Origin of the sequence: Janthinobacterium kumbetense, from assembly GCF_023703445.1 — a bacterium.
In the GTDB taxonomy this organism is placed as follows: domain Bacteria; phylum Pseudomonadota; class Gammaproteobacteria; order Burkholderiales; family Burkholderiaceae_D; genus Janthinobacterium; species Janthinobacterium kumbetense.
This window is the reverse complement of sequence record NZ_JAMQGR010000003.1, coordinates 288,357-344,618: the sequence shown is the minus strand read 5'-3', so window position 1 is coordinate 344,618 and position 56,262 is coordinate 288,357. Positions and strand designations below refer to the sequence as shown.

Annotated in this window: 55 protein-coding genes (1 of these 55 cut by a window edge); 21 read left to right on the top strand and 34 right to left on the bottom strand. The window is 63.0% G+C overall.

The genetic code is table 11. From position 1 onward, the window contains the following. The 8 genes from NCG91_RS12430 to NCG91_RS12390 all read right to left on the bottom strand — a co-directional run. A protein-coding gene (locus NCG91_RS12430; protein ID WP_251349909.1) for a BufA1 family periplasmic bufferin-type metallophore crosses the window boundary here: on the bottom strand, positions 1-202 show its 5' portion. Its footprint begins 101 nt before the window's first position; 202 of the gene's 303 nt are visible here — the first part of the coding sequence; it begins with the start codon at positions 200-202; its stop codon lies off the left edge, out of view. Between the two features lie 253 nt (positions 203-455). Continuing rightward, on the bottom strand, positions 456-656 hold the full coding sequence (locus tag NCG91_RS12425; RefSeq protein ID WP_034781856.1) for a YjfB family protein: 201 nt from the start codon (positions 654-656) through the stop codon (positions 456-458). A gap of 57 nt (positions 657-713) precedes the next feature. Further along, entirely contained in the window at positions 714-1,250 is a 537-nt protein-coding gene (gene mobB, locus NCG91_RS12420) for a molybdopterin-guanine dinucleotide biosynthesis protein B (RefSeq protein ID WP_077400616.1), read from the bottom strand. Between the two features lie 120 nt (positions 1,251-1,370). Then, on the bottom strand, positions 1,371-2,828 hold the full coding sequence (locus tag NCG91_RS12415) for an alkaline phosphatase family protein (RefSeq protein WP_251349908.1): 1,458 nt from the start codon (positions 2,826-2,828) through the stop codon (positions 1,371-1,373). Between the two features lie 130 nt (positions 2,829-2,958). Continuing rightward, positions 2,959-3,654, bottom strand: coding sequence for a general secretion pathway protein GspB (locus NCG91_RS28025; protein ID WP_285817120.1), 696 nt, complete (start codon positions 3,652-3,654; stop codon positions 2,959-2,961). A gap of 1 nt (position 3,655) precedes the next feature. Next, entirely contained in the window at positions 3,656-5,290 is a 1,635-nt protein-coding gene (locus NCG91_RS12400; protein ID WP_251349907.1) for an AAA family ATPase, read from the bottom strand. Between the two features lie 51 nt (positions 5,291-5,341). Beyond that, the gene (locus NCG91_RS12395; protein ID WP_251349906.1) at positions 5,342-5,866 is read right to left on the bottom strand and encodes a hypothetical protein; all 525 of its coding nucleotides are present in this window, start codon (positions 5,864-5,866) and stop codon (positions 5,342-5,344) included. 230 nt (positions 5,867-6,096) lie between these two features. After that, positions 6,097-6,384 (bottom strand): hypothetical protein, encoded by a 288-nt coding sequence (locus tag NCG91_RS12390; protein WP_029496217.1) that lies wholly within the window; start codon positions 6,382-6,384, stop codon positions 6,097-6,099. 348 nt (positions 6,385-6,732) lie between these two features. Between NCG91_RS12390 and NCG91_RS12385 the strand changes: the two genes are divergently transcribed. The 10 genes from NCG91_RS12385 to NCG91_RS12340 all read left to right on the top strand — a co-directional run bounded on the left by NCG91_RS12385 (position 6,733) and on the right by NCG91_RS12340 (position 17,527). Next, entirely contained in the window at positions 6,733-7,605 is an 873-nt protein-coding gene (locus NCG91_RS12385) for a glucosamine kinase nucleotide-binding domain-containing protein (RefSeq protein WP_251349905.1), read from the top strand. A 2-nt stretch (positions 7,606-7,607) separates the two neighbouring features. Beyond that, entirely contained in the window at positions 7,608-8,342 is a 735-nt protein-coding gene (locus NCG91_RS12380) for a GntR family transcriptional regulator (protein ID WP_070282815.1), read from the top strand. Continuing rightward, positions 8,339-9,451 (top strand): N-acetylglucosamine-6-phosphate deacetylase, encoded by a 1,113-nt coding sequence (nagA, locus tag NCG91_RS12375; protein WP_251349904.1) that lies wholly within the window; start codon positions 8,339-8,341, stop codon positions 9,449-9,451. The genes NCG91_RS12380 and nagA overlap by 4 nt, the downstream gene beginning before the upstream one ends. Then, the gene (locus NCG91_RS12370; RefSeq protein ID WP_071079063.1) at positions 9,441-10,454 is read left to right on the top strand and encodes an SIS domain-containing protein; all 1,014 of its coding nucleotides are present in this window, start codon (positions 9,441-9,443) and stop codon (positions 10,452-10,454) included. Before nagA ends, NCG91_RS12370 begins: the two co-directional genes overlap by 11 nt. A gap of 132 nt (positions 10,455-10,586) precedes the next feature. After that, positions 10,587-11,846: an ABC transporter substrate-binding protein gene (locus NCG91_RS12365; RefSeq protein ID WP_251349903.1), complete on the top strand. Its 1,260-nt coding sequence runs from the start codon at positions 10,587-10,589 to the stop codon at positions 11,844-11,846. A 7-nt stretch (positions 11,847-11,853) separates the two neighbouring features. Further along, complete coding sequence (locus NCG91_RS12360) at positions 11,854-12,723, top strand: carbohydrate ABC transporter permease (protein ID WP_099665202.1); 870 nt, start codon at positions 11,854-11,856, stop codon at positions 12,721-12,723. 12 nt (positions 12,724-12,735) lie between these two features. Further along, a complete protein-coding gene (locus tag NCG91_RS12355) occupies positions 12,736-13,572 on the top strand; it encodes a carbohydrate ABC transporter permease (RefSeq protein ID WP_251349902.1) in 837 nt (278 codons plus the stop codon). Between the two features lie 26 nt (positions 13,573-13,598). Beyond that, positions 13,599-14,915 carry an MFS transporter gene (locus NCG91_RS12350; protein WP_251349901.1) on the top strand — a complete coding sequence of 439 codons (1,317 nt, stop codon included), beginning with the start codon at positions 13,599-13,601 and terminating at the stop codon, positions 14,913-14,915. A 9-nt stretch (positions 14,916-14,924) separates the two neighbouring features. Beyond that, complete coding sequence (locus NCG91_RS12345; RefSeq protein ID WP_251349900.1) at positions 14,925-16,058, top strand: ABC transporter ATP-binding protein; 1,134 nt, start codon at positions 14,925-14,927, stop codon at positions 16,056-16,058. A gap of 161 nt (positions 16,059-16,219) precedes the next feature. Beyond that, positions 16,220-17,527 (top strand): tetratricopeptide repeat protein, encoded by a 1,308-nt coding sequence (locus NCG91_RS12340; RefSeq protein ID WP_251349899.1) that lies wholly within the window; start codon positions 16,220-16,222, stop codon positions 17,525-17,527. A 124-nt stretch (positions 17,528-17,651) separates the two neighbouring features. Here NCG91_RS12340 and NCG91_RS12335 read toward each other — a convergent pair whose 3' ends face one another. Then, complete coding sequence (locus NCG91_RS12335; RefSeq protein WP_251349898.1) at positions 17,652-18,773, bottom strand: acyltransferase family protein; 1,122 nt, start codon at positions 18,771-18,773, stop codon at positions 17,652-17,654. A 249-nt stretch (positions 18,774-19,022) separates the two neighbouring features. Further along, positions 19,023-21,701: a TonB-dependent receptor gene (locus tag NCG91_RS12330; RefSeq protein ID WP_251349897.1), complete on the bottom strand. Its 2,679-nt coding sequence runs from the start codon at positions 21,699-21,701 to the stop codon at positions 19,023-19,025. Positions 21,702-22,089: 388 nt separating this feature from the next. On the opposite strand from NCG91_RS12330, the gene NCG91_RS12325 reads away from it, so the two are divergent. Further along, positions 22,090-22,830 (top strand): GntR family transcriptional regulator, encoded by a 741-nt coding sequence (locus tag NCG91_RS12325; RefSeq protein ID WP_099665206.1) that lies wholly within the window; start codon positions 22,090-22,092, stop codon positions 22,828-22,830. A gap of 193 nt (positions 22,831-23,023) precedes the next feature. Here NCG91_RS12325 and NCG91_RS12320 read toward each other — a convergent pair whose 3' ends face one another. From NCG91_RS12320 to rpsP, 10 genes are all read right to left on the bottom strand, one after another. Next, positions 23,024-24,490, bottom strand: a complete 1,467-nt coding sequence (locus NCG91_RS12320) for a carbon-nitrogen hydrolase family protein (RefSeq protein ID WP_251349896.1) — start codon at positions 24,488-24,490, stop codon at positions 23,024-23,026. Next, on the bottom strand, positions 24,487-25,305 hold the full coding sequence (locus tag NCG91_RS12315; protein ID WP_251349895.1) for an AraC family transcriptional regulator: 819 nt from the start codon (positions 25,303-25,305) through the stop codon (positions 24,487-24,489). The genes NCG91_RS12320 and NCG91_RS12315 overlap by 4 nt, the downstream gene beginning before the upstream one ends. Before the next feature lie 78 nt (positions 25,306-25,383). Beyond that, a complete protein-coding gene (locus tag NCG91_RS12310) occupies positions 25,384-25,833 on the bottom strand; it encodes a CBS domain-containing protein (protein WP_035825422.1) in 450 nt (149 codons plus the stop codon). An 81-nt stretch (positions 25,834-25,914) separates the two neighbouring features. After that, positions 25,915-26,250 carry a DUF3579 domain-containing protein gene (locus tag NCG91_RS12305; RefSeq protein WP_029496213.1) on the bottom strand — a complete coding sequence of 112 codons (336 nt, stop codon included), beginning with the start codon at positions 26,248-26,250 and terminating at the stop codon, positions 25,915-25,917. Between the two features lie 225 nt (positions 26,251-26,475). Then, complete coding sequence (locus tag NCG91_RS12300; protein ID WP_099665209.1) at positions 26,476-27,435, bottom strand: CobD/CbiB family protein; 960 nt, start codon at positions 27,433-27,435, stop codon at positions 26,476-26,478. A gap of 97 nt (positions 27,436-27,532) precedes the next feature. Continuing rightward, a complete protein-coding gene (locus NCG91_RS12295) occupies positions 27,533-28,192 on the bottom strand; it encodes a CoA pyrophosphatase (protein WP_251349894.1) in 660 nt (219 codons plus the stop codon). 78 nt (positions 28,193-28,270) lie between these two features. After that, positions 28,271-28,654: a 50S ribosomal protein L19 gene (gene rplS / locus NCG91_RS12290; RefSeq protein ID WP_035825414.1), complete on the bottom strand. Its 384-nt coding sequence runs from the start codon at positions 28,652-28,654 to the stop codon at positions 28,271-28,273. 134 nt (positions 28,655-28,788) lie between these two features. Further along, entirely contained in the window at positions 28,789-29,535 is a 747-nt protein-coding gene (trmD, locus tag NCG91_RS12285) for a tRNA (guanosine(37)-N1)-methyltransferase TrmD (protein ID WP_251349893.1), read from the bottom strand. A gap of 50 nt (positions 29,536-29,585) precedes the next feature. Beyond that, positions 29,586-30,143 (bottom strand): ribosome maturation factor RimM, encoded by a 558-nt coding sequence (gene rimM, locus NCG91_RS12280; RefSeq protein ID WP_077400554.1) that lies wholly within the window; start codon positions 30,141-30,143, stop codon positions 29,586-29,588. Positions 30,144-30,156: 13 nt separating this feature from the next. After that, positions 30,157-30,408, bottom strand: a complete 252-nt coding sequence (gene rpsP, locus NCG91_RS12275) for a 30S ribosomal protein S16 (RefSeq protein ID WP_010395524.1) — start codon at positions 30,406-30,408, stop codon at positions 30,157-30,159. Between the two features lie 288 nt (positions 30,409-30,696). On the opposite strand from rpsP, the gene NCG91_RS12270 reads away from it, so the two are divergent. Together NCG91_RS12270 and NCG91_RS12265 are read left to right on the top strand one after the other, a co-directional pair. Beyond that, positions 30,697-31,131, top strand: a complete 435-nt coding sequence (locus tag NCG91_RS12270) for an NINE protein (protein WP_099665212.1) — start codon at positions 30,697-30,699, stop codon at positions 31,129-31,131. A gap of 136 nt (positions 31,132-31,267) precedes the next feature. Beyond that, positions 31,268-31,894, top strand: coding sequence for a glycine zipper 2TM domain-containing protein (locus tag NCG91_RS12265; protein ID WP_099665213.1), 627 nt, complete (start codon positions 31,268-31,270; stop codon positions 31,892-31,894). Positions 31,895-32,028: 134 nt separating this feature from the next. Here the strand turns inward: NCG91_RS12265 and NCG91_RS12260 are convergent, their stop codons facing one another. From NCG91_RS12260 to NCG91_RS12235, 6 genes are all read right to left on the bottom strand, one after another. Next, on the bottom strand, positions 32,029-33,819 hold the full coding sequence (locus tag NCG91_RS12260) for an acyl-CoA dehydrogenase (RefSeq protein WP_251349892.1): 1,791 nt from the start codon (positions 33,817-33,819) through the stop codon (positions 32,029-32,031). 92 nt (positions 33,820-33,911) lie between these two features. Further along, complete coding sequence (locus NCG91_RS12255) at positions 33,912-34,844, bottom strand: electron transfer flavoprotein subunit alpha/FixB family protein (RefSeq protein WP_077400542.1); 933 nt, start codon at positions 34,842-34,844, stop codon at positions 33,912-33,914. Between the two features lie 40 nt (positions 34,845-34,884). Further along, positions 34,885-35,634 carry an electron transfer flavoprotein subunit beta/FixA family protein gene (locus tag NCG91_RS12250; protein WP_034759884.1) on the bottom strand — a complete coding sequence of 250 codons (750 nt, stop codon included), beginning with the start codon at positions 35,632-35,634 and terminating at the stop codon, positions 34,885-34,887. Between the two features lie 256 nt (positions 35,635-35,890). Then, a complete protein-coding gene (locus NCG91_RS12245; protein WP_010395510.1) occupies positions 35,891-36,118 on the bottom strand; it encodes a sulfurtransferase TusA family protein in 228 nt (75 codons plus the stop codon). Positions 36,119-36,353: 235 nt separating this feature from the next. After that, a complete protein-coding gene (gene alaS, locus NCG91_RS12240) occupies positions 36,354-38,966 on the bottom strand; it encodes an alanine--tRNA ligase (protein ID WP_251349891.1) in 2,613 nt (870 codons plus the stop codon). Positions 38,967-39,085: 119 nt separating this feature from the next. Then, complete coding sequence (locus NCG91_RS12235) at positions 39,086-39,538, bottom strand: Fur family transcriptional regulator (protein WP_251349890.1); 453 nt, start codon at positions 39,536-39,538, stop codon at positions 39,086-39,088. Between the two features lie 158 nt (positions 39,539-39,696). Here NCG91_RS12235 and NCG91_RS12230 point away from each other — a divergent pair, with 158 nt between their 5' ends. Further along, positions 39,697-41,760 carry a TonB-dependent receptor domain-containing protein gene (locus tag NCG91_RS12230; protein WP_251349889.1) on the top strand — a complete coding sequence of 688 codons (2,064 nt, stop codon included), beginning with the start codon at positions 39,697-39,699 and terminating at the stop codon, positions 41,758-41,760. Positions 41,761-41,875: 115 nt separating this feature from the next. Here the strand turns inward: NCG91_RS12230 and ugpQ are convergent, their stop codons facing one another. Next, the gene (ugpQ, locus tag NCG91_RS12225) at positions 41,876-42,619 is read right to left on the bottom strand and encodes a glycerophosphodiester phosphodiesterase (RefSeq protein ID WP_251349888.1); all 744 of its coding nucleotides are present in this window, start codon (positions 42,617-42,619) and stop codon (positions 41,876-41,878) included. A 197-nt stretch (positions 42,620-42,816) separates the two neighbouring features. On the opposite strand from ugpQ, the gene NCG91_RS12220 reads away from it, so the two are divergent. Both NCG91_RS12220 and NCG91_RS12215 read left to right on the top strand, forming a co-directional pair. Then, positions 42,817-43,935 (top strand): sensor histidine kinase, encoded by a 1,119-nt coding sequence (locus NCG91_RS12220; RefSeq protein ID WP_251349887.1) that lies wholly within the window; start codon positions 42,817-42,819, stop codon positions 43,933-43,935. Then, positions 43,932-44,810: a LytR/AlgR family response regulator transcription factor gene (locus NCG91_RS12215; RefSeq protein ID WP_251349886.1), complete on the top strand. Its 879-nt coding sequence runs from the start codon at positions 43,932-43,934 to the stop codon at positions 44,808-44,810. The genes NCG91_RS12220 and NCG91_RS12215 overlap by 4 nt, the downstream gene beginning before the upstream one ends. 5 nt (positions 44,811-44,815) lie before the next feature. Here the strand turns inward: NCG91_RS12215 and NCG91_RS12210 are convergent, their stop codons facing one another. Continuing rightward, complete coding sequence (locus NCG91_RS12210) at positions 44,816-45,142, bottom strand: hypothetical protein (RefSeq protein ID WP_070257487.1); 327 nt, start codon at positions 45,140-45,142, stop codon at positions 44,816-44,818. 177 nt (positions 45,143-45,319) lie between these two features. Between NCG91_RS12210 and NCG91_RS28020 the strand changes: the two genes are divergently transcribed. Next, positions 45,320-45,964, top strand: a complete 645-nt coding sequence (locus tag NCG91_RS28020; RefSeq protein WP_285817119.1) for a hypothetical protein — start codon at positions 45,320-45,322, stop codon at positions 45,962-45,964. A gap of 5 nt (positions 45,965-45,969) precedes the next feature. Here the strand turns inward: NCG91_RS28020 and NCG91_RS12200 are convergent, their stop codons facing one another. After that, entirely contained in the window at positions 45,970-47,244 is a 1,275-nt protein-coding gene (locus NCG91_RS12200) for an MFS transporter (protein WP_251349885.1), read from the bottom strand. 107 nt (positions 47,245-47,351) lie between these two features. On the opposite strand from NCG91_RS12200, the gene NCG91_RS12195 reads away from it, so the two are divergent. Then, positions 47,352-48,254 (top strand): LysR family transcriptional regulator, encoded by a 903-nt coding sequence (locus NCG91_RS12195; RefSeq protein WP_077400521.1) that lies wholly within the window; start codon positions 47,352-47,354, stop codon positions 48,252-48,254. 28 nt (positions 48,255-48,282) lie between these two features. Here the strand turns inward: NCG91_RS12195 and NCG91_RS12190 are convergent, their stop codons facing one another. From NCG91_RS12190 to NCG91_RS12175, 4 genes are all read right to left on the bottom strand, one after another. Beyond that, entirely contained in the window at positions 48,283-49,155 is an 873-nt protein-coding gene (locus NCG91_RS12190; protein ID WP_251349884.1) for a hypothetical protein, read from the bottom strand. Positions 49,156-49,174: 19 nt separating this feature from the next. Further along, a complete protein-coding gene (locus NCG91_RS12185; protein ID WP_034781755.1) occupies positions 49,175-49,975 on the bottom strand; it encodes a hypothetical protein in 801 nt (266 codons plus the stop codon). Beyond that, the gene (locus NCG91_RS12180; RefSeq protein ID WP_034781751.1) at positions 49,965-50,477 is read right to left on the bottom strand and encodes a hypothetical protein; all 513 of its coding nucleotides are present in this window, start codon (positions 50,475-50,477) and stop codon (positions 49,965-49,967) included. Before NCG91_RS12180 ends, NCG91_RS12185 begins: the two co-directional genes overlap by 11 nt. Before the next feature lie 96 nt (positions 50,478-50,573). Beyond that, a complete protein-coding gene (locus NCG91_RS12175; RefSeq protein ID WP_010395442.1) occupies positions 50,574-50,867 on the bottom strand; it encodes a DnaJ domain-containing protein in 294 nt (97 codons plus the stop codon). A gap of 161 nt (positions 50,868-51,028) precedes the next feature. On the opposite strand from NCG91_RS12175, the gene NCG91_RS12170 reads away from it, so the two are divergent. From NCG91_RS12170 to NCG91_RS12160, 3 genes are all read left to right on the top strand, one after another. Further along, the gene (locus NCG91_RS12170) at positions 51,029-52,795 is read left to right on the top strand and encodes a glutamine--tRNA ligase/YqeY domain fusion protein (protein ID WP_251349883.1); all 1,767 of its coding nucleotides are present in this window, start codon (positions 51,029-51,031) and stop codon (positions 52,793-52,795) included. A 201-nt stretch (positions 52,796-52,996) separates the two neighbouring features. After that, positions 52,997-54,856, top strand: a complete 1,860-nt coding sequence (locus tag NCG91_RS12165) for a CHASE domain-containing protein (RefSeq protein ID WP_251349882.1) — start codon at positions 52,997-52,999, stop codon at positions 54,854-54,856. Between the two features lie 188 nt (positions 54,857-55,044). Then, on the top strand, positions 55,045-55,761 hold the full coding sequence (locus tag NCG91_RS12160; RefSeq protein ID WP_099665221.1) for a glycine-rich domain-containing protein: 717 nt from the start codon (positions 55,045-55,047) through the stop codon (positions 55,759-55,761). Between the two features lie 87 nt (positions 55,762-55,848). On the opposite strand, the gene NCG91_RS12155 is transcribed toward NCG91_RS12160, so the two are convergent. Next, positions 55,849-56,088 (bottom strand): hypothetical protein, encoded by a 240-nt coding sequence (locus tag NCG91_RS12155; RefSeq protein ID WP_029496207.1) that lies wholly within the window; start codon positions 56,086-56,088, stop codon positions 55,849-55,851. Between the last annotated feature and the right edge of the window lie 174 nt (positions 56,089-56,262).

The window sequence follows — 56,262 nt, the reverse complement described above, 5'->3', positions numbered from 1 at the left end:
TCGGCAAGTTGTCCGCTTCCGCCTGGCCTGCGCAGGAGTGCGCGCCGTCGGACGAGGCGCAATCGTTCTGCCCTGCCTTGGCCACGCCATAACACTTTTCCTTGTCGCCAGGGGCGGGACCATCGTGCGCGGCCGCGTTGAGGGTGGTACCGGCACAGATGCCCGCGAGGGCGGCGGCGATGAGAGCTTGACGTTTGTTCATGGGAAATCCTCTTGCATGGGTCAAAGTAATGGCACGCCCCGGGCTGCGCTGATGGGCAACGCGAGGTGATGGACGCCATTCTACTGAATCGGCCGTGCCATGGCGAACCATGGTCAATTAATCAACTTGACAGGGGCGGAGAGAAAAATGGAAGGAAGGCAGGCTGCAGACAAAAACGCCCACGCGCCACCGTCGATGACGGTGGTGTGGGCGTAAGCAATGCGAGCGCCAGACGGGCGCCGCGGGACTGCGCTCAGGCGGTCGTGTTGATGCGGTTGCCGAGGTGAGCCGGCAGGCTTGGCGCCGACTGTACCGGTGGCAACGCTGCCAGCAAGGCCGTGGCGGTCGAGCTTTGGATATCCTGGGCTTTTTTCAGGACAGTCAAGCCGACGGCTTGCCGCGTGCCTGTCTCCGCCATCGTGGTTGACAGTTGAGCAATGCTTCCGACGTCCATACGTTTCTCCAATGAGGTTCTACCCTTGTTAACGGATGCCGCCGGCAAACCTTTAGCTTATTTTTCCAGCTTATTTTCCAACTGCAGCAGCAACCAGGCCAGCACGTGTTCGCGCGCATTCAAGTCCAGCCATTGCACGCCCTCGCGCAAATCGGCCGGCGCCGGGCTGTCCGACGCGACGGCGATCACATGCGGGTCATGCGGATACAGGGGCGCCTGCCCCACTTCTGGACGGAATACTTCCAGCTTGGGAATCGGGTCCGTCTTGAAGCCTTCCACCAGGGTCAGGTCTGCCGGCCCCATGCGGGCCAATTGCTGCGCCAGGCTGGGTTCCGGCGCGCCGCGCAGTTCATGCACGATGGCAAAACGGTACGGCGAGGCCACCAGCACTTCCGCCGCGCCGGCCAGGCGCAGGCGGGCGCTGTCCTTTTGCGGCGGTTCCAGCGCCAGGTCATGGTGGCTGTGCTTGACCAGGTTGACGCGCAAGCCGCGCGCCGCCATTTCCTTCACCACAAATTCCAGCAGGGTCGTCTTGCCGCTACCGGAACGGCCGATCACACCGAGTACCGGGTGTGCGGGCATCGCATCGTGCATGGTCACTCCTTGATTGAGAAGGAATGATTATACGCAGCCCACCGGCGCCGCCGTCCGGCGCAGGCGCCGCGCATCGCCCGACTCATCGCGCAACTCATCGCGCAAAACTCATCGCGCAACTCAAGCGCCGCCGGATTTCCCGCCATTCCTGGCACTGGCGGGCCCCGGCTTGCCGCCCTGCCGCCGGCGCCTGCCCACCGGCTTCGGCGCTGCCGTTCCCACCGTTTGACTTGCCGTTTTACTCGCCGTTCTACCATCCGCCGCCTGCGCATTCCTCGCCCTGCGCGCCAATTGCCGGTGGGCGGCGATCGCGCCCGCCTCCGCATCGGACTGGAAGGGAACGGCGACAGCGGCGGCCAGCGCGCCATCCGGCGGGGAAGCAAGCGCCAGCGGGGCGAAATCCTGCGCCCGCACATCCGCTTCCCATGCGGCGCGCTGCGCCTGCACGGCTGCGGGCACGGCAGGCGCCGCGCGCGGCTGCGCCAGGGTCAGCACGGCGCCCAGGCCGCTGGCGGCCGCCACGCGCGCGCCCATCTGGGGCAAGGCGCCATCGGCGGCGCGGCAAAAGCGCTGCAGGATGGTCTTGATGATCGACGCGTGATCGACCACCTCGTGGCTGACGCTGCCAGGCACGATCAGCGGCGACACGAGCAGCATGGGCACGCGCACGCCGTAGCGGCGAAACGCGGGGTCGTCGTCCACGGCGACGGGTGGCGGCACATGGTCGAAAAAGCCGCCGTGTTCGTCATAGCTGAGGATCAGCAAGGTGCGCGCCCAGGCAGGACCGCGCGACAGGGCCTGGTAGACCTGCGCCACCAGCGCCTGGCCGGCGCGGATATCGGCCGGCGGGTGGTCGTCATTGTCGAAGAAATGGGGATCGATCCAGCTGACCGAGGGCAAGGCGCCCGCCAGCGCATCGCCGATAAAGCCATAGCGGCGGGCGCTGGAGCCGAACGGTTCGTACATGTCGGACGAGCGGTAATGGTCGTCCGTCAGCGCCAGGCTCCAGGGTCTCCAGGCGGAATAGAACTTCCAGCTGACCTGGGCCCGCTCGAGGTGGCGCACGAAGGATTTGTTCGCATACAGGGGCACGCGCTTGCTGTCCTTGCTGCCGGCCGCCTTGCCGCTGACCGCATACAGGCGGTTGGGCCAGGTGGCGCCCGGCACGGAACTGTAGCAGCGGTCGCAGACGCAGAATTGCTGCGCCAGGAAATCGTACATGGGCAGGTCGGCCCCGTTGTAGTAGCCCATGACCAGGTCGATGTCGGGGTCGCCCGGATGCGTTTGCGCATAATCGTCGACGAAGCCACCGTTATTGTTTTGCAATTGCTGCGCCACCGACATGCCCGTATGCGACGGGTCTTGCTGCGGACCAAAGGCCGTGCGCAGCAAATGGTGCACGGGGTAGCGCACGCCCGCATGCACGTTGGCATGGCTTGCCTGCAAGCCATCGATATCGGTGCGCCCACCTTCCAGGCTCAGGTAGCCAAGCATGTGGTCGAACGAGCGGTTTTCCATCATCAGCACGACGATATGGTCGATGCGCGCCAGGTTTCCCAGGCCCTGTGCATCAAGCACACCCTCGCCAGCAGTTGCGGCAGCAATCATCGGACCTCCCCGGCCGCGCTCACGGTCGCAGCGACCCTGGTTCGACCAGGCCTGGCCAGTATGGTTCAGCTATGGCGGCCCGGCCTTGATGCGCAACAACTCAATATGGCACGCGGTAGCGGTAGCCCTTGAAACTGAAGATGGCCGCCTTCGGCTGCAACTTTTCCAGCACCAGGCCAGGCGCCAGTTCCTCGCCCTCGTGGCGCAAAACCTTGTCGATCAGCAACAGGCGGTCGGCCGGATTCTTCGAATAGATATAGCCGCCGATGGCGATGGCGGGGATTTGCCGCTGTATCGGCTCGGGCAAGTCGCGCATGCCGGGCACGGTCTCTTCGGCCGCCGGCGCGGGCGCGGGCATGGCCGGAGCCGGAGCGGGAGCGGGGACAGGCGCAGCGGCCTGGCCTGGCGTCTCCTGCTTCGGTTCCGGCACGGGCCTGGCATGGTGCACGGGCGCGGCAGTGGCCGCCGGTGGCACGGGTACGGGCACAGCCGCGGGCGCGGGCGCGGGGACAGCAGGCGGCGGCGCTGCCGGCAGCGGTGCGGGCACGGCCTGGGCCAGCAAGGCAGGGGCGACGGCCGCAGGTGCTGCCGCGCCCGCCTGCCACGGCTGCCACAGCAGCAGCGCGGCTGCCACGGCCACCGTCACACCGCCCAGCGCCAGCCAGACGGGCGCGCGCCGCGCGGCGCCGGATGCGGCGGCATCGTGCAGCGGCACTTGCGGTGCGTGGATCGACGGCAATTCGCCCAATTGGCGCTCGGCTTGCGATTTTTTCAGTGCTTCAAGTATGTAGGACATCTTATTTCCCCGCCACCATCGCCGTCGCAGCGGGCGCTGCCACGGCAGGAGCCGCGCTGCTCAGGCGCGGCTCCGAATTGTCACCCAGCTGCATCAGGCGTATGAATGTTTTCGGGCCCGCCAGGCCATCGGCCCGCAAGTTCTGGCGCTGCTGGAAAGCACGCAGCAGGCCTTGCATCTCGGCATCGAGCGGCAGATTGGCGGCCGGCGCAGGCAAGCCCTGTTGTTGCGCCAGGCGCTGCGCCAGCCAGTCCACGTCGGCGCCGCGGGCGCCCAGCGGCACTTCGTCGCGCCAGCTGCGCGGAGCGCGCCAGAAGGTGGTGAAACTACCATCGCTGCGCTGCGCCAGCTGGGCCAGCGGCACGCTTTGCGGCTTGCCATCGAGCATCAAGGTGGCGATCTCGTCCTGCACGCGCGTCAGCAGCGCCAGCTGCTCCTCCCCCTCCCCGTCGCGCAAGGCCAGCATGGCGGGACGGTCCAGCACGCGCAGCTCGGCGATGCCGCCCCGGCTATGCAGGCAGCGCAAGCCGGCGCGGGCGCCCGCCTGGCAGGCGTCACCGGCCGGCAACTGCTCGCCCCACAGGCTGGCCAGCTGGCGCAGCACGGCGTTGCGGTCCGGCACGCTGGCCGGTGCGGGGGCAGACGCGGCGGCAACCGCCACGGCGGAGACGGCCGGCACAGAGGCGGCCACGGCAGGTGCAGGGGGCACGGCGGACGGGCGCGGCATGAAATGCCAAGCCAGCGCGGCCGTGACCACGGCGCCGGCCAGCACGCCACCGGCCACGTGCGGCCAGCGCAGACCCCGTCCGGCAGCCGACTTCCCCTCTTCCGCAAACACTTCCCCGGCGGCGCGGCGCAATATCTGGCGCGTCACCTGCGGCTGGTTTTCCACGTAGGCGCCCAGCAGCGCGCGGTCGCACAGCAGGTTGATGCGGCGCGGCACGCCGTGGCTCAAGGCATGGATCTGCGCCATCAAACGCGGCGCAAACGGCGTCTGCGCCGTGCTGCCGGCCACGGCCAGGCGGTGGCGGATATAGCTGGCCGTCTCGTCCGCCGTCAGCGAACCCAGGTGATAGCGGGCGATCACGCGCTGCGCCAGCTGTTCGAGTTCGGGACGGGCCAGCATGGCGCGCAATTCCGGCTGGCCGATCAGTATGATCTGCAGCAACTTGCGCTCGCTCGTCTCCAGGTTGGTCAGCAAACGCAGCTGCTCCAGCACGGCGGCGGACAGGTTTTGCGCTTCGTCAATAATCAGCACATTATTCTTGCCCTGCGCATGGCTGGCCAGCAAGTGCGCATTGATGGCGTCGACATAGCCTTTCACGCTGGCCACGCCGGGCGCCAGGGCGATGCGGAATTCCTCGCAGATCGACAGCAGCAATTCCTCGACGGACAGTTTCGGATTGAAGATGTAGGCGAGCTGGCAATTTTCCGGAATCTGTTCCATGAAGCAGCGGCACACGGTGGTCTTGCCGGCGCCGATTTCTCCCGTCAGCAGCACGAAGCCGCCGCCGCTGCCCACGCCATACAGCAGGTGCGCCAGCGCTTCGCGGTGGCGTTCGCTCATGAACAGGTAGCGCGGATCGGGGGCGATCGAAAACGGCGATTGCTTGAGCTGGAAATAATGCGTGTACATGGAGACCCTGCGGATGAAACGATCAAAATGCGCGGCGGCAAGCCGAACCCCTCATCGGGTGCGGGCGGGCGGCAACGGCTTGTATTTGGCGCAATACACTTTCGCCTTGCTGCGGAAGTAGACGATTTTACTGCCAGGCACGGAACCACGGACAGGAAAGGCGGAATTGTCGAGCTTATTGAAGCGCAGGCCCGAGACGCCGCGGATGGCCGGTTCCAGCTTTTCCGGCGTCGCGTCCGCCACCACGCCCATGAAGACGAGGGGACTGGTATCGTCGCTGACGATCACGTCGGTAATCGGCGCGCCCCACAAGGTGGCGTCCGTGCGGAACCAGTAAGCGCCCCCTTCATGCTTGTAGGCGGGGCCGAAGGCCGTCAGCAGATACGCATAGAAGGCCTTGTTGTCGATCTGGTCGATGCACAGCACGGCGTTGCCCACCACTTGCCCGAACGTGGATGGCGGCGGCTTTTGCTGCGCCAGCACGCCGGACACGGGCGCGCCCACGGCCAGCAGGGCGAACGCCGCCAGCAGGGCCGGCGCACGCCACGGGCGCGACAGTAAGCGACGCAGGCGCATGATCAGCGCTTGCGCTCTTCTTTCTTGACCTTCTTGGCTTCCTTCTTTTCCTTCATGGTCTTGGCCGGTTCCTTCTTGGCTTCCTTCTTGCTGTCCTGTGCCTTGCTCATTATCTACTCCATACCTGGGCGGAAATGCCTGGGCCATTATGACACTCCCCCATGAAAATGCCACCCGAAAAGCAAAACGGCCGCACAAGGCGGCCGTTCCAGTCGCGCGTCAGCGCACTATCAGTGCAGGCACAGGCGGCGGCGCGTCTTTTCGATCAGCGCCGCATCGTAGGGATACAGGTTCTCGATGAAGAACAATTCCGTTTCCGCTTCGTCTTCCAGGCACATTTCGATCATGACCGGGCCATCGCTTTCGCGGCCCAGGAAATCCTTCGGCCAGCGGTTCTTGCGGTGCGTGCGCATCATTTCCATGCCCAGCGCAGCCAGCGGCGCCGACACGCCAGCGGCCAGCGCCTCTTGCTGCCAGTCGTCCCAGTAATCGCTCTTTGCTGCCTTGTCGTTCATCATGCTCTTCCAACTCAGGTGTAAAAGGCGGACTTTACTCTTCATGGCGTCCCTTGCCAAGCATGCGCGGAAGCAACACTACCGCGCGCGGCGCAGACCAGTCTGAAAAAATTGGCATTAAACAAGGCCAATTTCAATACCATTCGGCAAGCATAAAAATCCCTTTATTAACAATCACTTGCAATCATGCCCTCGGGCATGCGGCGACAGCGCGCAACGCATTTGTTAATACCACTTAAATACCTGTTGACAAGCCATCGGAGCGACAATATAGTGCCTTCAGCTTTTTCGCCGCCCGACAAATAAAAGAACCGAGACAGGCGCAATCAACCAAACGCGGGACTGCACAACATGATCGAATACATAATCGGCGTCGACGGCGGGGGCAGCGGAACCCGCGTACGCCTGGCGCGCCTCGACGGCCAGGAACTGGCGCAGGGACAAAGCGGCCCATCCGGCCTGGGACTGGGCATCGAACGGGCCTGGACGTCCGTGGCGCATGCCGTCACCCTGGCCTTCCGCGCCGCCGGACTGGAACAGCCGCCGCTGCAGCGCATGGCCATCGGCCTGGGCCTGGCCGGCGTGCACAACAAGCAGTGGGCCGCCAGCTTCATCGAACACAATCCCGGCTATGCCGCCGTCGCGCTCGAATCGGACGCCCTGACCACCCTGCTGGGCGCGCATGCGGGCCAGCCGGGCGCCATTGTGGCCATCGGCACGGGCAGCGTGGGCGAAGTGCTGCACGCGGACGGCAGCCGCCATGAAGTGGGCGGCTGGGGCTTCCCGTCCGGCGACGAAGCGGGCGGCGCCTGGATCGGCATGCGCGCCATCAACCATGCGCAGCAGGTGGCCGACGGCCGCGTGCCCGGCAGCGCCTTCGCCACGGCCATCATCGATGCCTGCGGCGGCCAGCGCGACGCCATGCAGGTGTGGCTGGCGGCCGCCAGCCAGACCAATTTCGCGCAACTGGCGCGCCTGGTGCTCGAACACGCGGCCACCAATGCGGTGGCGCGCGCCATCCTGGTGGACGCGGGCCAGCAGATCGCCCTCATCGCCAGGGCCCTCGACCCGGCCGGCGCCTTGCCCGTGGCCCTGTGCGGCGGCCTGGCGGCGCCCTTGTCGAGCTATCTGCCGGCGGCACTGTTGCAACTGGTCGTGCCGGCACAGGGCGACTCGGCCGCAGGCGGCCTGCGCCTGATACGCAAGCACTTGCAGGAGCAATGACCATGCTGGCCAAACTGTCCGCCTTCAAACCCAATCCGGCCAGCGACACGCCGCTCTACATGCAGCTGGCGAACATGCTGTCGGACGGCATCGCCAGCGGCGACTGGCGCGCCAACCAGGCCTTGCCTTCCGAGCGCGTGCTGTCGGACATCCTGGAAATCTCGCGCGTCACGGCGCGCAAGGCCATCGACATGCTGTGCGACCGGGGCATGCTGACGCGCAAGCGCGGCTCGGGCACCTACATCACGCCCAAGCTGGAACAGCCGCTGTCGCGCCTGACGAGCTTTTCGGAAGAATTGCGCCAGCGGGGCTTCACGGCCGGCTCGCGCTGGCTGCAGCGCGACATCGGCGCGGCCGCGCCGCTGGAACTGCTGTCGCTGGGACTGTCGCCGCACATGCCGGTGGCGCGTTTGCGCCGCCTGCGCACGGCCGACGAAGTGGTGATGGCGATCGAAACGACCACCATCCCCGCGCTGTACATGCCGGACCCGCAGCAGGTCACCGATTCGCTGTACGGCTACCTGGAGTCGCGCGGCACCATCCCGATGCGCGCGCTGCAGCATATCCGCGCCGTCAACGCCACGGCGGAACAGGCCAAGCTGGCCAATATCAAGACGGGTGAAGCCATGCTGCACATCACCCGTGTCAGTTATCTCGACAACGGCGCAGCGGTGGAACTGACCCACTCGTATTGCCGCAGTGATTATTATGAATTCGTAGCGGAGTCGCGCAGATGAGCAGCACTATCAAAGGCAATATCCTTACCCCCGGCGGCTGGATCCACGGCGCCATCGCCTTCGGCGAGCGGGTCGACAGCATCACGGGCGATTCGCTCCACCCGTCGGGCAACAGCGACGATTACATCCTGCCCGGCTTTATCGACCTGCACGTGCATGGCGGCGCAGGCAAGGACATCATGGAAGGCGGCGAAGCCGTGTACACCATCGCGGGCATCCATGCGCGCCACGGCACCACCAGCCTGCTGGCCACCACCATGACGGCGCCGCCGGAAGATATCGACATGGCATTGACGGCCATCGGCATCGCCGCCAACCACCGCCGCCCGAACACGGCGCGCGTGCTGGGCGCCCACCTGGAAGGCCCGTACATCAATGCCGGCAAGCTGGGGGCGCAGCCGAACTACGCGCGCGCCGCCAGCCTGGCTGAAATCGAGCGCCTGCAAACGCTGGCCAAGCTGCGCGTCATCACCGTGGCGCCGGAAATCGCCGGCCACCTGGACCTGGTGCGCGCCCTGGCCGACGCCGGCGTGCGCGTGCAGATCGGCCACACGCTCGGTTCGTACGAAGACGGCGTGGCCGCGCTGGAACATGGCGCCATGGGTTTCACGCATCTGTTCAACGCCATGAGCGGCCTGCATCACCGCGAGCCGGGCATGGTCGGCGCCGCCCTGGCGCACGCCGAATACGCGGAACTGATCCCCGACCTGCTGCACGTGCATCCGGGCGCCATCAAGGTGGCCCTGCGCGCCATCCCGCGCCTGTACTGCGTCACCGATTCCACCGCCGCCACCGGCATGCCGGACGGCGAATACATGCTGGGCCGCCACGCCGTGCAGAAGTGCATGGGCGGCGTGCGCCTGCCCGACGGCACCCTGGCGGGCAGCACCCTGACCCTGGACCAGGCGCTGCGCAACCTGGTGGGACTGGGACTGGACCTGGCCGACGCGTCCAAGCGCGTGTCGACCAACGCCGCCGATTACCTGGGCCTGGAAGAACGCGGCCGGCTGGCCCCCGGTACTTACGCCGATCTGGTGGTACTCGATCGCGATCTCAAACTCAAAGCTGTGTATATAGAAGGAGAAATCTGTGACCTCAATGATGCTTAAAGAAGCCATTTCCGCCGCCGAATGCGTCGCCCTGCAACTGGCCAGCGACACGGAACGCTACGCGGAACTGGGCCGCAAATTGAGGAGCACCTCGTTCTCGACCGCGCTGACCATCGCGCGCGGCAGCTCGGACCACGCCTGCAACTACGTCGCCTACCTGATCATGGCGCGCCTGGGCCGTGTCGTCGCGTCCCTGCCGATGTCGCTGGTGACCCTGAACAAGTCGCCGCTGGTGACGCGCGACACGCTGGCCATCTCGATCTCGCAATCGGGCCAGAGCCCTGACGTGGTCGAGCCGATCCGCTACTTCCGCGACGGCGGCGCCACCACCGTGGCCCTCGTCAACGACATCGATTCGCCGCTGGCGCACGCCGCCGAATGGGCCATGCCCCTGCGCGCGGGCAAGGAACAAAGCGTCGCCGCCACCAAGAGCTTCATCACCAGCCTGGTCGCCGGCGCGCGCATGGTGGCGCAGTGGCAGAACGACCCCGAACTGCAGGCGGGCCTGGAAGCGCTGCCCGAAGCGCTGCTCGAAGCGACCCGCGTCGACTGGTCGCCCGCCATCGACGTACTGGCGCCGGCCCGCAACATCATGGTCGTCGGCCGCGGCATCAGCTTCCCCGTGGCGCTGGAAGCGGCGCTGAAATTCAAGGAAACCTCGGCCCTGCAGGCGGAAGCCTTCAGCGGCGCCGAAATCAAGCACGGCCCGATGGCCCTGATCGAAGACGGCTACCCGCTGCTGATTTTCGCCACGCGCGGCCCGACGCAAGCCGGCCTGCTGCAGCTGGCAACCGAGATGCGCGGCCGCGGCGCCAAGGTCTTGCTGGCGGCCCCCGCCGACGTGGCCGAGCGCGACCTGACCCTGCCCGTGGCGGCCACGCCGGATCTCGATCCGATCGTCGCCATCCAGTCCTTCTACGTGATGGCGGCCAAACTGTCGGCCGCGCGCGGCATGGACCCGGATGCGCCGCGTCACCTGAGCAAGGTCACCAAAACCAATTAAGCAGCAAGCGGCAGCTGCGCCCCCGGCACGGGGCGCGGCTGCCGTCCGTAGCACCCGAATATAAGCGACGGCAAGGGCATGTACCCGCGCCGCGGACTCATGGACATTGGAGCCTCGCGCTCCAGGATAAAAATGACGATCAAGAGACTGTTGGCGGTTGTTGCCTGCGCGGGCCTGCTCGCGCCGCAGGCATGGGCTGCCGAGAAAATCGAATTCTGGACCTTCAGCATGAAGCCCAAGTTCACGCCGTATTTCAATGCGGTGGTGGCGCGCTATGAGGCGCAGAATCCCGGCGTCAAGATCGAATGGATCGACTTCCCGTGGGACGTCATCCAGACCAAGCTGGTCACGCGCATCGTGGCCGGCACGCCGCCCGCGCTGGTCAGCCTGAACGTGCCCTGGGCCGACGAATTCGCGCGCGACGGCTTGCTCACACCCGTCGATGGCCTGATCGCAGAGGCGCGCGCCAGCTACATCCCCAGCGCCCTGGCGGACTTGCGCTTCAAGGGCGGCACCTACGGTTTTCCCATGTACAGCAATGTCGCGGTGATCGCCTTCAATACCGCCATTTTCAAGCAGGCGGGCCTCGCGCGCGGCCCCGCCAGCCTCGATGAACAGCTGGCGTTCGCGCGCCAGATCGCGCAACGCACGGGCAAGGCCGGCATCGCCCCCGCGCTGTCGAAAATCGATGGCCTGTTCATGCAGCAGGGCCTGGCCGTGATCACCGACAACCGGGCCGTCTTCAATTCGCCGCAGCACGTGGCGCTGGTGCAGAAGCTGGCCGACACCTATAAAGTCGGCGGCCTGCTGAAGGAAAGCCTGTTCGCCGAAGATAATTTTCCCGCCGTGATCGACGCCTACAAGGGCGGCCGCCTGGGCATGCTGCTGGCGCCGCCGACGGCCATGCAGCGCATTCGCGGCGACGCGAAAGACATCTACGCCATCACAGACGTGGCGCCCGCGCCGCTGGGCCCCACCGGCATCGCCGACGGCGGCTGGCTGGTGCACTTCGCCATTCCGAAAGGCGTGCCGGCGCGCCAGTTGCCATCGGTCGGCAAGTTCGCGCGCTTCCTGACGAACGACGAAAACCAGCTGGCGTTCGCGCGCCAGGCCAGCGTCTTCCCCACCACGGTGAAAGCGGCGGCCGATCCGTTTTTCCTCGCCACGCCGACCAACGCGGGCGCGGCCGAAAAGGCGGTCGCCGCCGGCGCCCTGTCGATGGGCCACTCGCGCACCCTGTACGTGGCCGGCATCGACGACTACGACGAGCTGCGCCGCTCGCTGGTGAAAGCCGTCGAGGCGGGCGTGACGGGCAAGCAGGACGTGAAGCAGGCGCTGAACCAGGCCGTCGCCATCTGGAACCGCAAGCTGGCCACCCTGCCGCGCCACTGAGGACACCATGACATTCTCCCACCGCCACACTCTGCAAGCCTGGCTGTTCCTGACCCCCGCCCTGCTGCTGCTGGCCGCCTTTTCCTTCTGGCCCGTCGGCTACGGCTCCGTGCTGGCCTTCACCGACTACAGCCTGATACGCGAGACGCGCTTCGTCGGCCTGGATAACTTCCGCTACATCTTCAATAACGAGATGTTCGTCTCGGGCCTGAAGAATTCGCTGATGTTCCTGCTGATGGTGCCCTTCGTGCAGGTGGGCGCCATCACCCTGGCGGTCTTGGTGAACAACCGCCTGCCCGGCATCCGTCTGTTCCGCGCCGCCTTCTACGTGCCAGTGGTAACGACCGTATCCGTGGTCGGCATCATGTGGGGCTTCATGTTCCACGAGCAGGGCGCGCTGAACTACGTGATGCTGACCCTGAAACTGGTGAACGCACCCGTGGGCTGGCTGTCGAACGACAGCCTGGCCCTGTTTGCCGTCATGTTCGTCACCCTTTGGCGCGGCCTGGGCTGGTACATGGTGATGTACCTGGCGGCGCTGCAATCGATTCCGTCGGACATGCAGGAAGCGGCCATGCTCGATGGCGCCAACCGCTGGCAGCGCTTCTGGAAGATCACCGTGCCCATGCTGCGCCCCACCATCATGCTGTGCTCCATCCTGTCCGTGCTGGCGGCCCTGAAGGCGTACCAGGAAGTCGACGTGCTGACTCAGGGCGGCCCGATGAATTCCACCTTCACGGCGCTGTACTACGCGTACGACCAGGGCCTCAAGCACTTGAAACTGCCGCGCGCGCTGGCCGCCAGCTTCGTCGTGTCCCTATTTTGCATCGGCATCGCCCTGCTGTGCCTGCGCTACCTCAAACCCAAGCACCGTTGATCGGGAATGACCATGCAAAAACGTTCCCGCCCCCTGAAAACCCGCCTGCAAATACTGGGCCACTATGCCGTGCTGTGCGCGATCGCCGTCGTCTGCGTCTTCCCGTTCTGGTGGACCCTGGTGACGGCCATTTCCACGGAGGGCAATATCTTCGCCTTCCCGCCCACCTTCTGGCCGAAGGCGCCGTCCTTCGACAACTTCATCGAAGTGTTCAATGCGATCCCGATCTGGTCGTTCTTCAAGAACTCCGTGCTGATCGCCGTGTTCACCGTGTTCTGGAAACTGCTGCTGTGCTCACTGGCCGCGTATCCGCTGGCGCGCCTGAAATTCCGCGGCCGCAAACTGGTATTCGGCCTGATCCTGGCCACGCTGGTGCTGCCGTCGGAAGTGAACTTCCTCGTCAACTTCATCACCATCACGCAAATGAGCCTGGTCGACACCTACACGGGCGTGATCCTGCCCAACGTGGTGACGGCCGTGGCCATCCTGCTGCTCAAGCAGGCGTTCGAGGAAGTGCCGCAAGACCTGATCGACGCGGCCAGGGTCGATGGCGCCTCCGAATGGGTGATCTTCAGCCGCATCATGCTGCCGCTGATTACGCCATGGCTGGCCACCGTCGGCATCCTGACGGCCGTCGAATCGTGGAATGAATACATCTGGCCGTCGATCGTCATGAGCAAGCCCGATGAATTCCCCCTGTCGGTCGGCGTGCTGTACTTGCGCGGCACCTTCGGCAGCAGCACGCGCGTGATCGCGGCCGGCACCCTGATCACCATCGTGCCGACCCTGCTCGCCTTCCTGTTTACCCAACGCTTCTTCATGCGCGGCATGGACGGCGCAGTCAAATGAAAACGTCTCTCGATAAGGAAGCCTCCATGCACGACAAGCGCACCAACATTGGCAAACGCAGCCCGATTTCCTGGGTGCCGACCTTGTACTTCGCCCAGGGCCTGCCGTTCTACGCCGTGGCCCTGGTGGCCGGCCTGATGTTCAAGAGCATGGGCGTGCCGAACGACCAGATCGCCCGCTGGACGGGCCTGATCGGCTTTGCCTGGGTCTTCAAGTCGCTGTGGAGTCCCTTCCTGGAACTGGCGTCGAGCAAGAAGACCATGGTGGTGCTGTTCCAGTTCGCCGGTGGCCTGAGCCTGGGCCTGATCGCGCTGGCCCTGCAAACGCCGCTGTGGTTTGCCGCCTGCATCGCCGTGCTGTTCGTCGCCGCGCTGGCCTCGTCGACGCACGACATCGTCTGCGACGGCCTGTATATCGCCAGCCTGTCGGACAAGCAGCAGGCGGCTTACGCGGGCTGGCAAGGCGCCTTCTTCAACGCGGGCAAATTCATCTCGCTGGGCGGCCTGGTGATCCTGGCCGGCTACCTGGAGAAAAAAATCGGCATCAAGCCCGCATGGTCGGTGATCTTCCTGATCATCGGCGCCATGATGCTGTCGCTGGCCGCGTACCACCTGTGGGCGCTGCCGCAGGTGCGCAATGCGGCCGTGGCCGACAAGAGCGTGGCCGGCATCAGCCGCACCCTGTGGGACGTGCTGGTGGACTTCCTGAAAAAGCCTGGCATCTGGGGCATGATCGCCTTCATCATCCTGTTCCGCGCGGGCGAGGCGCAAGTGCAGACCATCGGCCCGCTGTTCCTGCGCGAAGCGCGCGAACTGGGGGGACTGGGCCTGTCGACGACGGAAGTGGGCGCCGTGTACGGCACGGCCGGCACCGTCGCATTCCTGCTGGGCAGCATCGGCGGCGGCTACTTCACGTCGTGGCTGGGCCTCAAGCGCGCCATGTTCTTCCTGATCCTGGCCATGAATTTGCCGAACCTGGTGTTCTATTACCTGAGCCACAGCATGCCCACCGATTTGACCCTGATCACGGCCGCGCTCAGCGTGGAGATGTTCGGCTATGGCTTCGGCTTCGTCGGCCTGATCCTGTTCATGATGCAGGTGGTCTCCGTCGGCAAGTACCAGACGGCCCACTATGCGTTCGCCACCGGCGTGATGCAGCTGGGTTTCGTGCTGTTCAAGATGATCAGCGGCGACATCCAGACGGCGCTCGGCTACAAGACCTTTTTCCTGTGGGTGCTGGTGTCGGCCGTGCCCGTATTGATCCTGTCGCGCTTCATGCGCATCGGACCGAAGGATGCCTCCGGCCAGACTGACACGGGCGCCGGCCAGCGCCAGCTAGGATAGAACCACTTCATGGCACATATCGCGTTAAAGAACATCGTCAAGCTGTACGACGACAAGCACCCGGTCATCCACGGCATCGACCTCGATATCCGCGACGGCGAATTCGTCGTCTTCGTGGGGCCGTCCGGTTGCGGTAAATCAACCCTGTTGCGCATGATCGCGGGGCTGGAAGACATCACGGACGGCGAGCTGCATATCGGCGGCAAGCTGGCCAACGATATCGCGCCGGCCGAGCGGGGCCTGGCCATGGTTTTCCAGAGCTACGCCCTGTACCCGCACATGACGGTATTCGAAAACATGGCCTTCGCCCTCTCGCTGGCGGGGCACAAGAAGGCCGAGGTGCGCGCCGCCGTCGAGCGCGCGGCCGAGATCCTGCAGATCACGCCGCTGTTGAAACGCAAGCCGAAGGATCTGTCGGGCGGCCAGCGCCAGCGCGTGGCCATCGGCCGCGCCATCGTGCGCAAGCCGCAGGTATTCCTGTTCGACGAACCGCTGTCGAACCTCGACGCCTCGCTGCGCGTGCAGATGCGCGTGGAAATCTCGCGCCTGCACCAGGAATTGAAAACGACCATGATCTACGTCACGCACGACCAGGTCGAGGCGATGACCCTGGGCGAGCGCATCGTCGTCTTCAACGGCGGGCGCATCGAGCAGGTGGGCAGTCCGCACGCGCTGTATAACAATCCCGGCAACCTGTTCGTGGCCGGCTTCCTCGGCGCGCCGAAGATGAACTTCATCGCCTGCACAGCCGTCGCCAGCGGCCCCGGTTCGGTGGCCGTGCGCCTGCCCGGCGGCGCCGTGATCGACGTCGAAGCGCAGGGCGGGAGCGTGGCGCCGGGCGACCAGCTGACCCTGGGCGTGCGCGCCGAGCACGTCGTCCTGCAGGACGGGGACGCTGCAGGCGAGAACGTCATCGACGCGGCCGTCAGCCATGTCGAATACCTGGGCGACGTGGCCATCGTTTACGCCAGCATGCCGGGCGTGACCGAGATGCTGGCCGTCAAGCTGCCGGCCGAGGAAGGCTTGCGCCAGGCGGGCGACGCCATGCGCCTGCATCTGCCGGCGCAGCGCTGCCTGCTGTTCGATGCCGCAGGGCAAGCCCTGGCGCGCACGTTTGCCGCACCCGCTCAGCCGTTTATGTGACAATAGCCGCTTCGTATCATGCCGCTTCTGTTTGACTTATGCAGGCAGACTGGCAGAATGTGTGTTTTTTCGAGCTTCCTTGCCCCTCTGGCAATGCCACTGCACGATGTTGCGGCTGCCAGTGCAGGTGCGTATTTTTGTTATTGATTGAAGGATAACCCATGTCCCAATTCCGTCTTGCCCGTCTTAGCCTGCTCCTGGCCGCCATCGGCCTGAATATCCTGCCATCCCTGTCGCACGCGCAGGATGCCAAGCCAGCCGCTGCCGCTGCCGCTCCGGCCGACTCGGTGCGCCCTGAAGTGTTCAAGCTGCTCGATCCGACCGCCGTGAAGGCATCGATGGATGCCAAGAATTACGCCGACGTGCAAAGCCGCATCGACCAGGCTGCCGCCATGCCGGCCCTGACGCCGTATGAAACGTTCGTGCTGAACCGCCTGCGCGTGGCGCTGGCCTCGACCACCAACAATGCGCCTATGGCCATGACGGCACTGGAAGCGGTGATCGAATCGGGCAAGCTGGACAAGAAATCGGAAGGCGACTTCATCCAGGCGCTGGCGAACTATCACTACAACGCCAAGGATTACCCGAACGCCATCAAATGGTTTACCCGTTACCAGACGGCAACGGGCGACGTAGCCTCCGTGCGTCCCTACATCATCCGCGCGTATTACTTCAGCAATGATTTCGCGCGCGCCAAGCAGGAACTGATGGCCGACGTGACGGCCAAGCAGCAAGCGGGCAAGACGCCGACCATCGAAGAACTGCAATTGCTGGCCAACACGGGTTCGAAGAGCAAGGATCCGGCCACCTACCTGATCGCCATGGAAAACCTGGTGCGCTACTACCCGTCGGATGACTACTGGAGCGACCTGCTGGGCCGCCTGCAAGGCAAGGCCGGTTACTCCGACCGCTTCGCGCTGGACGTGCTGCGCCTGCAATTCAAGGCCGTCGACACCATGCCGCCACAGGACTACAGCGACATGGCTGAAATCGCCTTGCAAAACGCCTTCCCGACGGAAGCGAAAAAAGTCATCGACGCCGGCTTTGCCAAAGGCGTGCTGGGCACGGGCGCGAATGCTGCCAAGCACAAGAAACTGCGCGACCAGGCCAACAAGGCTGCCGCCGACGATGCGAAAAACATCGCCAGCGGCGAAGCGTCGGCCATGAAGAGCAAGGATGGCACGGGCTTGATCAACCTGGGCTACGCCTTCGTGACGATGGACCAATTCGACAAAGGTATCGACCTGATCCAGAAAGGCATCGCCAAGGGCGGCCTGAAACGTGCTGAAGACGCCAAGCTGCGCCTTGGCTACTCCTACGCAATGGCCGGCAAGAAAGACGACGCCATCAAGGTCCTGGAAACGGTCAAGGGCGGCGACGGCGTGGGCGACCTGGCCCGCTACTGGATCCTGTGGCTGAACCGTCCTGCCACGGCAGCGGCGGCGGCACCGGCAGCAGCGGCACAGTAATTCCTGCGCCCTCAAGCAGACGCAAGGCAGTTCCCGGCTCAGGCCGGGGCTGCTTTTTTTTCGACCATCCACCCAAGAATGGGTATCGCCGCCCTGGCCACGCGGCATGGGCTGACGTCAAGTTTCAGACCTTGATATAGATCTTGCGCTTGTCCATCGCGTAGGCGATCAGCCAGCACAGCAACATGAAGCTGACGGCAAACAGCATGGATCCCACGCGCGCCGGCGCCCAGCCCGTAAACCACTGCTGGTACAGCCACTGGTACAGGTTGACGCTGCCGATGCGCACGGTAAACGCGACAATCACCAGCACTTCCGACACCAGGTAGATGAACAGGGTGTTCTTGCCGAAGACTTCAAAGAAGTAGGTCCAGCCCGTCATTTGACGCACGTCAATGATGAACATCAGCAGCGCCAGCAGCAGCAAGTCCAGGCCGATGCCCAGCATCACGTAAGAGCTGGTCCACAGCTTCTTGTTAATCGGAAACACTTCATTCCAGCACAAAGCCACCGCCACGCAAATGGCGCCGGCCACGGCCAGCTGATACAAGCTGGAGCGCAGCCGCGCCGGCGTCGCCTGGCGCAGGAAACTACCCGCCAGGTAACCGGCAATCACATTGACGATAGCCGGCAAGGTGCCGAGGATGCCTTCCGGATCGAAGGCGATGCCTTCGCCGTGGTACAAATGGCTGTCGCCCAGCAGGATCAGGTCCAGCCTGGCCGGCGCGTTGCCGTGCAAGCTGTAGTCGCCAAAGCATGCCAGGATGGCCCAGTAGCCGAGCAAGGCGCAGGCGCTGAAGGCCAGCGCGCCCCGCGTCTTCCAGTAATGCAGGATCAGCGCGGCGGCCAGGTAGCATACGGCGATGCGCTGCAGCACGCCGGGGATGCGCGTGTGCGACAGGGGCGACCAGGCGAACTGGCCCGCGTCGTCGATCTTGAAGAAGGGGAACCAGTACAGCAGGAAGCCCAGTAAAAAGATCAGCGCGCTGCGCTTGCACAGCTTGGCCAGCACGGCGCCATGGCCCAGGTTTTCATACTTGCCCAGCGCAAAGGCCAAGGCATTGCCGACGACAAACAAAAAGCTGGGAAAGACCAGGTCCGTCAGGGTAAAACCATGCCATTCGGCATGCAGGAACGGGGCATACACGCTGCCCCAGTCGCCAGGCGTATTGACGACGATCATCAGGGCCACGGTCAGGCCGCGCAAGACATCGAGAGCGAGGTAGCGTTGAGGTGCAATAGTCATAATGATGCCATATAAAAAGATAAATATTCGCCCGCTGCTGGCAGAAGGGCTGTACCGCTGAAGGCTGGGTACGACGTACTGGCAACCACCGATGGCGTAGCCTGCCACACGGTGACTGTTACTGAGTGGCAATAACAGAAACAACTCACCCACTCAGCAAAAAAGGCAAGGCCCTGATGCAGGGACTTGCCTTGAAAAGACCGAGGAAGGCCAGGCCCAGCACGTGTGCGCCAGGCCGGGTCGTCTTGCTTACAGCTTGGCGCGCAGGCCCAGGTAGAAGGTGCGGCCATTGCTGTAGAACGCGCGTGGCTGATCGCGGTTTTCAGCGTACATCTTGATGGTCGTGTTCGTCAGGTTAAGCGCATCGAACGTGACCGTGAAGTGTTCGTTGATCTTGTAGTTGAGCGAACCGGCCAGGCCGCCAGCGCCTTCGACGTGCTGGCTGGCGCCACGATCCACGCCCGCCTTGTAGGACGAACGGTAGTTGTAGGCCAGGCGAGCGCTGAGGGCATTGGCTTCGTAGAAGGCCGTCAGGTTATACGTGCTGCGCGATGCGTTGACCAGTTCATCACCGTTATCCAGCTTGCCGTCGGCATAGGTGTAGTTGGCCAAAATACCGAAGTCGCCGAACAGCGGTTGCTGGTAGCTGAACTCCGCGCCCTTGTTCTTGCCGCTGGTATTGAATGGCGACGTGATCTGGTACACGGCGTCGGTACCGCGCTTGCTATTGTAATAAGTCCCGCTAACAGTTCCATTGGATACGACGGACTTCAAATCCATGTAGAACAGGCCCACCGAGAATGCCGATTTTGGCGCAAAGTACCATTCTGCGCTAATCTCAGCGTTGTCCGACTTGACAGGGTCAAGCTTGACGTTTCCGCCGACACCGCTCAATGCATCGTCGTTCAGCGATACCGAACCACCGAGCGCGCTGTAATCAGGACGGGCGATGGTACGGGCAACGGCGCCGCGGATGACCAGATCGTTGCGCACATCGAATTTGATGTTGGCGCTAGGCAAGTAGTCATTATAGGTACGCTCAAACAAGTTCTGCGAGTACGGTTTCCAGTCGGAACCGACGATCGGGCCGCCGAGCTTGTTGACCAGGGTCGACTGCTTGGTCTGCACGGCACGCAGGCCGAAGTTACCGCTCCAGTTATCGCCCGTCAAATTGGCCATGGCATAGATGGCCGAGGTTTTTTCCTGCAGTTTGAATTCGTCTGTCCAGTTATGGCGTTGCACTGGATCGAGATTGCGGTTACCAGGGATCGCGGCCCAGGCGGCCAGTGCTGCACCGTCATACTTGAAGTAATTGCTCGACAGGTTGCCACCCAGATCCTTGCCGAAATCGCCAGGATACTGGGTACCATTCCAGACAGGGCCCGGATTGGAGATACCCAGAGGACCCGGTTTGGCATCAATCGGATGCTCGGCAGAACGCTTGTGATCGGTCAGGCGGCCGCCGAACTTGATCGAATCCCAGATGCCGGACGACAGGCGCAGTTCCGCGTCGATCTGGGCATATTTTTCCTGATCGACGGAACGCGATTCACCACCGCCGATCCATGCCGTCGAACCTGGCTTGGTGGTGGTGCCGCCCGGATAGGAAACGCTGGCCGGGCTCATGCCGTTCAATTGATACACCATGCCGCCATCGACGTTGTTCTGGTAGTAGACATCGTTGCGGTCATAGCCTAGGCCATGGGTCTTGCCCAGCTTGCCGGTCAGGGTCAGGTCCTTGGTGGCGCGGTACTTGAAGTTGAAATCGAGGTAGTACGATTCACCGCCAGCATCAGGACGGTAGATATTGTCGACTTCGCCCGCGTTCTTGGCGAAGGTCGCGCCTGTCATGGTGCCGTTCTTGACCGTGTAGTTGGTCGGTATCTGGCCGTTCGGCACGCCGTCTTTCGTACTGTTGATCGAGTTGGCGGGCGCGGCCAGCCAGTTCGTGTTTTGATGCGGCGCCTTCAGTTGCGAATAGAAGCCGTTCACGTCCAGGGTCAAGTCCTTGCTGGGCTTGAATTCGATATCGAATGCGCCGCCTTCGCGGGTTTTCTTTTGCTCGAACAGGGTGGCGCCGATAAAGGTCGGCACTTTCACGCCGGCCAGTTCAGGACGGGCCTTGGCCGCAACGCTGTCTGCGGCGATCGGCGTGTAGCCGAGGATTTCCTGGCCATCGCGGCGCACGGTCGATTTTTGCGAAAAGCCCTGCACCATGATGCCCAGGGTATTGGTGTCGTTCTTCCAGTTTACCAGGCCGGAGAACTGCGGGTCGGTCTTGCCGGCCAAGTCATTGTGGAAAGCCTGGATCGAACCTTCAGCCGTGATCTGGTTCTTGAATTCCAGCGGACGGCGGGTGATCACGTCGATCACGCCCGACACGCCGCCTTCAGGCAGGTCGGCCGTGGCGCTCTTGTGCACGACAACGGAACTCACCAGTTCCGATGGCAGCAGGGAGAAGCTGCTGCTGCGGCCGACGTTGCCGCCGAATTGGTTCAGCACGAACCAGTCGCCCGTGCTGATGGCGTGGCCGTTGAACAGGGTTTGCTGGAAACTGGGGCTGGTGCCGCGCAGGCTGACGCGGTCGTTTTCGCCGAAGCCGCCTTCACCACCGGCCGACGATTGGGTATTCACACCTGGCAGGCGCTGGATCGCGTCAGCCACGTTACGGTCAGGCATCTTGCCGATATCTTCGGCCGTCACCACTTCCACCACGGAATCCGCATTGCGTTTTTGCTTCAGCGACTTTTCCAGCGAGGCACGCACGCCGGTCACGGTGACGGTCGTCACGTCGTCGGCGGGTGCTTCTTGCGCCTGCGCCGAAAAAGCCAGACCAGCGACCATCACGGCAACGGCCGCGGCGATCGGCGTACGGCTACGCGATCCGGATTTCACGACGGCAGCTGCAGGTGTCAAATTGCGTTTCATGTACTCCCCCTTGATTTAGGCTCCAGGATTGGAACCTTTTCATTTTTAACGTAGGTCTTCTTTCCAGCCCGCCCACTCACGCCGGCATGCTGCAGACCCTTCGGCACAACCACTTACAAAACCAATTCAACGCCAATATACTACTATCCAATACCAGAACACTACCAGTTGCAACTTTTTTTTTATAACGTTGTTTGAATCACACAGACCACTTTATCTAAATCAATCCGTAGCCCGTATGCGCGGCTTAAATACGGGGGAAGCCAGGCATAAATTGTTGGCCTGATAATTCAAATTGGTTTTATAACGGCCTTTTTTGGTATTATCCAGCGACACAAAACAGATACAGAGCGCGTCTGCAACGCGCCGTAACGGAGACCCTCAGCGTATGACAACCCTCGCTCACATCATGCAAGGCCTGGGGCAGACGAGTAGCCTGCCCCTGTACCAGCAACTGCAGCGCGCGCTGCGCGAAGCGATCGACAAGCGCATCCTCGGCCCCGAGGAAGCCTTGCCGGCCGAACGCCAGCTGGCCAGCGACCTGTCCGTTTCGCGCATCACCGTGCGCAAGGCCATCGATGGCCTCGTCAACGAGGGCTTGCTGGTGCGGCGCCCCGGCTCGGGCAATTTCATCAATACGCGCATCGAGAAAAACTTCGCCAAGCTGACCTCGTTTTCCGAGGACATGCGCGCGCGCGGACGCACGCCCCGCAGCGTGTGGCTCAAGCGCGCAGAAGGCACCGTCACGCCGGAAGAAGCCTTGCGCCTGCGGCTGTCGCCGGGCGCGCCCGTGTACCGCTTCCACCGCATCCGCTATGCGGACGAGGTGCCGATGTGCCTGGAGTACGCGACCATCGTCGCCAGTTGCCTGCCGAACCTCGACGCCGTCGACGTGTCCATGTATGACGCGCTGGAACAGGCGGGCAACCGGCCCGTGCGCGCCTTGCAGCGCCTCAGCGCGCTTTTATTGACGGGGGAGCAGGCCAGCCTGCTGCAGGCGGAGGAAGGCGACGCGGGCTTGTCGGTGGAAAGGCTGGGCTTTTTGCGCGATGGCCGCGCCGTGGAATTTTGCCGCTCCTACTTCCGCGGCGATATGTATGACTTCGTGGCCGAATTAAGTACCAATTAATACCAGATAGCCGAATTTCTCAATACCAGATAACACCACTTATTGCAGTGCAATATATATGCCGGTATCGCGGCTATAATATGCACGGCAATGGTGCAGTAATCAACGGCGATTATGTGGCCGCCCGCGCAGAATATAAAAGAAGGCCGTGCAATACGGTTTTGCGCATTGCAACAAAACGGGGCGTTATGCGTCAAACGGCGGGCGTGGAGCGGCGGCCCACGCCCAGCAGGATCACGCTTAGCGCCACGCACAGCCAGCCGAACAGCGGCCCCAGCCAACCGGCCCAGGTGGCCACGGGCCGCGCTGCCGGCAGCGGCGCCAGCAAGGTGCTGCCCGGCATGGCGCTGCTGGCCCGCTCCGCCAGCAACTTCCCATACGCATCGCTGACCGTCAGCACGCCCTCGCGCGCCGCGCGCAGCACCGCATAACCGTTTTCCACGCCGCGCACCGCGGTCATGCGCGCCCCCATCCAGGCATCGACCTGGAAATCCCAGGCCGGCACCAGCATCGTTTGCGCGCCGGCCACACCGTATGCCCGCCCCAGGGGCGCAAAATGCATGTCCTTGCAAATGGCCAGCCCCATGGCGAACCCCGCCACCGGCTGCACGGCATACGCGCTGCCAGCAAGAAACTCGCGCTCGGGCGGCGCCAGATGATGTTTTTGATAGCTGACAGGCGCGGCGCCATCGGGCGCGAACAGCCAGGCCAGGTTGCGCCGGCCGGCAGCGTCCTGCACGCCGATACCCAGGATAATCCACGCGCCCGTGCTGCGCGCCAGCGCCTGGAAACGCTGCCGCACGGCGTCCGCCTGCGCAGGGGCCAGCACGGCTATCTTTTCCGGCAACAGCACCAGCGTGGCGCCCTGCCCGGCCAGTTGCCCGACATGGCGCGCGTACTGGTCCCAGACGGCTTGCGCGCGCGCGGGCGGCGTGGCCGGGCCGATAAAGTCATCGATGGCCACCAGCCCCGCCAGCGGCCCGCCAGGCGCCGGCGCGCCAGACATTCCCTGCACGCGCCAGGCGCCGCCGGCGAACGCGGCCGCCAGCAGCAGCGCGGCCGCGCCCGCCGCTGGCGCATATGCGCGGCCGCCCGCCAGCAGCAAGGCCAGCGCGGATGGCGCCAGGCACAGCAAGAACAACAGGCCAGGCACGCCCGCCAGGGCCGCCACCTGCAGGATGGCAAGATTATCCGCCTGCGAATACGCGAGGCTGCCCCAGTTACCATCGGGCAGCAAGGCCGCCATCGCCGTATCGATGGCCACCCACAGCACGGGATAGGCCAGCACCGTCCAGCCGGAGCGGTAGCGCAGCACGAGACGCCGCGTGGCCAGCACCACCAGCAGCCACAGCAGTGCCTTGACGAACATCACGGCCAGCACGGCCGGCAAGGGCATGAGCAGGCGAAAATAGGCAACGTTCGATGACAGACCCAGCAAGGCGGCCAAAAACGTCATCCAGGCCGCATCGCGGCGCGACGAACGCAGGGCCAGCCACAGCACGGGCAGCGGCGAGCACCAGGCCAACCAGCCCAGCGGCTGCGGCCCCAGCACCCAGTACAGGGGCAGGCCCGCCGCCAGCGCGGCGGCCGTTTGCAACAGGCGCTGGCGCAGCGCGGTGCCGCCGGCAGCCGGCGTAGTCAAGGTCGGGAACATGGTCATGCTTTCAAGGGAAGCCAGATTTCCACGCCGCCGCTGCCGCTGGCGGGATCGAAATGCTGGTCGTAGCGTTCAAAATCGGGCGCGTCGGCCACTTCCAGGCCGGATCGGGGCAGCCACTCGTTCCACACCGTGTGCCAGGTGGCGCGGATGGTGGAAATGTGACCGCGGTGATGAAACACGGCATAGCGCCGCGGGGCGATGCGCAGCCGCGTCCAGCCGTCGGGGGCCTGCGAAAAGTCATTCACGGGCATGGCGCACAGGTAATCGAAATTGCCCGCATCGTCATTGTTGCAGCACACGCCATACACGAGTTGGCCGGGCGCCGCATGGGGCAGGAAACGCTGCCACAGGGCGGGGATACCGGCAACCGTTTCTGCGCGATAACGTTCGACGAGGCCCGCCAGCAGCAAGGCGGGGCCCTGCTCGAAACGGGGTGCTTCCAGGGCCACGCCCGGCGCCACATCCAGTTTGATGGCCTCCACCAGCGCGAGGTTGGCGACATGGCGCTGGGTCCGCACCATTTCCGGCGTGCGCTGGAACTGCTCGCGGAAGGCCCGCGTAAATGCCTCGTGGGAACTGTAGCCAGCCTGCAGGGCGACGGCGAGGATGTCTTGCGCGCCCTGCGCCAGCGCGCGGGCCGCCTCGCTGAGCCGGCGCGCCCGCACATAGCGCATCACGGAATGGCCCGTGGCCAGGCCAAACGCGCGCGTCAGGTGACACGGCGAGGCGCCGCCCACGTGGGCGATGTCGCCGAGCGAGATATTCTCCGCATAATGCGATTCGATATACCAGAGTGCCTTGGCCAGATAGTGCATGGACGCTTCCCGTTGAACGAGCTGCGACTGTAGCATTTTCAGATCACGAGGATTTGACTGAAATTGCGCAATAGGGGCTTATTTTCGCGTGCGCTTTTCGTAAACCAGCTGGCCGCTGCTGATGCGCGCCAGCTCGGCCATTTCCTGGGCCAGGAAGGCGAGCAGGTCGTCGATGCTGACGACGCCGGAAAGCGCGCCCAGGCTGTTGACCACGGGCAGGCGGCGGATGCCGTTGACGCGCATGCGTTCGATGATGTCGTAGACGTCTTCGTCTTCGCTGGCCGTGAGCAGTTGCGCGCTCATGATGTCGCCCACCAGCAGGCTGGCGGGGTCGAGGCCCAGGGCGATGACGGAAATGACGATGTCGCGGTCGGTGAGGATGCCGATGGGGACGCGCTCGCCGTTCGGCTGTTCGGCCACGATCAGGTCGCCCACGTGGTGCTGGCGCATCAGCAGCGCCGCATCTTGCACGCTGGTGTCACGCTGGCAATGGATGGTGTGCAGGGTACAGATGTCGCCGATGCGCATGTCGCCACTCCGTTTGAGGCAGAGTGTCCACGCTACGCCAGCCCACCGTGGCGGGCTTGAGGCAAATCAATGGAGCGGTACTTACTTTTCTTCGGGGGGCGGCAGGAAGCAGGCTTCGACGATTTGCAGGTCGTTATCCTTGGCAAATTCGCGCACGAAGTGAAACGCCATCGGCTCGATCTCGCGCAACTTCGTGTTGACGACCACCGACTTGACGCCATTGACGACGGTCGGGCGCACGTAGGGCGAATACTGGAGGTGCGCATTGCGCCCGCCGCCTTCGGGATTGAAACAGGACATCACTCCGCAAAGGCGCTCGGCCCAATCGCTGGGTCGGAATTGCTTGCCATTGCTGGTGAGACCAAGGATGAAGAACTCGTCTGAGAGTTCCCCTGTTTTTTGAGATAACTCGGCCATGTGGCTTGTCGGGACTGGATTGCGTGAATGGCCCCGGCGGGTAAGCCGGGCTGGTAATTCAACTACGTTTGCTGCGGTAAGCCAGTATTATATCTTATAGAAGACTTGGGTTCTACCTCGATCTGCCCTGACGATGCAAACAGGGGCCGGCACGCGTAACGCGCCAGCCCCTATTTTAACCTTGTTCCACGCGCCAGGCGCATGGATGGCGCGTGTGCGCCCGCGTCAGCCGAGGAAAACAGCGCCCGACATCAACAGCAGCAACAGCATCCACAACAGCAAGGCGCGCCAGACGAGGCCCACCGTGCTCTGCAAGGCGCGTGCGCCCGGCTCTTCGCCCGGCAGGATATCGCTTTCGCTGTCGCTGTCGTCGACGGCCATGTCCGGCGTGACGACCACGCGGGCCGCCGTTTCCGCCGGCGTGCCCAGGCGCACGCCCATGGCGCCGCCGCCGGCCGTCAGGATGATGCCGATGGCCTCGTCCTGCCAGCGCTGGGCGAAATTGCGCCAGGCGTAGATGGCATCCTCGAAATTGCCGACCACGGCAAACGCCACGGCCGTCAGGCGCACGGGAATCCAGTCGATCAGGTAAAAGGCGCGCGCGGCGAACTGGCCGAACGCTTCATTGCGCATGTGCTCGGGCTCGTTCCAGGCGCGCGCCAGGTACTCGGCCACGCGGTACATCACGGCGCAGGCAGGGCCCAGCGGCATGAGGAACCAGAAGAACACGCCAAACACATTGCGATGCGTGGTGATCAGGGCTTTTTCCACGGCGATGCGGGCGATTTCGCTCGCTTCCATGCCTACCGTGTCGAGCTTGGTCCACTCGGCCAGCAAGGTCCGCGCGGACGCCTCGTCGCCGGCGCTCAGGGCCAGCTGGATCGACGTGAAGTAATGGCTGTAATGACGAAAACCCAGGGTCAGGTAGACGATGAGGACATTCCAGACGAAGGCCAGGGGGGTCAGCTGGTAATGCCGCAAGAGCCAGTACACGCCGGCCGTCGGCACCATCAGCACGCCGATCATGAGGAACCAGCCCATGCGGCCGTGGTTGGCATGGCCGGCATTGAACCAGGTCTCCATGCGCATTGCCAGGCTCTTGATTTCGGCGTAGATCGGATTGTCCGCGCGCAAAGGTTTGAGCTGCTCGATCAGCAATGCGCAAAGTATGGAGAGAAATGTCATCAATGGTCCTTTTTGTCTTTTTCAGCAATACCGCAATGCCCGCTACGATAGCGCAGTGCAGTGCTGGAATCAAACTTATTACGTGCGGGGTGCCATTTTACGCGCGCAAGAGGTGAAACAGATTGCGCAGCATGCCGGCGGTGGCGCCCCAAATGTAGAAGCGCTCGTAGGGCATGGCGTAGAACGAGCGCCGTCCGCCGGGCAATTCCACCGACAGGCGCTGGTGGTTGAGGCCATCCATGAGGAAGGCCAGCGGCACTTCAAAGATTTCCGCCACTTCCGACGGGTCGGCGCGCAACTCGAACGGCGGCATCACCAGGCCCACCACGGGCGTGACCTGGTAGCCGGTGCCCGTCAGGTAGTCGGGCAGGCAGCCCAGCACTTCAATGTGTTCGCGCGCCAGGCCCACTTCTTCTTCCGTTTCGCGCAGGGCCGTGGCCACGGGCGAACCGTCAAACGGTTCGCTGCGCCCGCCAGGAAAGCTGACCTGGCCCGCATGGCTGCTCAGGTGGCCCGTGCGCATGGTCAGCAAGATGGTCAAGCCCTGTGGCCGTTGCACCAGCGGAATGAGCACGGCGGCGCGCACGGGCACGGCGCGGACGGACAGGAAATCCTGGGTAATCTCGGGTTGCCAGTCGGGCTGTTCGGCCAGGCGCCGGCGCAGCCAGTCCGGCGTCAGGCGTTCGGCGTCCAGCGCCGCCTCGCCGGCGATCGAATCGATGGCGAGTTGTTTGGGATCAAATGCGACGGTGGCCATGGCAGCTTGCCTCAATAGCAATTCAGAATAAAAAAGGGGCGCCGAGAGGCACCCCTTTTCCCAACGCAGACGCTGATATTACGCGCTTGCTTTCGCCACAACGCGGCGATTTGGCAATTTTTCTTTGATACGCGCCGATTTACCCGAACGCTCACGCAGATAGTACAGCTTGGCGCGGCGAACATCACCACGGCGTTTCACTTCGATCGAAGCGATCAGCGGCGAGTACAGTTGGAACGTACGCTCAACGCCTTCGCCGGACGAGATCTTGCGAACGATGAAGTTCGAGTTCAGGCCACGGTTACGACGGGAGATAACGACGCCTTCGTAAGCCTGGGCGCGCTTGCGCGTGCCTTCGACTACGTTGACGCTGACGATAACGGTATCGCCTGGTGCGAAGTCAGGAATCGATTTACCCAGACGGGCGATCTCTTCTTGCTCTAATTGTTGAATCAAGTCCATTTTTATAACTCCGAAAACCATCATGCCGGCGCACTGTGGATAGCGTGCTATCCGCCCGGTAGAGGATGGGTATTACCAATTTGGGCAACATGCCCGGCACTGCAAAGCCACCCTGCTGGCCGTCCGAGGACGGTTTACAGGCTGGCCAGGAATTTTTCGTCGGTCTTGCTGAGCAAGCCGGCGGCGCGCGCACTGACCAGCAGGTCAGGCCGCTTTGTCGCGGTCGCTTCCAGCATGCGCTGGCGGCGCCACTTGACGATCTCGGCATGATTGCCACCCATCAAGACGGGCGGCACGGCCATGCCTTCATAGCTTTCCGGCCGCGTGTAGTGCGGCGAATCGAGCAAGCCATTGACGAAGCTGTCCTCGATGGCCGATGCCTCGGTGTTCAAGACACCCGGCAACAGGCGGATCACCGCATCCATCAGCGCCATGGCGGGCAGCTCGCCGCCCGACAGGACGAAGTCGCCGACGCTGATTTCTTCGTCGACGCAACGGTCCAGCAAACGCTGGTCCACGGCTTCATAGCGGCCGCACAGGATCACCAAACCGGGTTCGGCTTTCAACTGCGTGACGCGCTCGTGCGTCAGCGGACGGCCTTGCGGCGACATGAACACCACGCGGGGCGCCGCCAGGCCGAGATCGGACTGACGTTGCTTCGCGGCATTAATTGTCGCTTCGAGGGGACGGGCCATCATCACCATGCCAGGGCCGCCGCCATACGGGCGGTCATCCACGGTACGGTGATTGTCGGTGGTGAAATCGCGGGGATTCCACAGCGACAAGCCACATTTCCCCTGCTCGAAGGCGCGCCGGGTCACACCCGACTGCGTCAGCGCGGCAAACATTTCCGGGAACAGGGTCACGACATCAAATTGCATCGCTCACCATCCTGCAAAGTTTGCCCGGCGCAAAGTTAAGCGCAGGCGGTTTAATAATCGAGGCCCCAGTCGACCGTGATCTTGCTGGCAGCCTTGTCAACGTTAATGACAAACTGGCCAACAAACGGGATCAGGCGCTCAGGCGCCTTTTCAACGGTCTCATCGGCAGTGGCGACGGGCGTAACGCGCAAGATCGACTGCGGACCATTGCTCATCATGTCGTGCACTGTGCCGAGGCACTCGCCTTGCAAATTCTCGACTGTCAGTCCGATCAGATCGGACCAATAAAATTCATCGGCCGACAGCGTCGGGAAATGGCTACGCGGAATTTGCACAGAGACGCCTTTCAGCGCTTCTGCGGCATCCCGCCCGACCACACCCACCAGCTGGGCCACGACGTCGCCGCCGTGTAACTTCGCTTGCCTGACTTGAACATCATGCAAGGTCGGTTTATCAAACCACCAGGTTTTGACGCTTAATAATGCATCCGCGTCGTCGGAGAAAGGAGTAATCCTGACCCCGCCAGCAATGCCATAAGCACCGGAGACATAGCCTACCTGTACCAGGTCATCGGGGACTTTCACCCCGGATGCAGTCTTGACCGTCAAACCAGTGATCTAATTAAGCTGCTGCTTTGTTGTTGCTAGCTACCAAGCGAGCAACGGTTGGCGACAATTGTGCGCCAACGCCTTGCCAGTAGGCCAGACGGTCTGCGGTGATACGCAGTGGAACTTCGCCACCTTGCGCCATCGGGTTGTAAAAACCGATACGCTCAATGAAGCGACCATCGCGGCGATTGCGCGAATCAGTAGCGACGATGTTGAAGAACGGGCGCTTCTTGGCGCCTCCACGAGCTAAACGAATAACGACCATAATATTTCCAAAAAGTGTGCTGAGGCGGAAAAAGCCGCAAATTATAGCGCGCTTTACCGCCAGGCAGCAAGCGTTATGATGACGGGCGTGTAATTTGGGCTAATCAAACATTATGACCAGTCATGGCCGAAGACGCAATAGGCGCGTGCGTCTATCGTGCCTGCCATGCCACGTCCAGGCGTTGATATTGCGCGACAGCATCGCCTGAACGCCGCCTGAAAGTGCTATCGTTGCGGCAAGCAATGACCGATACTGGCAATCTTTACCGATGAGCAACTCTGGAGTCCCATGACCACCGCTACCATTTTGCAACAGTCGCACAAGAACAAGGCCTTCACGACACTGCTGGCCTTCCTGCTGGGCATGCTGGGCGCCCACCGCTTCTACCTGCACGGCGCCAAGGACCGCTGGGGCTGGCTGCACCTGGCCGCCCTGCCCGCCTCGCTGCTGCTGCGCCAACTGTTTCCCGAAGCGGACTGGTTTTACCAGATATTGCCGCTGACCCTGTCCGCCCTGGGCGGCTTCCTGGAAGCGCTGGTTCTGGGTCTGATGCCGGACGACAAGTGGGACGCGCGCTACAACGCCTCCTCCAGCCGCCAGTCGGACACGGGCTGGCCCCTGGCCGTGGTGCTGGTCGCTACCTTGATGCTAGGCGCGGGCGTGCTGATCGCCACCATGGCGCGCCTGTTCGACTTGCTGTATACAGGCGGCGCCTACGGTTAATTTCCACCCGGAAATAGCATCGGATCGCGCCTGCCGCACGCACATGTAAGTGTTGGTAAGCAATCATGATTTTCCTCTATACTGCATTCACAATGCCGACATTACTGGCACATTCAACACCCCCTAGGAGAAGATCATGATTCGTCGCCCACTCATCCTCGCAGTCGCCGTCACGGCCCTGTTCAGCACCTCCGCCTTCGCGCAAAACCTGTCGCCGAAAGCGCAATACGCGTACGACACCAAGCAAGCCAACACGCGCTATGCGGACGACAAGAAACTGTGCGCAGAAGAAACCAGCTCGAAAGCCCGCATGCAATGCCTGCGCGACGCCAAGGGCGAATACGACCAGGCCATCATCAACGCCAAGGCCGCGCAAAAGGCGGGCAACTCGTATGCGGGCCAGAACAGCAAACCAGCCCAGCAACAGATCTGCGCCGAGTGCGGCAAGGTGCTGGCAGTCAACGTCGCTGAAAAAGCGGGCGAAGGCGGCGCGCTGGGCATGATCGGCGGCGGCGTGGCCGGCGCCCTGCTGGGCCGCCAGGTCGGTGGCGGACGCGGCAAGGACCTGGCCACCCTGGCCGGCGCCGCCGGCGGCGCTTTCGCGGGCAAGCAAGTCGAAGGCCACATGAAAAACAGCAAGGTGTGGACCGTTACCGTGCAGTACGAAACGGGCGCCAAGGCTGACTTCGCATTCGACCAGGACCCTGGCCTGGCCGCTGGCGACCTCGTACGCAACTCGGGCAACGGCATTGCCCGACGTTAAGAACGCAGAATAAATCTGGGGTCAGACCCGGCGGGTCTGACCCCGGCATTTGTCTTTGGGGTTAAAAAAAGCGCTGGAGAGTGATCTCCAGCGCTTTTTTGCATTCAGCCAGCTTGCGCCGGCCAAGTTTCAACTTAAAACTGCTCTTCCGACAAGGCCATCACGCCGGCGCTGCCATCGATGATGGTGGCGCGCAAGCCTGGCGCTTGCGACAGGATGTGGTCGGCAAAGAAGCGTGCCGTGGCGATCTTTGCCTTGTAGAACGAAGCGTCGCCGCTGCCCTCTCCCAGCTTTTGCTGCGCCACCACGGCCGCGCGCGCCATTTGCCAGCCGCCCAGCACGATGCCGGCCAGTTTCAAATACGGCACGCTGCCCGCGAACACGGCCTTGATGTCCGTCTTCATGTTCGCCACCACATACTCGACTACCGCTTCGAGGGCCGCGCTGCCTTCGGCCAGGTGGCGCTGCATGGCCTGGAAGTCGGCGCCGGACAGTTCGCCCAGCTGGGCTTCCGTGGCGCGCACCTGGGCGATGATGGCTTTCGCCACGGCGCCGCCATCGCGCACCGTCTTGCGGCCCACGAGGTCGTTCGCCTGGATGGCCGTCGTGCCTTCGTAAATGGTGAGAATCTTGGCGTCGCGGTAATGCTGGGCGGCGCCTGTTTCTTCAATGAAACCCATGCCGCCATGCACTTGCACGCCGTCGCGCGTGACGTCTTGCGACATTTCCGTCGCCCAACCCTTAATGACGGGCACCAGGTATTCATACGTCGCCAGGCTTTCCGCGCGCACTTCCGCGTCCGGATGGTGGTGCGCCACGTCGCTGATGGCCGCGCCCACGTAGGCCAGCGCGCGCGCCGCCTCCGTTTGCGAGCGCATCGACATCAGCATGCGGCGCACGTCCGGGTGGTGGATGATGGAGACGGGACCAGGCGAACCGGCCAGGTCGCGCGACTGCACGCGGTCCTTGGCGAACGCCACGGCTTGCTGGTAGGCGCGCTCGGCCAGGCCGATGCCTTGCAAGCCCACGCCGAAGCGGGCCGCGTTCATCATGATGAACATGTATTCGAGGCCGCGGTTTTCCTCGCCCACCAGGGTGCCGATGGCGCCGCCGTGGTCGCCGAATTGCAATACGGCCGTCGGGCTGGCCTTGATGCCCAGCTTGTGCTCGATGGACACGCAATGGGCGTCGTTGCGCGCGCCCAGGCTGCCGTCAAGATTGACGAGGAATTTCGGCACGATGAACAGCGAAATACCTTTCACGCCGGCGGGCGCGTCCGGCGTGCGGGCCAGCACCAGGTGGACGATGTTTTCCGCCATGTCGTGCTCGCCGTACGTGATGAAAATCTTCGTGCCGAAGACTTTATACGTGCCATCGTCCTGCGGCACGGCGCGCGTGCGCACGGCGGCCAGGTCGGACCCGGCTTGCGGCTCCGTCAGGTTCATCGTGCCCGTCCACTTGCCCGACACCAGGTTTTCCAGATACACCGCTTTTTGCTCGTCGCTGCCGGCCGTCAGCAGCGCTTCGATGGCGCCGTCCGACAGCAGGGCCACCAGGGCGAACGAGATGCTGGCCGAGTTGAGCATTTCGATGCAGGGCGTGGCCAGCAGCTTGGGCAAGCCCTGGCCGCCGAATTCCGTCGGATGCTGCACGCCCTGCCAGCCCGCTTCGCCATACGCCTTGAACGCTTCCTTGAAGCCTTTCGACGTCGTGACCTGCCCGTCGTGCCAAAAGCTCGGTTCCTTGTCGCTGGGGCCGTTCAAGGGGGCCACCACGCCGCCGCAGAACTTGGCATTCTCTTCCAGCACGGCTTCGGCCGTGTCGGGCGTGGCGTCTTCGCAGCCGGGTAAAGTGTGGATTTCGGCCAGGCCGGCCAGTTCGTTCATCACGAACAACATGTCTTTCAGCGGGGCTTGATAGCTCATCTTCTTTTCTCCAAGAAAAAAGCCACGCGCGGCTCGCCGTGTGGGGCGGGCCGGCGTGGCTTTGTCAGTAACAAAACCGGAAGGGGTGTGACTTAACCCAGTTCTTTGACCAGTTGCGGCACGATCTCGAACAGATCGCCCACGATGCCGTAGTCGGCCACGGCAAAGATCGGCGCTTCCGGATCCTTGTTGATGGCGACGATGGTCTTCGAATCTTTCATGCCGGCCAGATGCTGGATCGCGCCCGAGATACCGACGGCGATGTACAGCGATGGCGCGACGATCTTGCCTGTCTGGCCCACTTGCCAGTCGTTCGGCACGAAGCCGGCGTCGACGGCGGCGCGCGAAGCACCCATGGCGGCGCCCAGCTTGTCGGCCAGCGGTTCCAGGATGTGGAAGTTTTCCGCCGAACCCATGCCACGGCCGCCCGACACGATGATTTTCGCGGCGGTCAGTTCAGGACGGTCGGACTTGGCCAGTTCGCGGCCCACGAAGGCGGACTTGCCCGCGTCGGCGACGGCGGCAACGGTTTCCGTGGCAGCCGAACCGCCGGTGGCGGCAGCGGCGTCGAAACCGGTGGTGCGCACGGTGATGACCTTGACCTTGTCGCCAGATTGCACGGTGGCAATGGCGTTACCGGCGTAGATCGGGCGCTCGAAGGTGTCCGGCGAATCGACCTTGGTGATTTCCGAGATTTGCGCCACGTCCAGCTTGGCGGCCACGCGCGGCAGGATGTTCTTGCCGTAGGCGGTGGCTGGCGCCAGGATGTGGCTGTAGTTGCCGGCGATGGCCAGCACTTGCTCGGCCACGTTTTCGGCCAGGCCGTCGGCAAAATATGGCGCGTCGGCGACGATGACTTTCGTCACGCCGGCGATTTGCGCGGCGGCAGCGGCGGCGGCCGATGCGTTCGAGCCTGCGACGAGCACGTGCACGTCGCCGCCGCACTGGGCAGCCGCGGTCACGGTGTGGTGGGTGCTGCCCTTTAAGGTAGCGTTGTCGTGTTCAGCAATAACTAATGCGACCATGATATGTCCTGTAATTGTTCTGGGTAGACGGCAAAGCCGCTTAGATGACTTTGGCTTCGGTACGCAGCTTGGCGACCAGGGTAGCAACGTCCGGGACCTTGATGCCGGCCGAGCGCTTGGCTGGCTCGACGACTTTCAGGGTCTTCAGGCGTGGCGCAACATCGACGCCCAGGTCTTCCGGCTTGACGGTCTCGAGCGGCTTTTTCTTTGCCTTCATGATGTTCGGCAAGGTCACATAGCGTGGCTCGTTCAGGCGCAGGTCGGTGGTGATGATCGCTGGCAAGGTCAATGCCAGGGTTTCCAGGCCGCCGTCGACTTCGCGCGTGACGGTGACTTTACCGTCTTCCAGCACGACTTTCGAGGCGAACGTGGCTTGCGGCCAACCCAGCAGGGCTGCCAGCATCTGGCCGGTCTGGTTGCTGTCGTCGTCGATGGCTTGCTTGCCCAGGATGATCAGTTGCGGCTGCTCTTTCTCGGCCAGGGACTTGACCAGCTTGGCCACGGCCAGCGGTTCCAGTTCAGTCGTCGTTTCCACCAGGATGCCGCGGTCGGCGCCGATGGCCATGGCCGTGCGCAGGGTTTCCTGGCACTGCGTCACGCCGCAGGAGATGGCGACCACTTCAGTGACCTTGCCGGCTTCTTTCAGGCGCATCGCTTCTTCCAGCGCGATCTCATCGAAAGGGTTCATCGACATTTTGACGTTGGCGGTATCGACGCCAGTGCCGTCACTCTTGACGCGGACTTTGACGTTATAGTCGACCACGCGTTTGACGGGTACCAAGACTTTCATAGCTATGCCTTTGGGAAATTATAAAAATGACGGATCAAGTGCTGATTGTGCGTTCGATTATAAGAGAAATTTGAATCTTGAACCGAATTTAAGCACGATCGTGCGATTTTTTGTTAGAGCAATCCATCTAAACTGTCCAGCTTTGACGATTTCAGGGGAGTCCGCCGCTACGCTGCAAGGCAGCAAAAGGGCATGAAAGTGACGCACACGGCAGGGTATTCACCAGGCCGCGCCACGGCGGCCCCGGCTGGCAGAATTATTTGCGTTGCATCAGGAAGACGAATTCGGTACCCGTCTGCACATGCGACAGCAGGGCATTGCCCGTTTGCTTGGCAAAAGCCTGGAAGTCGCGCACGGAACCGGGATCGGTTGCCATGATGCGCAGCACTTCCCCGCTCTGCAGCTCTGACAAAGCCTTTTTCGCCTTCAGAATCGGCAAGGGGCAATTCAAGCCCCGCGCGTCGAGTTCTTTATGAAATTCCATAATCTCGGTATCAAGTAGTGTGTCGCTCATCATCAATATCCCGCCATTTTTGTTGTACTGATTTTCGACATACTACTCTAAATCAGGGGCATTGACGCGCTGCACCAAAATAGTTCATCGGCTGTTGTGGTGTCACAACGAGATTCCACACGGCAAAACGGCCCGCAAACACCGTCTGCGGGCCGTTTTCAAGGGGCTGTGGGGCGAAAACCCCGCATGGAGCCTAGCTTACGCCTTATTTCGCGCGTTCGCCGACCCAGGCCGGCACGCCGGCCAGGGCGTTCGCCAGGCCGCTCGGATCGGTGCCGCCCGCTTGCGCCATATCGGGGCGTCCGCCGCCTTTTCCGCCCACTTGCTGTGCAACGAAGTTCACCAGCTCGCCCGCTTTGACCTTGCCAGTCGCGTCGGCCGTGACGCCGGCGATCAGGCTGACCTTGCCGTCGGCCACGCTGGCCAGCACGATGGCGGCCGTTTTCAGCTTGTCCTTCAGCTTGTCCATGGTTTCGCGCAAGCGGGCCACGTCGGCGCCGTCCAGCACGGCTGCGAGCACCTTGATGCCGTTGACATCGACGGCTTGCGTGACCAGTTCATCGCCCTGGCCCGACGCCAGTTTCGATTTCAGCGCGGCCAGTTCCTTCTCCAGCGCCTTCACGTGGTCCTGCACCTGGCCGATGCGGGCAGTCAGCTCTTCCGGCTGCGCCTTCAGGGCATTGGCTGCCTCGACCAGGCGGCGGTTGATGGTTTGCACCAGCGCCAGCGCGCCTTCGCCCGTCACGGCTTCCACGCGGCGGATGCCGGCGGCCACGCCGCTTTCGGCGATGATCTTGAACAAGCCGATGTCGCCCGTGCGCTGCACGTGGACACCGCCGCACAGCTCTTTCGAGCTGCCGATGTCGAGCACGCGCACTTCGTCGCCGTATTTCTCGCCGAACAGGGCCATCGCGCCATGCTTGACGGCATCGTCAAACGACATCAGGTGCGCTTGCGTGGCGCGGTTTTCCAGGATCTCTTTATTGACAATGGTTTCCACGGCGGCGATTTGCTCCGCCGTCATCGGCGCATTGTGGCTGAAGTCGAAACGGGTTTTATCGGGGTCGACCAGCGAACCCTTTTGCGCCACGTGGCTGCCCAGCACTTCGCGCAAGGCCTTGTGCATCAAGTGCGTGGCCGAGTGGTTGCGGATGGTGCGCGCGCGCTTGGCCGTGTCGACTTGCGCCGAGACGGCGTCGCCCACCTTCAGCGCGCCCGATTCCAGCACGCCGTGGTGGCCGAAGACGTCAGCCTGGATTTTCAGGGTGTCGCTGACGGCAAAGCTGCCCGCGCCCGAGGAAATCACGCCCTGGTCGCCCACCTGGCCACCCGATTCCGCGTAGAACGGCGTGGTGTCGAGCACGACGATGCCCGCTTCACCGGCTTTCAGTTCAGCTACCTGCGTGCCGGCTGCATACAGCGCGACGACTTTGCTGCTGAACGTCAATTGATCGTAGCCGACGAAGGTGTTTTTCTCGCCCGTGTACTCAACCTTGCTGTCCTTGTGCGTCTTGCCGCCCTTGCGCGACAGTTCCTGGCTTTCCTTCAGGGCCGCGTCGTAGCCGGCCTGGTCGAACGTGATGTCGCGTTCGCGGCAGATGTCCGCCGTCAAGTCCGGCGGGAAGCCGTAGGTTTCATACAGGGTGAAGGCGGTGGCGCCGTCGATGCCCGTGGCATCCTTGGCCAGCTGCGCTTCCAGCACTTTCATGCCCGTTTCCAGGGTCTCGCCGAAACGCTCTTCCTCGGCTTTCAGCATGTTGGCGACGTTGTCCTTCGCTTCTTCCAGCTCCGGATAGGCACCGCCCATCTCGATGGCGAGGTCGGCCACCAGCTTGTAGAAGAATGGTTTCGTCTGGCCCAGCTTGTGGCCATGGCGCAAGGCGCGGCGGATGATGCGGCGCAACACATACGCGCGGCCTTCGCTGCCCGGGATGATGCCGTCGACGATCATGAAGGCGGCGGCGCGGATGTGGTCGGCGATCACGCGCAGCGACTTGTTTTCCAGGTCCGTGGCGCCCGTTTCGCGCGCGGCAGCCTTGATCAGGTGCTGGAACAGGTCGATTTCATAGTTCGAATGCACGTGCTGCAGCACGGCAGCCAGGCGCTCCATGCCCATGCCCGTGTCGACGCATGGCTTCGGCAACTTGTGCATGACGCCCGCTTCATCGCGGTTGAACTGCATGAACACCAGGTTCCAGATTTCAATGAAGCGGTCGCCGTCTTCGTCAGGCGAGCCCGGCGGGCCGCCAGGAATGTCGGCGCCGTGGTCGTAGAAGATTTCCGTGCATGGGCCGCATGGGCCCGTGTCCGCCATCTGCCAGAAATTGTCCGACGCGTAGCGCGAGCCCTTGTTGTCGCCGATGCGGATGATGCGCTCGGTTGGCACGCCAATTTCTTTCGCCCAGATATCGTACGCTTCGTCATCTTCGATGTACACGGTGACGGTCAGCTTATCGGCCGGCAAGCCATATACCTTGGTCAGCAATTCCCACGCGTATTGAATCGCGTCGCGCTTGAAATAGTCGCCGAAGCTGAAGTTGCCCAGCATTTCAAAGAAGGTGTGGTGGCGCGCCGTGTAGCCGACGTTTTCCAGGTCGTTGTGCTTGCCGCCGGCGCGCACGCAGCGCTGCACGGAAGTGGCACGCGTGTACGGACGGCTGTCCGTGCCCGTAAACACATCCTTGAATTGCACCATGCCGCTGTTCGTCAACAGCAAGGTCGGATCGTTGCCTGGCACCAGGGAGCTGGAACGGACGATGGAATGGCCCTTGGACTCGAAAAATTTGAGGAACTTGTCGCGGATTTCAGTTGATTTCATGTTTTTTTGGCAAAGAGTGGCGGCAGCTTTAAAGGGAAGATTATACGTGATATGGGGTGCGGCAATGACGGCGGGCCAGGGCATTGTTGCGCCCGTGCCAACATCGACAACCTGCCCGCTCAGGCCGGGTCGTGGTGGCTGGCGCAGGCGTGCGGTGCAGGTGTGGCCTTGACCGCGGAGCCTGTGGCGCCGGCGGCCGCATTGCAGTCGGCGCAGCGGCCGTACAGGGTCAGTTCGTGGCGCTCGACGACAAAGCCTTGCGGCGCCATGCGCTTCAAGTCGCCCGGGCAATCATGCACGTCGAACACGCGCTGGCACGTGGTGCACTGGAAATGGTGGTGGTGGTGATTGGCGGCCGTGTTCGACTCATAGCGCGGATTTTCACCCGGCAAAGTCACCACGTGCACCTTTTCTTCCAGCACCAGCGATTTCAAGTTGCGGTAAACGGTGGCGATGCCCAGCTGCGTCACCTGCAAGCTGGCCTGTTCGAGGATTTCCTGCGCCGACAAGGGGCGCTGGGCCGACTCGATGGCGGCTTGAATAGCGGTTTTTTGACGTGTTGTGCGTTCCATAGCCGACAGAATACACCATCCGCCTGACTCCCCTGCCCGGAAAAACTGTCACACAGTAATGATAATGGGTTATCATTATCATCTTCTGGCAGCCACCCCATCCGGCAATGGCCTGCCCCGACCCGTCAAACCGATCGCCGATAAAGGAATTCTTGCCCATGTCCGTCCGTCCTCACCAACCCACTCCCCTCGCGCTGGCCATCATGCTGGCCTTTGCCGCCCCTGCCAGCGCCGTGGCGCAGCAAGCGACAACCTTGCCCGCCGTGACCGTCTCGGCCAGTGCCCTGGCCCTGGGCAGCGACGACATGAGCACGCCCGTCACCGTGCTCGAAGGCGAGGAACTGGTGCGCGCCCGCGAAGCGACCCTGGGCGAAACCCTGGCCGGCCAGCCCGGCATCACGTCCAGCCATTTCGGCGCCGGCGCCAGCCGTCCCATCATCCGCGGCATGGATGGCCCGCGCGTGAAAGTGCTGTCCGATGGCGCGGAAGTGCAGGACGCGTCGACCATCAGCCCCGATCATGCCGTCGCGGCCGAACCGATGCTGTCGGAACAGATCGAAGTCTTGCGCGGCCCGTCCGCGCTGGCCTACGGCGGCGGCGCCGTCGGCGGCGTGGTCAACGTGATCGACAAGAAAATCCCCACGCGCGTGCCGGCGAAAGGTTTTGAAGGCAGCGCGGAAGTGCGCGCCAACTCGGCCGCGCGCGAAAAGGCGGGCGCCTTTGAAGTGACTGGCGGCTCCGGCAACATCGCCTTCCACGCGGAAGGCGTCAAGCGCGACGCGAAGGAATACAAGGTCGGCAGCGGCTGGGAAGGCGGCTCGAAAGTAGGCGGCAGCTACAACAAGACGGACACGGGCAGCGTGGGCGTGTCGTGGGTGGGACAGCGCGGCTTCCTGGGCCTGGCCTTCACGAGCCAGCATGCGGAATACGGCTTGCCTGGCCACAACCACGAATTCGAAAGCTGCCACCCGCACGGCACGCATCTGCACTGCGGCGGCCACGAAGGCCACGGCCATGGCGATGAAGAGGAACACGACCACGATCACGATCACGAGCATGAAAGCGTGCCGTACGTGAAGCTGAAGAGCGAGCGCTGGGACGTGCGCGGCGAATTGCGCGATCCCGTGCCCGGCTTCGCCAAGCTGCGCCTGCGCGCTTCGTTCACCGATTACAAGCATGATGAAATCGAAGGCACGGAAATCGCCACCACCTTCAAGAACAAGGGCCACGACGCACGCCTGGAAATGGAACACCATCCCGTCTTCGGCTGGCGCGGCGTGGTCGGCCTGCAAACGTCGAAGCGCGATTTCTCCGCCCTGGGCGAGGAAGCGTACGTGGCGCCGACGGTAACGAAGAAGCACGCGGCCTTCCTGGTCGAGGAATACAAGCTCGACCAATGGCGCTTCGAAGCGGGCTTGCGCCACGAATGGCAAGACATCACCGTCGACAGCGCCACCCTGCAAGACCGCAGCGCCAAGGGCACGTCGATCTCGCTGGGTGCCGTGTGGAAATTCGCGCCGCAGTATTCGCTCGGTTCGACCATTTCCCGCACGCACCGCCTGCCCAGCGCCGAGGAACTGTATGCGCACGGCGTGCACATGGCCACGGCCACGTATGAGCTGGGCAATCAAAACCTGGGCAAGGAAACGTCGAACAATATCGATTTGACCTTGCGCAAATATGCGGGCGCCACGACCTTCTCGGCCAGCGCCTACCGCAACAAGGTGGATAATTACATCTTCGGCTCCACCCTGGACAGCCACGAAGGCTTCCAGCTGATCCAGTACGCGCAGCGCGACGCAACCTTCACGGGCGTGGAAGGCCAGATCCGCCAGCAATTGAACCCCATGTTCGGCGCCAGCGTGTTCGGCGACTACGTGCGGGCCAAGCTGGCCGACGGCGGCGGCAACTTGCCACGCATCCCGGCCCAGCGCGTCGGCGTGAAGGTCGACGCCAACTGGCAGGCATGGAGCGGCGTGGCCGAGTTCTACCGCGTGGGCAAGCAGGATAAAGTGGCAGCGTTCGAAACGGCCACGCCGGGCTACAACATGCTGAACCTGTCCGCCAACTACGACACGCGCATCGGCACGACGCCGGCCCAGTTCTACATCAAGGCGAACAACCTGACGAATGAACTGGCGTACAGCCACACCTCGTTCATCAAGAATGCGGCGCCGTTGACGGGGCGCAACTTGATGGTCGGCATGCGTATCACCTTTTAATGTTTGACTAGACAGCAACTGCTGGGGTCAGACCCGTCCGGGGGAATTTTTTCCAATGGGGAAAATTCCACTCCCGAAGGGACTGACCCCGGATTTCCGCTGAGTATGCATCGCATTATTCCGTCGCTCCGATCAGATCGATCCTGTCCGTACAAAACCCGTCCACACCCCAGGCCAGCAGCTCGCTGGCCCGTTCCGGGGTGTTGACGGTGTAGCAAAACAATCCCAATCCCTCTTCCTTGACTGCCAGCGCCTGCGCGCGCGTCAGCTGCTGGTGGTCGCAATGCAGCGCCACCACGCCCAGTTTGCGGGTCGTCCGCGCCCAGCCATCCGGTATCTGTTCGACCAGCCAGCCGCGCGCCAGTTCCGGGGCCGCCTGGCGCGCCGCCTCCAGCACCGCAATGCTGAACGACGACAACAGCGGCAATAATTCCCCTGCAGCAATTTCCTGCGAAAAATGATCGCGCGTGGCCAGCGCCACGGTCTTGCCCGTGGGTACGTCGAAGCCGGGCGCCGGCTTGATTTCGATATTCATCCAGATGCGCTGCGCCTTGCAATAGTTCACGACGGCATCGAAGGTGGGCACGCCTTCGCCCGCGAAAGCGGGGCCGAACCAGGCGCCCGCCTCCATCGCGCCCAGCTGCGCGGCCGTGTAATCGTTGATATGCCCGCGACCGGCCACGGTGCGGCCCAGCTCGGGGTCGTGCACGACGACGGGCACGCCGTCGGACGCCAGCATGACGTCGAATTCCACGGCGCGGTAGCCGTAGGCCAGGCCGCAGCGCAGGGCGGCCAAGGTATTTTCAGGCGCCAGGGTGCCGCCGCCGCGGTGCGCCAGGGTGCGTGGATAAGGCCACATGATGCTTCCTTTATAGCAATTCCATGGATACAGACTGTCTTGCCATACTATTGCGTGCCTGCCCTGAAAAGTAAAGCGGCCCCGTTTGGCGATCCTCCGCCGCGAATGGCGGCGCGCCAGCCCCGTTTCGTCGCAGCACGGTTGCGCCCAGGCTTGCGCTGGCACACAATGCCCCATCGCTACCAGCAGACACCACCATGAAAACCGACGCTCCATCCGCCGCTGCGCCAGCAGCCAAGGCCAGGTCTCCGTACTACCGCATGCTGCCCGACGCGCGCTATGCGCTGGCGCTGAACGTGATTTGCGCGCTGGTCATTACCTTCATCCTCAATCCGGGCAGCCATTTCGGGCAAAACCTGATCGCCTCGATGTGCATCGGCACGATTGCCTTCCTGCTCATCGACGGCATGCGCCTGACCCTGTGGGGCGAAGGCCAGCGGCCCAAATTCCTGCCCTTCATGCTCATCATCCTGATTTCCGTGCCCGTGGCGCAAATGCTGGGCCTGACCCTGTTCAGCTGGCTGACGGGCGTGGACGTGGGCGGCTTCGAAAACCTGCTGCCCACGCAGATGATGGGCACGCTCGTATTCACCCTGCTGGCCACGGGCGGCGCCGTGCTGTTTTTCTCCAGCCGCGAAAAAATTGCCCGCCTGCAAATGGAAGCCGCCCAGGAAAAGGCCCGCGCCGAATCCGTGGCGCGCCAGGCTATGCAAGCCCAGCTGCAGCTGCTGCAGGCGCAGATCGAGCCGCACATGCTGTTCAACACCCTGGCCAACCTGCAAGGCCTGATCAGCTTTGACCCGGAGCGCGCCCAGTTGCTGCTCGACCAGCTGATCCAGTATCTGCGCGCCACCCTCTCTTCCTCGCGTGCCGGGTCCACCACCCTGGAGCAGGAATTTTCCCTGATGCAAGCCTACCTGGGCCTGATGTCGATACGCATGGGTGCGCGCCTGCGCTTTACGCTGGACTTGCCCGACACTTTGCGCCAGATCAAGGTGCCCCCCATGCTGCTGCAACCGCTGGTGGAAAACGCCATCCAGCACGGCCTGGAGCCGAAGATAGAAGGCGGACACATCCACGTGCAGGCATCCACGGACGCTGGCGTGCTGCTGCTCACCGTCAGCGACGATGGCCTGGGCCTCGACCATCCGAGCCAGACCAAGGGTACCCACCTGGGCGTGGCGAATATCCGCGAACGCCTGCGCGGCATGCACGGCGACGCCGCCAGCCTGTCGCTGACCGCCAACCATCCGGCAGGCGCGACCGCCCGCCTGACACTTCCCCTTCCACCCACCATCACGAGCCACCTCGCATGAGTCCACATACCCCACGCGCGCCGCGCGCCCTGATCGCCGAAGACGAACCCATCCTCGCCGCCGCCCTCGCGCACGCCTTGCAACGGCTGTGGCCGGAGCTCGACATCGTTGCCACTTGCCCCAACGGCGTGGAAGCCTTGCGGCAAGGCCTGGCGCTGCAACCCGACATACTCTTTCTCGACATCAAGATGCCGGGCAAGACGGGCCTGGAAGCGGCCGAGGAACTGGCGGAACAGTGGCCGGACGGCGTGCCTTTCCCCCACATCGTGTTTGTCACCGCCTACGACGAATATGCGCTGGCCGCCTTCGAACACGCGGCCGCCGATTACGTCTTAAAACCCGTCAACGATGCGCGCCTGGGCAAGACGGTGGAACGCCTGCAGCAACGCTTGCGCGACAGCGCTGGCGGCAACGGCAACGCTACAGCTACGGCAAGCCCAACGCCAGCGACCGCGCCAGCCGCCACGGCAGCGTCGACAGCCGAATCCGCCAGCGACGGCAACATGGCCCGCCTGCTGAGCCAGTTGCAAGCCATGCTGCCGCCCGCGCCGCGCCTGCAAATGATACGTGCCGCCGTCGGCAACAGCGTGCGCATGATCGCCCTGGCCGATGTCGTGTATTTCGAAGCGCTGGACAAATACATCAACGTCGTGTGCCAGGACAGCGAAGCGCTGATACGCACGAGCCTGAAAGAGTTGCTGCCCCAGCTGGACCCGCAACAATTCTGGCAAATCCACCGGGGCACCATCGTCAACGCCAGCGCCATCGCCACGGCCGTGCGCGACGAGGCCGGCAAGCTGTCGCTGACCCTGCGCCAGCATCCGGCGCAGCTGCGCGTCAGCCCTCTATATGCCCATTTGTTCCGCCAGATGTAAAACCGTTAATGCAGCTGGTGCTTCAAGTCCGACAATTCATCATGCACCTTGAGCACAGCGCTCTTCATTTCCGGCGTCACGCTGGCCGCCGTGCCGCATGCCCGCTTGGCGCGGTCGCCCAGCGATTCCATCTGGTCGACGGCTTGCCGGATGCGCGCATCGTCTTGCGTGTCGATGGCTTGCCGCACGGCGTTCTTTTGCTGATCCAGCTGATTGATGCAATCCTTCAAGTCCATCGGCATGCCCTGCTGCTTGCCGCACAGCTGGGCCGCCTGGCCGATCGCATGTTCAATGGCGCCAAAGCGCCGTGCCACTTCCTTTACTTGCATCATGATGATCTCCTGTTCGCGTGGTGTCCGGGGTTGGATCACCAGACTGGCGCAGGGTTCCCCGCCAGCCGCCATGGCGTTGAAATTTCCATATGGCACTTTTTTGTAAGCACTGGTGACATTTTAGATAATTATCAAATCCTTCAGATACATTGGCGTACCTGAACCACCATGCCCTCCATGACCTCGCCAACTACCCTGCGCCGCCGCGCTCCCAGCCTGCTGCTGATCGTCCTGTTGCACCTTGGCTTTGCGTATATCGTCTTGCAGTCGCGGCCCCGCGCCGTCATGGACGAACACTTGCCGCAGGGTCCGGCCATCGCCTGGCTGCGCCACACGCTCCCGGCGCCGCCCAAGCCGGTCCCCGTACCGTTGCCCGACGCAAAACCGGCCGCCGCACGCCCGCCGCGCCAGCCCATGCCGGCGCCCGTCAGCCGCCCCTTGCCCGTTCCCGCCGCCGAACAGGCGCCGGCGCCGGCAATGCCGGAAGCGATCACGCTCGCCGCGCCGCCCAGCGCGGCCGACATCCTGGCGCAAGCCAAGCGCGACGTGGGCAAGATCGACAAGGAGCTGCGCAAGGAATTCCCGCAACGGGGTGGGGAGAAATTCGACGACACGGGCTTCAAGCGCATGCAACAGGGATTTGCCGAGGCCTACGCGGCCGTGCCGCCGAAATGGTATGAAGCATCAAGGATCGAGGAGATCGGCGCAAACGAGGCCAAAGGCAGCCGCACCTATAAAATCACCAGCGCGCTGGGCACCTTGTGCGTGACCACGCGCGCGGGCAAGCAGGGGGAAACGATGATCGGCAACTGCCCCAAATAGCCGGATCAGCCCACCGCTTCGCGCGCCCCCAATGGTTGCAAATGGCGCAGGCGCAAGGCGATCAGCACGCCGCCGCCCAGGCACAGGCCCAGCATGACGACCACGCCCGTCCAGCCGTCGAAGCCCCACATCATGCCCGAGGCGGACCCGATCAGGCTGGAACCCAGGTAATAGAACAGCAAATAAAAGGCCGAGGCCAGCGCCTGCGGCGCGCGGGCGCGGCGGCTGACCCAGCTGCTGGCGATCGAGTGCGAGGCAAAGAAGCCGAAGGTGGCCAGCGCCATGCCGATGACGATCAGCGGCAGCGAGTCGAACAGGGTCAATACAATGCCGGACAGCATCACCGACAGCATGATCCACAGCACGCCCCGGCGCCCCAGGCGGTCCACCAGGCGGCCCGCCCAGACGGAACTGAAGATGCCGATCAGGTACAAAAAGGCCAGCAAGCCGACCGTGCTCTGGCGCAAGCCGAAGGGCGCGGCCAGCAGGCGGTAGCCGATGTAGTTATACAGGCTGACGAAACAGCCCATCAGCACGAAGGCCAGGCAGAACAGCCACGGCAAGCCCTTATCCGAAAAATGCTGCTTGATGGCATGCGGCAAGGCATTCCAGCCCTTGGTGCTGGGCACGAAGTTCTTCGACGCGGGCAGGCTGCGCCAGAATTCCGCCGCCGCCAGCACGCCGGCCACGCCCAGCACGCCCAGGGCCCAGCGCCACGACAGGAAATCGCTGAGCATGGACGCCACCAGCCGCCCCGACATGCCGCCAAACGCGCTGCCGGCGATATACAGTCCCATCGACAGGCCCAGCGACGGCCCTTCGATTTCCTCGCCCAGGTAAGCCATGGCCACGGCCGGCATGCCGCCCAGGGCCACGCCCAGCGCGGCGCGGATCGCCAGCAACTGCGCATAATCCTGCGCGAACGCAGACAAAATGGTCAATATTGCGGCGGAAAACATCGACGCCACCATCAGCGGCTTGCGGCCCACCCGGTCCGACACGGCGCTCAGCAGCACCAGCGAGATGGCCAGCAAGCCGCTCGACACGGACAGGGACCAGCTGCTTTGCGCCGGCGTCAGATGAAACTGGTGCGACAGCAGCGGGAACAGGGGCTGGATGCAGTACAGCAAGCTGAAAGTGGAAAAGCCGCCGAAGAACAGCGCGCGGTTGCTGCGCTTGAATTCGATGGAACCCTTGGCGATGGCCGTGCGGGGAGCGGGAGCGGCAGGCGAAAGCGCCGGAGTGGCGGCGGAGGCAAAGGCAAGCGATGAATCAGACATGGCCGTGTTCGTGAAAGAAGCGAGTCTTCATCTTAGGATTGCCAACTCATATCGTCCAATATATATTTAAGGCCCAACTCATACTTTAAAACGATTACTGGACGAATATGGAACTGCGTCACCTGCGTTATTTTGTCGCCGTCGCCGAGGAGTTGCACTTCACGCGCGCGGCCGAGCGCCTGCACATCGGCCAGCCGCCGCTGAGCCAGCAAATCCAGGCGCTGGAAGCGGAATTGGGCGCGCAGTTGTTCGAGCGCAACAAGCGCTCCGTACGGCTGACGCAGGCGGGCACGCTGTTCCTCGACGATGCGCGGCGCATCCTGGCCCTGTCGGAGCAGGCGGCCGTGACGGCACGCCGGGCGCAGCGGGGCGAAGCGGGCGAATTGCGCATCGGTTTTACCTTTTCCACGCCATTCACGCCGTATTTCGCCACCGTCATCAACCGCTACCGCCAGCTCTTTCCGCACGTCACATTGACCCTGCACGAGATGGCGACATTGCATCAACTGGAAGCGATCTCGGGGCGGACCATGGACCTGGGCTTCGTGCGCCCGCCGGAAACGACGTATCCCTCCGATATCAAGCTGACGCAACTGCGCCAGGACCCGCTGTTCCTCGTGCTGCCCGTCGCCCACGCGCTGGCGGCCAAGGAGGCCATCGCGATTGCCGACATGGCGGGCGAAGGTTTTGTCATGTATCCCAAGGATGCGGGCACGGGGATTTATCCGCAGATCTTTCGCCTGTGCAAGGCGGCCGGCTTCGTGCCCCAAGTGGCGCAGGAAGCGGGCGAGGCGTCGACCATCATCGGTCTGGTGGCGGCCGGCTGCGGCATTTCCGTGCTGCCCGCCTCGTTCGACCGCATCCGCATGGATGGCGTGTGCTACCGCCCCATCGACGACCCGCAGGCGACGACCAGTCTGTTATTGGCGCAAAGGGAAGAAGAAACGTCGCCGCTGGTGGCGGCATTCGTGAAACTGGCCGAGGAAGCGGCGCTGGAAGGGGGAGCGTAGGCCGGCAGGCGCCGGCCCACGTACTGCATTACGAGTAGTCGGCGTCCAGCTCCGAACCTGCATAGTTTTCCAGATCCTCGAACAGGCTCTTCATGCTGGCCCGCGTGAGGATCTTATGCACGACGGTGCAGCTGCGGCGGTACGAAGCTATGCGGTCGAGCAACACCGGGTGATGCTGCACGGGCACCTTGGCCACCAGGGCGGCCCAGCCTTCCTCGAAGTCGGGCTTGTTCTTGCGCACGGAACGCACGAAGCGTTCAAACTCCTTCTGCCCCGTGCGCGCGATGACGCGCCCGCCGCCTTCGATGGCGAAGATGATGGCCAGGGCGATGACGCCCTCGGCATTCAAGTCGCTGTCGCTGACGGGGCCATTGTCGTGGTGGCGGCGCAGCCAGCTGGCCAGACGCACCACGGCTTGCACTTCCTTGCGCTGTTGCAACTGCAACGCATACTTTTCATAGCCGGCCCAGTTCTGGTTCGGGTCGGCCTGGCAAATATCGATGAACAGCTCGCGCAGGCGCCGCTGCAGGTAGACGGGGTCCTGGTCGTATTCACCCACGAGGGCGTCTTCCGGCAGCTGCGACAATTCCTTGATCAGGCGAAAGCCCACCTGGAACGCGTGCTCGGCGCCGTGCTCGACGAGGAAATCGAGCGCGGCCTGGTCGCCTTCATGCGTGACGGCCTGCTCCAGGCCCAAGGACACGCCGCCCACCGTCAGGTACAGCGCTTTCTGGATGCCGTCGGCCGTGCGTTCATTCGTGAACTTCTCGGCCACCATGGCCGTGATGCCCGTCAATTCATCGGCCAGGTTCAGGGCCGCGTCTTCGCGCGGGTCGCCCGGCAACAGTTTGATGGCGCGCACCAGGCGCGGAAGATTCTCTACTACAATTGCTGGCAGCATTAGACGTTCCCTGCTTTCATCAAGAGAAAATGCCCGTGCCCAGGCTGCGGCGCGTGCTGGAACGCGGCGCGCTGCGCGTGCTCGGCACTTGCTTGCGCAGGCGGTACAGCAATTCCTTGGTACTGCGCTGCAACATGGTCGGCTCTTCGTCCGGGTCGTCCGAGTATTCCGCGTCGGCCAGGTCGGCGCTGTGGCGGAAGTCGGGGAACAGTTCGAACAACGAGCGGTCCCAGCCGTCTTCATTCGCTTGCGCCAGCTCGATGGCCAGCGGTACGACGTCGTTGTCGGACGAGGTCACGCCCGTCACGTACGGACCCTTGATGACGATCTCGCCCGCCACTTCGAGGATTTCCTTCGGCGCCATCGAGAACAGGATGGCAAACGCCGTGGCGCCCCAGTCGGTGGCGGACGCTTCGAGCAGCAGCTCGCGGCGGCGCTCGGCGTCGTCGGTGGAAAACACGACGCCGTGGATGTGCGCGAACAGGGCTTCGGCGATGCGTTCCGGATCATCCTCGATCTGGTCGTCGCTCCAGGTAGCGGCGATGAAGGCCAGGCTGTCGGCCCAAGCTTTCGGCGGCACCAGCAAGGTCGCCAGCGACATCTTGCCGCCGTCGAAACCGGCCAGGTGCAGGGCCGTCACTTGCGGCGGGATGGCATTCAACACTTCCACCACGGCAAGATCGCCGTACTGGTCGGCCGCGTCGGCAAACGCCTGCTCGGCGTGGCCCAGCGAACCGGACAGCACCAATTCCGTGACTTGTTTCGTCAGCGCGGGAAGATTGCTCTTTTGATCCGCATTTTGCTTGTCATTATCGGCCATGGTCATCTCCATCCTGGTCAAACATCTGGGCGAAATCGTCGGTCGCTTCGTCTTCATCGTGCTCATCGTCGCCGTCGTCATTGGCGGCCAGCTGGTCCAGCGACTGGTCGTCGTCGTCCCACAGGCGGGGATTCTTGTGCAGGAAGGCCGTGATGATGGCCTGGCGCGCCAGGTCGGGGAAGCTTTCCTCGATGGCGGCGTACATCTTGGCCGCTTCCGGCGCGGCGCACGCGGCCATGGAAAACACGCGGGCCGTATCGCCGAATTCGTAGTCTTCGCTTTCGGCCAGCAAGCCCTTCGGGTCGCTGAAGGTGATGTGGTCGACCAGCGCGAAGGCCAGCATGTTCACGTCTTCGATGCCGCCGCCGCTCGCGTATTCGCCCACCAGCGCGTCGACCATGCTTTTATAGTTCTTGCGGTTCGGCGGGTCGCCGAGGATGCCTTCGATCTGGCCTTCCAGCTCGCGCGACTGGTACGCGAATTCAGGGTGTACTCTTCTCATGCTGTGCTTTCCAATGTGATGCGCGGCGCTGGATGAACAGCGCCGTTGTTGTTGTTTTTCAAGTAATTCTGGCCGGCTGATGCGGGCCGCATCGATTTAATCGGCAGGTAATACTGTACCGTGGAGGCGGAACACGCCGCACCACAGGGCATAGGCTTCCGCTTCCGGATCGATGATGATGCGGTGGTTCACGCTCTGGTCGTATTCGGCGCGCTTGGCCGGGTCGGCCAGGATCTCATACGCCTTGGTGACGCTCTTGAAGCGCGCCTCGGCGCCGGGGGCCTGGTTGCGGTCGGGGTGGAAGCGCATGGCCAGCGAACGGTAAACCTTCTTGATTTCATCGTCGCTGGCATTGGGCGCGACACCGAGGACGTTATATAAATTTTCCATAAAAGGCTCCGGGGTCACGTTTTTCTACTAATTAAAGGCGAATTATCCTATAGAACGGCGTCCGCGTCGCTTGCATGCCGGGAAATGGGGGCAAATACGTGCTTATAAAGCGCTTGCGGTACGGTAAAATGCTTTTTACTGTCACTCTTCCGCATTGATCAATGAGCAACGATAAACCGAATAACGCCGCGCCGGCGCTGGCGCCCAATTTCTTGCGTAACATCATCGAAGCCGACCTGGCTGCCGGCGCCCATGTGCGTCCCGGCCTGCCCCAGGTGATCACGCGTTTCCCGCCGGAGCCGAACGGCTACCTGCACGTGGGCCACGCCAAGTCGATCTGCGTCAACTTCGGCCTGGCGCGCGATTACGCCGGCCAGTGCAACCTGCGTTTCGACGACACCAATCCGGCGAAGGAAGAGCAGGAATACGTCGACACCATCATGGACAGCGTGAAATGGCTGGGCTTTGACTGGGAACCGAAGCAGGCCGATGGCCAGAGCCACCTGCACTATGCGAGCGACTATTTCGACCAGCTGTACGCGATGGCCGAGTACCTGATCACAGCCGGCTTTGCCTATGTCGACAGCCAGAGCGCCGAAGACATGGCCGCCAACCGGGGCAATTTCGGCCAGGCGGGCAAGAATTCGCCCTTCCGCGACCGTCCGCGCGACGAATCGCTGGCCCTGTTCCGCGCCATGAAGGCGGGCCAATTCAAGGATGGCGAACACATTCTGCGCGCGAAGATGAGCGAAGATGCCATGAGTTCGCCGAACATGAACTTGCGCGACCCGGCCATCTACCGCATCCGCCATGCGCACCACCACCGCACGGGCGACGCCTGGTGCATCTATCCGATGTACGACTACACGCACCCGATCTCGGACGCGCTGGAAAACATCACGCATTCGATCTGCACCCTGGAATTCCAGGACCACCGCCCATTCTACGACTGGCTGCTGGAAACCCTGGCCGCCGGCGGCTTCTTCCAGCAACCGGTGCCGCACCAGTTCGAATTCTCGCGCCTGAACCTGACCTACATCGTCACCAGCAAGCGCAAGCTGCGCCAACTGGTGGAAGAAAAAATCGTCGACGGCTGGGACGACCCGCGCATGCCGACCCTGGTGGGCATGCGCCGCCGCGGCTACACGCCGGAAGCGATTCAACTGATGTGCGAACGCACGGGCGTGACGAAATCCGACGGCTGGATCGACTACAGCGTGCTCGAAGGCTGTTTGCGCGAAGACCTGGACCCGAAGGCGCCCCGCTCGGTAGCCGTGCTGCGTCCGTTGAAACTGATCATCGACAATTTCCCTGAAAACGACAGCGTGGAATGCACGGCGCCCGTGCACCCGCACTTCCCGGAGCGCGGCTTGCGCACCTTCCCCATCTCGCGCGAGCTGTGGATCGAGGAAGACGACTTCATGGAAGTGCCGAACAAGGGCTATTTCCGCCTGTATCCGCCGATCGACGACAAGCCGGGCAGCAAGGTGCGCCTGCGCTACGGCTACGTCATCGAGTGCACGGGCTTTGACAAGGATGAAAACGGCAAGGTCATCGCCGTGCATTGCACCTACTTCCCGGACAGCAAGTCGGGCACGGAAGGCAGCGCCAACTACAAGGTCAAGGGCAATATGCACTGGGTCAGCGCGCCGACGGCCATTCCCGCCGAAGTGCGCCTGTACGACCGCCTGTTTACGGACCCGCAGCCGGACGCGGGCGGCAAGGACTTCAAGCTGGCCCTGAACCCGCTGGCCAAGGAAGTGGTGCAAGCGTGGCTGGAACCGGGCGCGGAACTGGCCCAGCCAGAACAGCGCTTCCAGTTCGAGCGCCACGGCTATTTTGCGGCCGACCGGGTCGACAGCCAGCCGGGCAAGCCCGTCTTCAACCGCATCGTCACCCTGAAAGACAGCTGGCAGCCCGCCAAATAAGGGCTGGACGGCACACGAAAAAAACCGCTGCGGCGGTTTTTTTTCGTTTCAAAGAGAAATATTGCCTGTTGACTATATTCACGATAGTTTTGTATATTAGGCAGCTATTGAGCAATTTGCAATTTCGATAGTCCTTGTGCAACTGAGTACAGCCACCACCACACAGGCGGCACCCGATTCCTCTTCCTGATGCGGATGGCGATGTCTTCTACTGCCGGCGAACACCCCTTAGCTGCTGAAAAAAGACCGCTGTGGCTGTTCGGCTTTGTCGTGTCGACGATGGTGGGCCTGCTGTTCTACATGGCCGCTTCGCTGTCGATCGAAAGCGATGCCAGCGAACAATTCAACAATCTGGCGCGCAACACCCAGAAAAACATCGAATCGCGCACCAAGTCGTATGCCAACCTGCTGCGCGGCACGGCCAGCCTGTTCCAGGCCAACGAACACGTGAGCCGCGAGCAATTCCACCGCTACGTGGCCAACATCGCCCTGCAACAGAACTATCCGGGCGTGATGAATCTCAATTACAGCCAGGAACTCGACGAGACGCAGCGCCCCGCTTATGAAGCGGCCATGCGGCGCGACTATCCGCCCGGGCGCGACGGCTATCCGGCGTTTGCCATCCACCCGCCCGGCCCGCGCGCCCAGTATTCCGTGCTCGTATACATCGAGCCGATCGCCAGCGCCCCGGAAAAGTATGGCTACGACATCGCCTCGCGCCCGCAGATCGCCGAAGCGCTGGCGCAGTCGCGCGATTCCGGCCACATCAGCAATTCCGGCGTGCCCGTGCCGATGGACGGCCGTCCCCAGTTGACGGGCATGGCCATGCGCCTGCCCGTGTACCGCTTCGGCATGCCCGTCGATACGGTGGAGCAGAGGCGCGCGGCATACCAGGGTTCCGTCGGCATCGGCTACGACCTGGTGACGATGATGCGCAGCGCGCTGGCCGACATGCCGGTACGCAACGTCCGCCTGACCCTGTTCGATATCGGTCCGCAGGCGCTGCAACAGCGGGACGTGCCGCTGCAATTGCCGCACGACATGCGCCCCATCTTCGACAGTACGGCGGCGGGCATGCATGCGCCATGGTGGCAGCCCGGCAGTTCGGGCCGCTACCTGAGCAGCACGCTGCTGATCGAGCACAATGGCCGCGCCTGGCAAGCGCTGTTCAGCGTGCGCAAGAGCGACCTGTATTCGCGCTTCGACGCCTTCCTGCCGTGGCTGGCCCTGCTGATCGGCTTTGCCAGCACCATGCTGCTGTATGTACTGTTCCATACCCTGGCGTCGTCGCGCCGGCGCGCCATCCAGATGGCGACGGGCATGACGGAGGAATTGCGCGCCAGCCAGATCCGATTGCAACTGTCGCACCAGAAACTGCGCCGCCTGGCCGCGCACGCCGACCAGATCAAGGAAGAAGAGCGCAAGCGCATCGCGCGCGAAATTCACGACGACCTGGGACAGAATCTGCTGGTCCTGCGCATCGACGCCGACATGCTGGCCTCGCGCACGCAGCGCCGCCACCCGCGCCTGAACGCCCGCGCCCGTTCGACCCTGGAACAGATCGACGCCACCATCAAGAGTGTGCGGCAGATCATCAACGACTTGCGCCCTACCGTGCTGGACCTGGGCGTGAATGCGGCCGTCGAATGGCAGGTGGCGCAATTTCGCCAGCGCACGGGCATCGCCTGCGAAGTGAGCGAAAGCCATGACGACATTTGCCTCAGCGACCAATGCGCGACGGCCCTGTTCCGCATCCTGCAAGAGTCGCTCAGCAATATTTCCCAGCATGCGAATGCCAGCCGCGTGCAGGTCAAGCTGGAAAAATGCCGCGATACGGTGTCGATGAGCGTCAGCGACAACGGCGTGGGCGCGGCCATCGACGGGCGCAACAAGCTCGGTTCGTTTGGCCTGGTGGGGATAGAGGAACGCATCAAGTTGCTAGGTGGCACTTTTTACATCGAAAGCAGCCCCGGCGCCGGCATGAGCGTGCACGTCAGCGTGCCGCTGGGCGCGGACGCCACCGCGTTTCCCTACGAGGAAGAAAGCCGGGCCAGCGGCTGACAGGCGCGCCCCCGCATGAATCAAGCTCAGCTTGCATATTTCGTAATAAGATGCAATATTGATGTAGAACAACTTAGCGCCTGCCTGCCATGGGCAAGGCATTCCTCGACTACTTGCCAGGAGTACACACCCGCCGCTTTCCCTTGTTTCACCGTATTTCCCACAACGCTCTTTACCAAAGGACATTCATGGATACGAACGACAGTTTCAAGGCTATTGCCGATTTGAATTTGGACGCGATCAAGGTCAAACTGATGCACCGGGAGTCAGGCGAAGGATGGAGTTTGGAGAAGGCCAACGCGGTGGAATTCGAGTACCGCCGCTTCCTGATCCTGATGAAACAGTTTCCGCAAGAAGAGACGGCGCCCCTGATGGATGTCGATACCTTCTGGCACTACCACATCCTCGACACCCTGAAATATGCGGCCGACTGCGAACAGGTGTTCGGCTACTTCCTCCATCACTTCCCCTACATCGGCTTGCGCGGCGAGGACGACGAAGCGGCGCACCATCGCGTGGGCGAGCGCATGAAGCAGTTGTATGAACAAACGTTCGGGGAAGATTATATCCGCGCTGAAACCGCGTATTCGGGGCGCGCCGTACAGGCGGCGTATTCGGGACGTGCGGTGCAGGAGACGGCTTACTCGGGCCGCGCCGTGCAAACGGCGTTTTCCAGTGCGGCAGTGCAAGCGACTGCTTACTCGGGCCGGGCCGTGCAAACGGCGTTTTCCAGTGCGGCGGTACAGGCGACGGCGTATTCGGGCCGCGCGACCGGGGCTGCCAACACCGCATTTTCCAGCGCCCCTGCCTCACTGGCCGCAGCGGTGGTCAAGTCGTCCTCGACTGGCCTGGAAATGGGGCGCTTCTATGTCGATCGTCCGGTGCTGAACCGCGACCCGCAATAGAAAAGCGGAAAACAGATGTGGCTGCCGCACGCGGCAAGCCTGACGTACCCAGACGGCACCTCTCAGTTTGCCGTCTGTCAGGCGCTCTTAGGCAGCCATCAACTCGCGCAGTTCACGAATGCTGAAATCGCTGATTTCATGCATGCGGATGAGGATCGTGGCGCCGATCGGCAAGGTATTGTGACGAATCTTGCTGATGACCGGTGGCGCCACTTCCAGGGCTCGCGACAAGGCGGCATCGTTTTTCAGTTGCAGCTTGTCGATGATCGCATCGAGGACGCGATTCGGGTTGTAGGTAGGCAAAGAGGTAATTTGTTTGAGAGACATGATCGAAAATCCGTACTTGTTGTATTAGAGCAAAAAGAAACCGAATGTCTCTTCTGCAATAATTCAGGGTAAACACACTAAAAAGCGCCATCACTTATGCGGCTTTTACGCCGCAAACAATATAATACACGCTATTGTTGATTTTTGCGTAACTTAACGCAAAATTGTGATAAT

Excerpts from the sequence above, each read along its gene's own strand:
- NCG91_RS12155 (WP_029496207.1), bottom strand. The coding sequence starts at position 56,088 with ATGTCTCTCAAACAAATTACCTCTTTGCCTACCTACAACCCGAATCGC.
- rplS (WP_035825414.1), bottom strand. The coding sequence starts at position 28,654 with ATGGACTTGATTCAACAATTAGAGCAAGAAGAGATCGCCCGTCTGGGT.
- NCG91_RS12320 (WP_251349896.1), bottom strand. The coding sequence starts at position 24,490 with ATGACCATGTTCCCGACCTTGACTACGCCGGCTGCCGGCGGCACCGCG.
- NCG91_RS12345 (WP_251349900.1), top strand. The coding sequence starts at position 14,925 with ATGGCACATATCGCGTTAAAGAACATCGTCAAGCTGTACGACGACAAG.
- rpsP (WP_010395524.1), bottom strand. The coding sequence starts at position 30,408 with ATGGTCGTTATTCGTTTAGCTCGTGGAGGCGCCAAGAAGCGCCCGTTC.
- NCG91_RS28020 (WP_285817119.1), top strand. The coding sequence starts at position 45,320 with ATGACCTCGCCAACTACCCTGCGCCGCCGCGCTCCCAGCCTGCTGCTG.
- NCG91_RS12385 (WP_251349905.1), top strand. The coding sequence starts at position 6,733 with ATGATCGAATACATAATCGGCGTCGACGGCGGGGGCAGCGGAACCCGC.
- NCG91_RS12230 (WP_251349889.1), top strand. The coding sequence starts at position 39,697 with ATGTCCGTCCGTCCTCACCAACCCACTCCCCTCGCGCTGGCCATCATG.
- NCG91_RS12390 (WP_029496217.1), bottom strand. The coding sequence starts at position 6,384 with ATGATGAACGACAAGGCAGCAAAGAGCGATTACTGGGACGACTGGCAG.
- NCG91_RS12300 (WP_099665209.1), bottom strand. The coding sequence starts at position 27,435 with ATGACATTTCTCTCCATACTTTGCGCATTGCTGATCGAGCAGCTCAAA.
- NCG91_RS12165 (WP_251349882.1), top strand. The coding sequence starts at position 52,997 with ATGTCTTCTACTGCCGGCGAACACCCCTTAGCTGCTGAAAAAAGACCG.
- ugpQ (WP_251349888.1), bottom strand. The coding sequence starts at position 42,619 with ATGTGGCCTTATCCACGCACCCTGGCGCACCGCGGCGGCGGCACCCTG.
- NCG91_RS12160 (WP_099665221.1), top strand. The coding sequence starts at position 55,045 with ATGGATACGAACGACAGTTTCAAGGCTATTGCCGATTTGAATTTGGAC.
- NCG91_RS12330 (WP_251349897.1), bottom strand. The coding sequence starts at position 21,701 with ATGAAACGCAATTTGACACCTGCAGCTGCCGTCGTGAAATCCGGATCG.
- NCG91_RS12295 (WP_251349894.1), bottom strand. The coding sequence starts at position 28,192 with ATGGCCACCGTCGCATTTGATCCCAAACAACTCGCCATCGATTCGATC.
- NCG91_RS12355 (WP_251349902.1), top strand. The coding sequence starts at position 12,736 with ATGCAAAAACGTTCCCGCCCCCTGAAAACCCGCCTGCAAATACTGGGC.
- trmD (WP_251349893.1), bottom strand. The coding sequence starts at position 29,535 with ATGCAATTTGATGTCGTGACCCTGTTCCCGGAAATGTTTGCCGCGCTG.
- NCG91_RS12255 (WP_077400542.1), bottom strand. The coding sequence starts at position 34,844 with ATGGTCGCATTAGTTATTGCTGAACACGACAACGCTACCTTAAAGGGC.
- NCG91_RS12340 (WP_251349899.1), top strand. The coding sequence starts at position 16,220 with ATGTCCCAATTCCGTCTTGCCCGTCTTAGCCTGCTCCTGGCCGCCATC.
- NCG91_RS12365 (WP_251349903.1), top strand. The coding sequence starts at position 10,587 with ATGACGATCAAGAGACTGTTGGCGGTTGTTGCCTGCGCGGGCCTGCTC.
- NCG91_RS12380 (WP_070282815.1), top strand. The coding sequence starts at position 7,608 with ATGCTGGCCAAACTGTCCGCCTTCAAACCCAATCCGGCCAGCGACACG.
- NCG91_RS12265 (WP_099665213.1), top strand. The coding sequence starts at position 31,268 with ATGATTCGTCGCCCACTCATCCTCGCAGTCGCCGTCACGGCCCTGTTC.
- NCG91_RS12185 (WP_034781755.1), bottom strand. The coding sequence starts at position 49,975 with ATGGCCGATAATGACAAGCAAAATGCGGATCAAAAGAGCAATCTTCCC.
- NCG91_RS12335 (WP_251349898.1), bottom strand. The coding sequence starts at position 18,773 with ATGACTATTGCACCTCAACGCTACCTCGCTCTCGATGTCTTGCGCGGC.
- NCG91_RS12305 (WP_029496213.1), bottom strand. The coding sequence starts at position 26,250 with ATGGCCGAGTTATCTCAAAAAACAGGGGAACTCTCAGACGAGTTCTTC.
- NCG91_RS12200 (WP_251349885.1), bottom strand. The coding sequence starts at position 47,244 with ATGTCTGATTCATCGCTTGCCTTTGCCTCCGCCGCCACTCCGGCGCTT.
- NCG91_RS12425 (WP_034781856.1), bottom strand. The coding sequence starts at position 656 with ATGGACGTCGGAAGCATTGCTCAACTGTCAACCACGATGGCGGAGACA.
- NCG91_RS12215 (WP_251349886.1), top strand. The coding sequence starts at position 43,932 with ATGAGTCCACATACCCCACGCGCGCCGCGCGCCCTGATCGCCGAAGAC.
- NCG91_RS12400 (WP_251349907.1), bottom strand. The coding sequence starts at position 5,290 with ATGTACACGCATTATTTCCAGCTCAAGCAATCGCCGTTTTCGATCGCC.
- NCG91_RS12350 (WP_251349901.1), top strand. The coding sequence starts at position 13,599 with ATGCACGACAAGCGCACCAACATTGGCAAACGCAGCCCGATTTCCTGG.
- NCG91_RS12270 (WP_099665212.1), top strand. The coding sequence starts at position 30,697 with ATGACCACCGCTACCATTTTGCAACAGTCGCACAAGAACAAGGCCTTC.
- NCG91_RS12310 (WP_035825422.1), bottom strand. The coding sequence starts at position 25,833 with ATGCGCATCGGCGACATCTGTACCCTGCACACCATCCATTGCCAGCGT.
- NCG91_RS12260 (WP_251349892.1), bottom strand. The coding sequence starts at position 33,819 with ATGAGCTATCAAGCCCCGCTGAAAGACATGTTGTTCGTGATGAACGAA.
- NCG91_RS12210 (WP_070257487.1), bottom strand. The coding sequence starts at position 45,142 with ATGATGCAAGTAAAGGAAGTGGCACGGCGCTTTGGCGCCATTGAACAT.
- mobB (WP_077400616.1), bottom strand. The coding sequence starts at position 1,250 with ATGCACGATGCGATGCCCGCACACCCGGTACTCGGTGTGATCGGCCGT.
- NCG91_RS12175 (WP_010395442.1), bottom strand. The coding sequence starts at position 50,867 with ATGGAAAATTTATATAACGTCCTCGGTGTCGCGCCCAATGCCAGCGAC.
- nagA (WP_251349904.1), top strand. The coding sequence starts at position 8,339 with ATGAGCAGCACTATCAAAGGCAATATCCTTACCCCCGGCGGCTGGATC.
- NCG91_RS12325 (WP_099665206.1), top strand. The coding sequence starts at position 22,090 with ATGACAACCCTCGCTCACATCATGCAAGGCCTGGGGCAGACGAGTAGC.
- NCG91_RS12190 (WP_251349884.1), bottom strand. The coding sequence starts at position 49,155 with ATGCTGCCAGCAATTGTAGTAGAGAATCTTCCGCGCCTGGTGCGCGCC.
- NCG91_RS28025 (WP_285817120.1), bottom strand. The coding sequence starts at position 3,654 with ATGTCCTACATACTTGAAGCACTGAAAAAATCGCAAGCCGAGCGCCAA.
- NCG91_RS12360 (WP_099665202.1), top strand. The coding sequence starts at position 11,854 with ATGACATTCTCCCACCGCCACACTCTGCAAGCCTGGCTGTTCCTGACC.
- NCG91_RS12250 (WP_034759884.1), bottom strand. The coding sequence starts at position 35,634 with ATGAAAGTCTTGGTACCCGTCAAACGCGTGGTCGACTATAACGTCAAA.
- NCG91_RS12195 (WP_077400521.1), top strand. The coding sequence starts at position 47,352 with ATGGAACTGCGTCACCTGCGTTATTTTGTCGCCGTCGCCGAGGAGTTG.
- NCG91_RS12395 (WP_251349906.1), bottom strand. The coding sequence starts at position 5,866 with ATGCGCCTGCGTCGCTTACTGTCGCGCCCGTGGCGTGCGCCGGCCCTG.
- alaS (WP_251349891.1), bottom strand. The coding sequence starts at position 38,966 with ATGAAATCAACTGAAATCCGCGACAAGTTCCTCAAATTTTTCGAGTCC.
- NCG91_RS12180 (WP_034781751.1), bottom strand. The coding sequence starts at position 50,477 with ATGAGAAGAGTACACCCTGAATTCGCGTACCAGTCGCGCGAGCTGGAA.
- NCG91_RS12170 (WP_251349883.1), top strand. The coding sequence starts at position 51,029 with ATGAGCAACGATAAACCGAATAACGCCGCGCCGGCGCTGGCGCCCAAT.
- NCG91_RS12245 (WP_010395510.1), bottom strand. The coding sequence starts at position 36,118 with ATGGAATTTCATAAAGAACTCGACGCGCGGGGCTTGAATTGCCCCTTG.
- NCG91_RS12370 (WP_071079063.1), top strand. The coding sequence starts at position 9,441 with ATGATGCTTAAAGAAGCCATTTCCGCCGCCGAATGCGTCGCCCTGCAA.
- NCG91_RS12315 (WP_251349895.1), bottom strand. The coding sequence starts at position 25,305 with ATGCACTATCTGGCCAAGGCACTCTGGTATATCGAATCGCATTATGCG.
- NCG91_RS12220 (WP_251349887.1), top strand. The coding sequence starts at position 42,817 with ATGAAAACCGACGCTCCATCCGCCGCTGCGCCAGCAGCCAAGGCCAGG.
- NCG91_RS12235 (WP_251349890.1), bottom strand. The coding sequence starts at position 39,538 with ATGGAACGCACAACACGTCAAAAAACCGCTATTCAAGCCGCCATCGAG.